Source organism: Alysiella sp. (assembly GCF_030525755.1).
Taxonomy (GTDB): Bacteria; Pseudomonadota; Gammaproteobacteria; order Burkholderiales; family Neisseriaceae; genus Simonsiella.
In genome coordinates this window covers 57,672-115,342 of record NZ_JAUNEC010000001.1, presented here as the reverse complement: position 1 = coordinate 115,342, position 57,671 = coordinate 57,672, and the positions used below count along the sequence as shown (strand labels likewise).

Here is a 57,671-nt window from a genome sequence, read left to right as displayed (position 1 = left end):
TTCTATGCCCATGTTTGTCAAAATGGTTTTTGCGACGGGGTGTTGTGATAATTGGCTTTGTTGCTGCATTTTGTGCTGTTTTGCCAATAAGGTATCACGCGGATTGAGACCAACCATGTTTTCAGGTTGTCCTGTTGAACTACCATAATATTTGCAAGTCAGTTCAACATGATGCAGACTACCTGAAAGTGCTACCACAAAATCCAATGCCCCCAAAGTTTGGCTGCCTGAAACAATGGGGAGGTTGTGTGCGATTAAAGTACTGTGTGGCGCATGAGTAAACCAAAATGCCAATAAATCTTCGGCATAATGTCCCAAATGGCTGTTTTGCGGCTGTAACAGTTTTTCAGGCAGCCTATTGGGTTCATCGTTGAGTTGCAACAGAAAACGGAAACCGTGTTTGCCAAGTAGTCGGCACACAGGCAATTCAATCTCACTGCGCCATAAAAGTGGGGCTGTGAGCAAGGTGGCAAGGGCGCGTATGGTGGGGTGTGTAAGTCGCCACCATAAAGCATCTAGGGCATAATTCATGGTACTTGTTGTTTTTCTGTGTTATTGTTTTCAGGCATCCTAATGAAATGATTGGCTGCCACAAATTCAGAACCTGTCTTCATAATCTTGGTAGATTGATTTTATTGGATTTTTTGAATATACAAGACAGATTTTATGCCAATAGCAAAACTATTGGCGTGAAAATCCAACGCAGTAGGCGCAGGAAAAGGCAATATAAAGTAATCTATCAAAGTTATGAATACAGGTTCTCAATATCCTGTTCATGGCTGCCTGAAACCGAAACTTCTATATCGCCAAATGTGCTGTGTTGCAACACGCGCACCAAACCTTCTTTGACCAATTCCAACAAGGCAATGAAATTGACTACCACATGCGCCACACCCAATTCAGGTTGGAATAAGGCAGAAAAACGGCATACTCCTGTTTGATTTAATTGACGCAATATCGCGCTCATGCGTTCGCGTACCGAAATGGCTTCTTGCACCACCGCATGACTTTTTTGATGTTTGGCACGCGACAAAATGTTCAGCCATGCTTGGCTTAAATCGGATAGTTGTACTTCGGGCAGTTTTTCCTGCACCGCCAACTCCAAAGGTAAATAAACCCATGCAAAATCACGTCCTGCGCGTGGTAAGTCGTCCAAATTTTGCGCTGCCAATTTCATTTGTTCATAAGCCAACAAACGGCGTACCAATTCAGCGCGTGGGTCGGCTTCTTCATCTTCTGATGCATTTTCAGGCTGCGGCAACAACAGACGTGATTTGATTTCAATCAAAACTGCCGCCATCAATAAATATTCAGCTGCCAAATCAAATTGATGCTTGTCCATTTCGGCAATATATGCCAAATATTGCTCGGTGATTTGCAGCATGGGAATGTCCAAAACATCGATATTCTGACGGCGGATTAAATACAACAACAAATCCAATGGACCTTCAAAGCTGTGTAACACCACTTTAAGTGCATCAGGTGGAATGAACAAATCTTGTGGCAAATCGGTAACGGCTTGACCAAAAATATAAGCAATCGTCATGGTAATGGTAAAAGACTTTCAGGCAGCCTATTGTGTCAAATCACAAGGCTGCCTGAAAACGTGTTTTAAAAAGTATAACCCGTTTCCAATTCGTCATCGCCGACCAGTTCCAACAACAGCGCGTAAAGTGGCGCAAGTTCAGAATAACGGCGTGTAGTACGGCGCAAATAATTGAGAAAACGCGGAATTTCGGAACGATATTTGTCTTTACCATCGCGGTACCACAAACGTGCAAAAATGCCTGCCACTTTCAAATGCCGTTGCACACCCATAAACTCAAACCATTTGTAAAACACATCAAATTGTGCGGGAACAGGCAAGCCTGCGACACGCGCTTTCTCCCAGTAACGAATGACCAAATCCAAAACAAATTCTTCTTCCCATTCAATAAAAGCATCACGCAATAAAGAAACCAAGTCGTAAGTGATTGCACCATAAAGTGCATCTTGAAAATCCAAAACGCCAGGTCTACCACGCGTAAGCATAAGATTACGCACAATAAAATCACGATGCACAAACACTTTTGGCTGGACTTCTATTTCAGGCAGCAAAGCATCTAAACCTTGTTGCCACAATTTGCGTTGGGCAAAATTCAGTGTTTTACCCAGTTCTTTCGCCACAAACCAATCAGGGAACAGGTTTACTTCGCGCAACAGGATTTCGCGATTGTATTCAGGTAGCACATTAGGCTGACTGGCTTGTTGCAAAATCACCAATTCATCAATAGCTTCCAACAACAGGGCTTTGTGTGCCGCTTCGCTGCTGTCGTGCTGCATGGCTTTAAGATACTGAATGTCGCCCAAATCACTTAAAACCATAAACCCTTGTTCGGCATCATGCGCCAAAATTTGCGGCACATTGAGCATGGCAAAAAGTCCTCGTACGCGCACATAAGGCTCGGTATTCATTTTATCGGGTGGCGCATCCATGCAAATTACCGTTTTACCATCGGCAAAAGTGGCGCGAAAATAACGGCGAAAGTCTGCATCGGCAGCAGCAAAATCAAGGGTAAAATTTTGATTGGGAAATTGGTTCGCCAACCATGTTTTTAATTGGTTTTCACGTTGCATAATCATAACGATGAAAAATAAATGAACATTCAGGCAGGCTGCCTGAAAATAAGGAAACTGCCTGAACCGCTCAAATGGCGCAGGCAGTTGAGAAAATGGGATTAACCACGTTTGGAATATGCGGCTTCCAGTTTTTCACGATTGGGTTCCAAATTGATGTTTGCCAAATCCGCTGCACGAATCAAGCTGTTGACTTCTACACCACGTTTGGTTTGGTTTAATGCCCACATCATTGCAGAACGTGTACCCGTACGGCAATATGCCAAAATGGGTGATGGCGAGTTGGCAATGGTTTCTTGGAACAAGCGCAATTCAGCATCGTCTATGCTGTCCATGGTAACAGGCATATAAATCACATTGCTGATACCACTATTATGCAACCATTGCTTTACGGTTTCAAAATCGGGCTGCCCTGCTTCTTCACCATCTGGGCGATTACAAATGACGGTTTGAATGCCATATTGTGCAGCGCGTTTTGCCAATCTTTCATCAAGTTGTTTGGAAACATACAGATAGTCGGCAATTTTTTCTAAAGGCATGATTGTTCCTTTTGAAATATGTTCAAAATACAAAGAAAGGATTTTAAAATTGGGTCGTTATTCTATCGGTAATTTTGCTCTGCATGTCTGATTTTACGCAATTTTTCTTTCAGGCAACCTTTGGGTGTGCAGCAAAAATACCTGCACACCCAAAGGTTGCCTGAAACCACTTACCGAGCTTATACCGTTTTTTTACTGGCAATGAACTGCAAAGCGACTTGATAACCAAATGTCCCTAAACCCACAATCACACCAACGGCTTTGTCTGACAAATAGGAATGATGACGGAATGCTTCGCGTGCGTGAACATTGGAAATATGCACTTCCACAAAAGGAATGGCAACCCCACCGAGCGCATCACGAATCGCCACACTAGTATGGGTATAAGCCCCTGCATTGATGATAATCCAGTCAATATTGCCCCGCGCTGCGTGAATACGGCTAACGATGTCGCCCTCATTATTGTGTTGAAAATGTTCAATTTCTATGCCCAACTGTACACCCAATGTATCCAATTTTGCACCCACATCAGCAAGGGTTTCCGCGCCGTAAATGTGCGGCTCACGCAAGCCGAGTAAATTGAGATTAGGTCCGTTAATTACGAGTACTTTCATGATGTCGTCTTTCTGTTTTGAGGTTGAAAATGGGTGTTTAGGCTGCCTGAAAATAGGTGGTACTTATTTTTGCCAAATGTGTTTTGGAATCATCACTTCGCCACGCATAATCAAACGTGCGGTACGCAACAAAGCTGCGCTGGCAACTTGTCCTTGTTCGTCCAGAGTCAAAGCCACGCTGAACTCGCCACTTGGGTGTTCCACAGAAAGTGTGGTTTTACTGTCTGAAATCTCGCCCAAAGCCGCCAAACCATCGGCAACTGTGCCTTTTAACACGCAAGCGGTAGCAATGGTAACTGCCGCCAATACACCTACGGCATCATGACAAACATGCGGAATAAAACAGCGCGTGTGTACGGCACCACCATGCAAAGGCTCTGCCAACAAACACATTTTAGGATAATTTTTTTCGCGTACATCGCCCAAACCCATTTTTTCAGCGGCCACCAAACGCAGGTTTTCCAATACGTTTTTCAATTCCATATCGGCATTTAAATCAGCAACACTTTCATAAGCCGTTCGGTTTACGTCTGCTGCACGCACCAAAACCATGGGCATGCCATTGTCAATACAAGTGGCTTCCAACCGACCGAAACCATTTAATTCAAACGTGTCCAACACATTGCCTGTGGGCAATAGGCTGCCTGCAACCGAGCCTGCAGTATCTAAAAATTGGATTTCAATCGGTGCGTTGGTATGCGGTACGCCATCAATGCGCGCATCGCCCTCATAGCTGATTTCGCCATTTGGCGTTTGTACGGTAATGTCCGCCAACATACCCGTGTTTAAAGTCAAAACACGCACGGTCGTGGTATCGCCTTGCGCCTGTATCAAGCCACGCTCCAAAGCAAATGGCACAACCGCCGCCAACATATTGCCACAATTTGGCTTGGTGTCCACTGTATCTTTTTCAGGTTGCAACTGGGCAAACAAAAATTCTAAATCCACGCCCACTTGTGTGCTTTTGCCCACCATGCCCACTTTACTGGTCAGCGAATGTGCGCCCCCCAAACCGTCAATTTGGCGTTTATCGGGCGAACCGATGGCAGCAAGCAAAACTTTATCGCGCAAAGCAGTGTCTTGTGGCAAATCTGCCATATCAAAAAACGGACCGCGTGATGTCCCACCACGCATAAACAGGCAAGGTAACGCCGTTTGTGAAGCCATTTCATTTGTCCTTTTGCTCAATTTGTGTCAATTTGCTGTGATTATTGCGTTAAAATGAAGCGCTGTGAATGCAGCTTGCTCAACTATCAGTTATAGCAAAAACGTATTGATGATTTCAGGCTGCCTGAATCTGATGTTTCTATCCCACCACCAACAAGGAAAACACATGAAAGCCCAAACCCTGCGTTACACCGTTCACAACACCGAATTTTACAGCCACCTTTGCTTACCTGAAAACATCAATGGCAAACTGCCTGCCATACTGGTTTTTCCAGAGTGGTGGGGATTGAGTGAACACGCTAAAAACAGTGCAGCACGTTTAGCAGAACACGGTTACATCGCTCTTGCGGTAGACTTATACGGCAATGCGGTTTTAACCGACCAAGCCAGCCAAGCTGCACAAATGATGAATGACACTTTGTCCAACCCAACAATTTTGCTGGAGCGCACCGAAGCCGCTTTAACACAATTACAAAAGCTGCCTGAAACCGATGCCACACGCATTGCAGCAATTGGCTTTTGTTTTGGTGGTCGTGTTGCGCTGGATATGGCACGACGTGGCGCAGCAATCCATGCTGTTACCAGTTTTCACGGCAATTTAATCCCACAAGTAGCACGCGCCCAAAAAGGCAAAATTCAGGCAACCATTTTGGTGGAACACGGTGGCAAAGACACTTTGGTCAGCGCGGAACATGTAGCAGATTTTCGCGCTGAAATGGACACAGCAGGCGCAAAATACCATGTGGATATATTCCCCGAAGCACATCACGGTTTCACCAACCCACAAGCTACCGCCAATGGCGAGAAAAATGGCGTGGATTTGGCTTATGACCAACAAGCGGCAACACAATCATGGGCAAATATGTTGGCATTTTTGCAAAATGAATTGTAAGTTATTGGGTACATGATATGGGCGGCTTGGGATAAGAAAATGAAAAAAAATACCATGAAAATAAATGGTTGAGATAATTTCTTATCCCAAACACATATTACGTTAAAGGCTGCCTGAAAACATTTGAAATTTTCAGGCAGCCTTTCTTTTGTTTATTTGAATATGTGTTCCAGAATGAATGATTAACCTTCCAACTGTTTTTCCAGTTCGCCCAAGACTTTGTAGCAGTTAATCACGCTTTCTACGCTGGAATTGGGTTGGCGACCTTCGCGGATGGCGGCGAAGAATTCGCGGTCTTGCAACTCGATGCCGTTCATGGAAACTGCCACTTTGCTGACATCAATCGGCTCTTCTTTGCCGTTTACCAAATCGTCATAACGGGCGATGTAGGTGCCGTTGTCGCAGATGTAGCGGAAGAAGGTACCGAGCGGACCGTCGTTGTTGAACGACAGCGACAAGGTACAAATCGCACCGTTTTCGGCTTGCAATTGAATAGACATGTCCATCGCAATGCCCAAAACAGGGTGTTTGGGGCCTTGAATGGCGTTGGCTTTGACCACTTTGCTGCCAGTTTGGTATTGGAACAAATCCACGGTGTGCGCGGCATGGTGCCACAGCAAATGGTCGGTCCAAGAACGGGCTTCGCCTTTGGCGTTGGTGTTGGTGCGGCGGAAGAAGTAGGTTTGTACATCCATTTGCTGAATGTTCAATTCGCCTGCCTGAATTTTGTTGTGCACCCATTGGTGACTGGGGTTGAAGCGGCGGGTGTGGCCGACCATGGCAACCAAGCCGGTTTCTTTTTGTACGCGCAAGACTTCTTCGGCATCTTTCCAAGAATCCGCCAATGGGATTTCCACTTGGACGTGTTTGCCTGCTTTCAAGCATTGCAAGGTTTGTGCGGCGTGCATTTGAGTTGGGGTACACAAAATCACGGCATCCAATTCAGGCAACGCGAGTGCGTCTGCCAAATCGGTGGTAACGAAGCCGATGCCGTATTTGTCGGCTACGGTTTGGGTTTTGGCCTGTTCGCGGCCAATCAGGGCGATGACTTCGACATCGGGAATGTTTTTGATGCCGTCTAAATGTTTTTCGCCGAACGCGCCTGCGCCTGCAAGGGCGACTTTGATGGTTTTGCTCATGTTTTTCCTGTTATTCAATTGGTTAATCAAATGGTTTGGCAGCCTGAAAGGTGGTGCGGGATTTTCAGGCTGCCTGAATGTTGCGTTTTACTTCTTCGGTGCTTCCAAAATCAGGTGTCCTACCGCCGTGTTGGATGCGGGAACATGGTAGAAGCGGTGTTTCACCACAGGAACTTCATCAGGTTCACACATAGCGGCGCGGGCAATCAGCCACATGACCAATTCAATGCCTTCTGAACCCGCTTCGCGAACGTATTCAACGTGCGGTTTTTTCGCCAATTCAACGGGGTCGGCAATCAAATCGTCCAAGAATTGGTTGTCCCATTCTTTGTTAATCAAGCCTGCACGTGGACCTTGCAACTGGTGACTCATACCGCCCGTACCCCAAATGTGTACGTTCAAATCTTCATCATAGCTTTCAACGGCTTTGCGGATGGCACGACCTAAATCGTAACAACGTTGACCGCTTGGTGCAGGGTATTGCACCACGTTCACATGCAGCGGAATCACTTTCACCGGCCATTTTTCCACATCGCCGAACATCACAGTCAAAGGAACAGTTAAACCATGGTCCACATCCAACTCATAAGCCAAAGTCAGGTCAAAGCCCGATTGGATAACCGATTGTGCCAAATGTGAAGCAAATTTTTGGTCGCCCGGCACATTCGGCACAGGACGCGGGCCCCAGCCTTCATCGCAAGGCTTAAATTCGTTGTTCATGCCCAATGCAAAAGTGGGAATCAGGTCAAAACCGAAGTTGTTGGTGTGGTCGTTGTAGACCAAAATAATCACATCGGGTTTATTCTCTTTTTGCCATTGTTTGCTGTATTCGTAGCCAGCAAATACAGGTTTCCAGTAGTCTTCGCCTGTTTTTTTCAAGTCCCATGCCACGCCAACTGCGGGAATGTGAGAGGTATATACACTTGCGGTGATTTTTGCCATTTTCTTTTTCCTTTCAGGCTGCCTGAATTATTTGGATTCTTGTTCGTGCAGATAGCGGTTGCCTTCAATGCTGCGACCGCCGTTGAGCATCATGGCACGGTATTCTTCTTCACTCATGCCTGTCATGCTGCCTGCCATTTGTTGGAAGGTCAAACCGTCGGTTGCGCCGATTTTTGCCAATACATAAATGTTGCCACCCAAATCCATCAAGCGGTTCAAATCACGGGCAATCACGGCTTCTTTTTGCTCTTCTGTCATCGGCCATTCGTCCAAATAGGCACGTTGGTCGGCTTTGAAACGCTCGCGGTTTTCGGCTTTCATCAGCGACATGCAGAATTGATTGAGATGATAACCTTGGCTGGCACGGTCTGAATCAAAAATGCGCGTACCAGGAATGTCGTTATAGGGCTTTTCTAATGCCATTTTGATGCTCCTTATTGGTTGAACAAACTGCTTTCAGGCAGCCTGTATGGGGGAAATAATGAGATTGATAACTGTGTTGGGTTTCAGGCTGCCTGAAACCCATTTCATTACGCCATTTCTTCTGGCCAATACAAACGCATCGGATTGTCCACCAGCAATTTTTGCTGCTCTTCTTGGGTAGGCGCGATGTGGGCAACCCAGTCCACCAACAAGCCATCATCGGGCATGTGGTCTTTCAGATTCGGGTGCGGCCAGTCGGTGCCGAACAGCACGCGGTCGGGGAATTCCTGCATCAGGCGACGGGCAAACGGTACCACGTCGGTGTAGGCATTCTGTTCACCGTCCAAAGCACGCGGCCCCGTATTGCTCAATCGTTCGGGGCAAGACAGTTTGCTCCAAAAATTCGGGTTTTCGCGCATCAGTTTGACAAATAATTCAAATTCGCCGCCGTGTACGGGCTGCGATACATCGGGGCGACCCATGTGGTCCACCACAACCGTAGTCGGCAATGAAGTGAAGAAATCGTAGTATTCCGCCAAGTCCGCCGCTTCAAAATAGATGACGATGTGCCAACCCAAAGGAGCGATTTTTTGTGCGATTTCCATCAAAGTATCGGTGGATGCGGTATCCACCAAGCGTTTGACGAAGTTGAAACGCACACCGCGCACACCTGCGGCATGCAAGGCTTTGAGTTCGTCCAAGCTGATGTCGCGTTTGACGGTCGCCACGCCGCGTGCTTTGTTGCCCGCGCTCAACAGGGCATCAACCAAAGCGCGGTTGTCTGCGCCATGGCATGTGGCTTGCACAATGACATTGCGCTCAAAACCGAGCAAATCACGCAAGGCAAACAGTTTTTCTTTGCCTGCATCACAAGGCGTGTATTTGCGTTCGGGCGCATAGGGAAATTTGTCGCCAGGCCCGAAAACGTGGCAATGCGCGTCCACTGCGCCTTGTGGCAGTTGCAGTTTCGGTTTGGAGGGATTGGGGTGAAAGTCCAACCAGCCTGCGGTTTTTTCAAATTGGCTCATGAAGGGTTTCCTTAGGGTTTAATCTTTAACGTTTTTAAGTATATATGGTCTTCAGGCTGCTATCGGTTCAAAATCTGTGATTTTGAACCGATGTGCGTACCCGTGGTACTGTCTGAAATGGTTTGTTATTGTCTGACAAAACGTCCGTTTTGATAGCGGTAAACAATGCGCCGCTTGGTCAGTTCGCCGAATTCGTATTCTTGGGTGTTGCGTACCACAGGGAAAGACAAGGTTTGTTTTTTGCTGTCGTACACAAAATGGCGGAAGTTTTCAGGCAGCTTGGTGTGGCTGTGCGGCTCGTACTCGTAGGAGATGATGTGTGTCGGCTGTTGCGTGGCAAACAGTTTGGTTTCGGCAAAACGGCTGCCTGAAATCCGCCACCATGATGCGCTTTTACCGTGCAGCCGACCGAAAGCGATACCGTGGTCGTAAAACAGATAGGCTGTACCGTGCGGCGGCAAGGTGTCTTGCGCGATGTGTTCAATCCTGTCCAGCGACAGCGAGACTTGGCCGATTTGCCCGTTTTTTCCGACAAACTGCACTGCGTTACCGAATTCGTGCATGCTGCCGCCTGTCTGCTCGTTCCACGAAAAGGCACGGATTTTGCGGTCGGGCGAGTGGACGACGGCTATGCCGGCCTGCTGCGCCAACGGAAAACCGCATGTGCCGATTTTGACGGCGGCCGTGTGTTTCAGGCTGCCTGAAAAGGCCCGGTATGCCTGTTCGAAGCGTGTTGCATCGTTTTCGCCATAGCCGCCGTATTGCATCATTTGGCGGTAATGCTGCGCCAGCTCGCTATCAGTGTGCCCGCAGTTTTGCGCCCAGGCAAGCGGTGCGAACAGGGCAAATGAAATCAGGGCCAAACGCATGGTTTATCTCTTTATGTCGGTGTCGGACGGCTTATTTTTCAGGCTGCCTGAATGTGGCTTGGATTTTTTCCCATTCTTGGTCAAATGCTTTACCGTCTGCCTCGGGATTGGGACTGCTGGAGCAATAGGCATCAACGACGGCACTGCTGCGCCGGGTTTCGTCATCGGAACCGTTTGCCATTAAGGAATAAACAGGCTGCTGCATGATGATGTTTTCGGCTTCGCGGCGTGTCAGAATCTCATGGCAGCGGTAGGCCTGAAACACGCGGAAAGGGGCAAAGATACTGTATTCGACGCCCTGTCCGTTTTTGCACAAATCAGGATATGCCCACAATTCTTGTGTCTGCACCAGCCATTGTTTGCATTGGGCAATCGGTGCATCTTGCGGCAATTTTTCGCGATATTGAATATCGGGGTCAAAAAATAAATGGATTAAAAGTTCCAGCCATGCCATTTTTTCCATTTACTGCTTCTCCATTTCCAATAAAGGTTTCAGGCTGCCTGAAATCAATCGATGTATTTCAAACCGGCTTTTTCCAATGGTTCGCGCATTTTGTAGTAGTCTAAGCCCAAAGTACCGTTGGCAAACAGTTCGCGTTTATCGCCTTCGTTGGCTTCGCGTTTTTCGGCGGCATTGGCGATTTCCATGGCACGTTCAGCCGGCACCACCACCACGCCGTCAATGTCGGCAATCACCACATCACCGGGATTGACCAATGCACCTGCACACACCACAGGCACGTTCACCGAACCCAATGTAGCTTTAATCGTGCCTTTGGCGTGAATGGCTTTGGAAAATACGGGGAATTGCATTTCGGTTAAGTCCGCCACATCACGTACGCCACCGTCAATAATCAGACCTTTGGCACCGCGTGCTTTGAACGATGTCGCCAGCAAATCGCCAAAAAAACCGTCTGCATTGTCAGATGTGCAGGCTGCCACAGCCACATCGCCTGGTTGCAATTGTTCGGCGGCAACGTGCATCATCCAGTTGTCGCCTGGTTGCAGCAAAATGGTTACGGCAGTGCCACAAATTTTCGCGCTTGGGTAAATCGGGCGCATATAGGGTTTCATCAGGCCGATGCGTCCCATGGCTTCGTGGATGGTGGCAACACCGAAGCGCGACAGTTTTTCTACGGCAGCGGGGTCAGCACGTTTGATGTTGCGTTTGACTACACCCAGTTGGTTCAAATATACGTCTGTCATGTTTACAGTCCTTTGGCTTTGAGGCGTGCGTCCAAGCGTGGGAATACGCGGCGGGCGTTGCCTTCGTAAATTTGGTGTTTGTCTTGGTCGGAGATTTGGGCGGCTTCAATATAGCGTTTGGTATCGTCAAAATAGAAACCTGTACGCGGGTCAATGTCGCGCACCGCACCAATCATTTCCGATGCGAACAAGATGTTTTTGTTCGGAATCACGTCCAGCAATAAGTCAATACCTGGCTGGTGGTATACGCAGGTGTCAAAGAAGATGTTGTTCAACAGATGTTCTTCCAATTCAGGCTTTTTCAGCACCATCGCCAAGCCGCGGAAACGTCCCCAGTGATAAGGCACCGCACCGCCGCCATGCGGAATCAGGAAGCGCAGGGTCGGGAAGTCTTTAAACAAATCACCTTGCAGCAATTGCATGAATGCGGTGGTGTCGGCATTCAGATAATGCGCGCCTGTGGTGTGGAAACAGTTGTTGCAGCTGGTGGAAACGTGAATCATGGCAGGAATGTCGTATTCCACCATTTTTTCGTAAATCGGATACCAGTATTTGTCGGTGAGTGGCGGTGAAGTCCAATGACCACCAGAGGGGTCTGGATTCAGATTGATGCCGACATTACCAAACTCATTTACACAGCGTTCCAGTTCGGCAATACAGGTTTCAATCGGCACACCAGGGCTTTGCGGCAACATGGCAACGGGGACAAAGTTGTCGGGAAACAGTTGCGACACGCGGTAGCACAATTCGTTGCAAATTGCCGCCCAAGCGGACGATACTTCAAAATCGCCGATGTGGTGTGCCATAAAGCTGGCGCGTGGCGAGAACAGAGTCATGTCCGCGCCGCGTTCTTTCATCAGGCGCAATTGGTTTTTTTCAATGGTTTCGCGCAATTCGTCATCGCTGATTTTCAGCTCGGACGCTTTGGGCATTTGCGATGGATTGCCGATGGCGGCAATTTGTCTGTTGCGCCATGCTTCTAATGAAGGCGGCGCAGTGGTGTAATGTCCATGACAATCAATGATTAAGCTCATTCCAATTTCCTTAATTGTGTTTGGTTATTTTGGGTTTCAGGCTGCCTGCATGATAAATGGTGCAGGCTGCCTGAAGATTTTGTGAAGTGTGTGTATTTGGGTTCGGTGTTTTCAGGTACAAGCAAGCTGCACCCTGACTTTCAGGTGCCCCGGAAATCAATCATTGTAGATTTTTTGTTTCAGCATCAAGCACACGCTCAAAACCATAGAAGGAATAGACAAGATGATGAAAATACTGACAAAATCCAATTTCCAAGCAATCAATTGTCCTGTTAAGAACGTGCCAGCAATCGCACCAAAGCGACCGATGCCCAACATCCAAGAAACACCTGTTGCACGGCATTCAGTTGGATAGAATTTGGCAGCCAGTGCAGGCAGCGAACTTTGTGCTGTGTTTTGCATCACACCGGCGAACAGCACCACCGCAATCAACATGCCCAAGCCTTGACCCAAAGCCCAGCCGATGCAAGCCACCGACAACGCAGTTAGGAAAGACAGCAAAACAATCAAACGGTTACCATTGAATTTGTCCATCAAGTAGCCGCTGGCAATCGCGCCCACACCACCCAGAGCAAACAAGGCTGAAATGCGCGGACCTAATTCAGGCGGCATATTGGCCTCTTTAAACAAAGTGGGCAACCAGTTAATCATCGCATAGAAAATAATCAAACCCATAAAATACGATACCCACAACAGTGCCGAGCCTGCACGGAAATGGCTGTTCAACACCATTGCCATTGGATTTTGATTGGTTTGTGCGGTTTTGTTTTCAGGCTGCACAAATTCGATATCAGACAAATCTGCGTTAGGATTAATGCGTTGCAAAATTTTGCGTACTTTTTCCGCAGGGGCTTTTTGAGCCACCAAAAACGAAGCCGAACGCGGCAGCAGAAAAATCATCAGTACACCCAAAATCAATGGTAGCAAACCACACCAGAACATTGCTGTGCGCCAGCCGTATTGCGGAATGATAAACGAAGCAAAAAAACCGCCCGCCGCCGCTCCGATAGGGAAACCTGTGTACATGGTATTCAAAATCAACGAACGCTTTTGTGTCGGGCAGTATTCAGACAACATCGCCACCGCATTGGGCATCGCTGCACCCAAGCCCAAACCCGTGATAAAACGCAATACGGTCATTTGGGTCAAATCTTGTGCATAAGCCGAAAACACGCAAAAAGCCGAAAACAATAAAACTGAAATGGTCAATACAACTTTGCGACCGAATTTGTCCGCCAAAGGTCCAGAAGTCAGCGCACCAATTGCCAAACCAAACAAAGCCGCACTCAAAACAGGTGCAAGCTGTTTCTTCTCGATGCCCCACTCATTCAATAAACTGGGCGCAACATAGCCAATCGCAGCGGTGTCCATGCCGTCAAAAAAAGCAATCAACAAACAGATGATGAAAATCATCCATTGATAACTTGAAAATTTGTTTTCGTCCAAAAATTGTTGGACATTAATGGTTTTGCTCATTTGATTATGCTCCATTCAATATACTCAAATGCGTGTATCGTTTTTCAGGCTGCCTGAAACCATTTAGACAGTATTGAAAATAATCAGCTGTTGCACTTTAAATGTAATGTAGGATTATTGCCGTTATTGTTTCTGTCAAAAAGTGTAAAAACGTACTAGGAGATATGATAAAAATAACAGGTCTGGTTTTACCGGTCGCAGGCATGCAGCCCCAAGCACAAACACCGACAGCCGACCCACTAATCCGATTTTGGTCTAACATCTTTTTCAGACTGGTTTTTGATGCATTTTCCCTCTCTTTCAATACAGATGATTTCCACCTTTGCCAACACCATTTTCAGGCAGCCTGCACGTCTCAATTCAGACTCAATACGTAATCGTTTCAAAGGCGGTAGCAACCGCCATATACAAACAGTACATCAAAGAGCGGCAACGTTGTATTATTTTAATTTGAAACAACCATATATACATAACTTAACAGCCATCAAACAAACAACTTGCATGATTTAACAAATATGAGATAATAATCATTATTATTTATTTATCAATTTGCTTTGATTTTTTGTACCCCATTCACAAGGTAAAACATCATGTCATCTATCAAACTACTTGGCATTTCCCTGTTAAGCACCACCCTACTCGCCGCCTGCGCTTCAGGCAAAGGCGGTTTTGATTTGGACAATGTACGGCACGACACCACAAGTGGCGCAACCAAACCGACTTATCAGGATGACACTTCTAATCCGCGCCGCGATACCGAGGCAGAAGTTGAAGCATTAAATCAACCTTCTTTGGGTTACGCAGTAGAAATTCCACGCCGAAATTTACGCGCCAACCCTGCACAATCCGAGAAACTCAACATCACTGCCGATAAGGTTCAAAGCATCAATTACAATTTAGATGATGTTCCCACAATTTTAGGCAACCGCATTCGTGCCGAAAAAATCAATGCCCATCAGTTATTTAATCCCCACCCCGGCACACTTGCAAATGAAATCGAGTATTCACACGATGGTAATGATTTGTTAAATAAAAGAAATTTTACTTACATTCGTTCTGGTTACGTTATTGGCGAAAATAAACTATTGATACGTTTCCCAGAAAATATTTTCTATAAAGCAGGTTATATGGGTTATGTTTTTTACCAAGGCAGCAATCCATCTGTTGTTATGCCCACACAAACCGTAAGCTACAAAGGTTACTGGGATTTTGTCAGCAACGCCGATAAATCGCGTTCCACTTTGCCCACTGGCTTTCATAAAGACAATTTCAACACCATACCTGGACAAGATGTGGGCGCAACTTCACTAGATGCCAATCTCAACCGTCGCGACATAAGCAAACCGCTTGGTCAAACTGCTGAGTTTACTGCTGATTTTGGCAATAAAAGACTTACAGGCACACTGACCAGCAACGGCAGTGTTACTGGTACACAAAAAATCAATGACCGCTACACCATTAACGCCGATATCAAAGGCAACCGTTTCCGCGGTTCGGCAACCGCAACCGACTCCAACCACGCCATTTTCGGCAAAGATGCCAAAAATCTCGAAGGCGGCTTCTTTGGACCCAATGCCGAAGAATTAGCGGGCAAATTCTTGGCAGACGACCATTCCCTATTTGCCGTATTCGGTGCCAAACGGGAAAACAATTTAACTGCCGACCAAATGCAAACCGCATTTGATGCCGTGAAAATCGATTCAGGCAGCCTGAAAAAAGAAAATGCAGACACTTTCGGCAATGCCGCCTATCTGGTCATCAACGGTAAACAGTTCGCACTGATTCCCGACGGTAAAAAGAAATTCTCCGAAATGGATTTCAGCGAAACTGTCAAACGCGATATGGACGGCAAAAAATATGCCGTAACCGTGTGCTGCAACAATTTAGACTATGTCAAATTCGGCAACTACGGTGAAGAAGACACCACCGCAGGTCATGGCGGTACATTGATTACGGTATTGAAAAATGGCAACTTTTTCCTGACAGGCGAACGCTCCCCCCTTTCCGCTATTCCCAACAGTGGCAATGTCCGCTATCAAGGTACTTGGGAAGCAAAAATTTTGAGCCAAAACGGGTCGGCATGGACAACCAATGCAGGCAATAAGCCTTCTTCCAGCCGCTCTTTGTTTGATTTTGATTTTGCAGCCAAATCATTCACTGGCAAACTGATTGCCGACAACGGCACAGAAGACATTCCCACGTTTACGCTTAAAGGCAATATCGACAAAAACGGTTTCAGTGGCACTGCCGAAACCAAAGCAGGAGGTTTCCAACTTGATGGCGGCAGCACAGGCGCAGGTACACTGGTCAATATCAAAGCCGATATCAATGGTGCATTTTACGGACCCAATGCATCGGAAATCGGCGGCACCATTCACAAAGACGGTACAGGCGACAAAATCGGCGGTGTTTTCGGCGGCAAACGCCAAGTGGTGAAATAAACAGCCCATGCTGCCTGAAAACCTGATTTTTCAGGCAGCATCCGCAGATTGGGTAAGCATCCCAACATTCACGATTCATTGATTTGCAAAAAAAATATTGACAGGGTGCAACAAAGTACCCTGCCATCTGTTCTCTTTTCAGGCAGCCTGAAAACCATACCGCACGCTATCTCAACCTTCTCTCAATTTAATGCGATAACGGATTCAAATAATATGTCTACAAACCAAACTTTTAAACGCACAATTCTTGCCATCGCCATTGGCAGTGCTTTACCTGTTGCCTATGCCGTACCTGCCGATACGACGAAAACGGCAGACACCGAACAGGCACAACAATTAGAAACCATCAATGTTCAAGCCAAACGCCGCATCAGCAAACGTCAAAATGAAGTAACCGGCTTGGGCAAAGTAGTCAAAAGCAGCGAAGACATCGATAAAGAACTGATTCTGAATATCCGCGATTTAACCCGTTACGACCCCGGTATTTCCGTAGTAGAACAAGGGCGCGGTGCCACTTCGGGCTATGCCATGCGCGGTGTGGACAAAAACCGTGTCAGTATGCTGGTGGACGGTTTAAGCCAAGCACAGTCCTATATGACTTTGGAATCCGATGCCAATGGCGGTGCCATCAACGAAATCGAATATGAAAATGTGAAATCCATTGAATTGAGCAAAGGTTCAAGTTCGGCAGAATACGGCAGCGGTGCATTGGGCGGTGCAGTCGGTTTTCGCACCAAAGAAGCCGATGACGTGATTAAACAGGGACAAAACTGGGGCTTGGACAGCAAAACCGCATACAGCAGTAAAAACAGACAATTCACCCAATCCCTTGCCGCTGCAGGCAGAATCGGCGGTTTTGACGGCTTGGCGATTCTGACCCACCGCAAAGGCAGCGAAACCCGTGTGCATTCGGCAGCCGAAGATGTGCAGCACAGTTTTAACCCTTTAGAAGGTTTTTTTGACGAATACGATATCCGTCCGTCCAAACCTGCCAACGCGCGTTCCAATTCTTACTACATCATCAAAGACGATTGCCCAACTTTGAGTTTGGATTGCCGCAAAGCCAAAGCCGATCCCAACTACCGCAACCATCCGTCATTGCGTCCCAATTTAAGTCCGGAAGAACAGGCGCAAGCCGATAAAATGCCCTACCCTATCCGCACCGCCAATGCCAAAGATTACACAGGACCCGACCGCATCAGCCCCAATCCGATGAAATATGCCAGCCGTTCGTTTTTCTGGAAAGGAGGCTACCGCTTTTCACCTAACCACTATGTAGGCAGTGTATTGGAACACACCAAACAGCGTTACGACATTCGCGATATGACCGAACGTGCCTATTACACCACTGAAGATGTTTGTCCCAAAGGCAACTGCCAAGATATAGGCAAAAACGGCCCCCACAATGTAACGGGTTTATCGGTCGGCAACGGCGGCATCACTTCAAGCAGCAATCCATTGGACGGCTTGGTATTCAGCAAAGGCAACGTACTGCACGGCGCACGCTATGCAAAAGGTAAATTTTTTGACGAACGCCACAGCAAAAATCGTTTTGGCGTGTTTTATCAATACCAAAACCCCGAAAAAAACACTTGGGCAGACAAATTCAGCGTCAGCTTTGACCACCAAAACCTGCGTTTAAGCAGCCAAATCCACCGTACCTATTGCTCAGACTATCCTGATGTCAGCAAATGCCGCGCCCAATTGGACAAACCGTTTTCAGGTTACAGCACCGAAACCAACAACTACCAAGAATTGCTCAATCTGGCGCAATTGAATTGGGAAAAAACCTTCCGCTTGGGTATCACCACACACAAACTGCATGCAGCAACAGGTTTTGGCACACACCGCTCCACCATGAAACATGGCGACATTTATTCCGAATACGTTTCGCCACCTGCCTACATCGCAACAGGCACAGGCAATGGCACATACAATTCACCCCGCATTTATGAACGTGAAAACAAACCGTCCGTATTGATACAGAATCACGGCTGCAACAACGCACGTGGCGACATCTTGGACTGTACGCCGCGTATCATCAAGGGCAAACAATATTATTTTGCCCTGCGCGACCACATCGCTTTGGGCAAATGGGCAGATTTGGGCTTGGGTGTGCGCTACGACCGACACACTTTCCGCTCCGATGATGAGTGGACACAAGACGGCACATACGGCAATTGGTCATGGAATGCAGGTTTAAGCATCAAACCCAGTCAATACTTTACCGCATCCTACCGCATTTCCAACGGTTTCCGTGTACCTGCATTTTACGAATTGTACGGCAACCGCATCGGAGCGGCAGACAAAGCCAACCCCTATATGCAGGCAGAAATGCTCGGTCGCGACAAATTAAAAGCCGAAAAAGCCTTCAATCAAGAAATTGGTCTGGCTCTCAAAGGCGACTTCGGCGTATTGGAAACCGCATTTTTCCAAAATGAATACAAAGACCTACTGACCACAGCCGACAAAATCATGCCGCCCGGTTCCCGTTTGCGGCATGTCCGTGGCTTTTACAATACCCAAAATATCAAACTCAACGGCATCAATATTTTGGGTAAGATAGACTGGGCCGGCATCAGCAGTTTTTTCCCCGAAGGCCTGTATTCCAATCTTGCCTACAATCGTGTCAAAATCAAAGAACGCAGCATACGCAACGGCTACACCTATATCGCCGAACCCACATTGGAAGCGGTACAGCCCGGGCGCATCGTTGCAGGCATCGGTTACGACCAACCCGAAGGCAGATGGGGCTTCAATTTAAGCGGTACATATTCCAAAGCAAAAGAAAACAGCGAATTGACAGGTAACAAATACTACGGCACCAATGCCGTACAAATCGCAGGCAAACGCACCCGTGCATGGTACATCTACGACCTGACGGCATATTACAACTGGAAACAGAAATTCACCCTACGCGGCGGTATCTACAACTTGACCAACCGCAAATACAGCACATGGGAAAGCGTACGCCAGTCTTCCACCAATGCCGTCAATCCCGACAGAGGCACCAGCTCTGCCCGTTATGCCGCACCTGGCAGAAACTTCACCGTAAGTTTGGAGATGAAGTTTTAAAACAGGCATCCACTAGATTATCAATGTATTTTTATCGGAAATCATACAGATAAAATACAGTACATAAAGGAGCGGTCGCCTTGTCTTCTTTGATAATTTGAAACAGCTATGATATTGGTCTGAATTGAGGCATATAGGCTGCCTGAAAACCCATGTCCAACACAAAATCACCAAGAACCAATCAAGACCGCTTCTAATAAATAAGAATGATTAACAAATGATTTTAACCATGAACCACAAAACCCTTTCAGCCCTACTATTACTGATGTCCTTCCCTGTTACGGCAAACAATGAAAAAAGCCCCGATGACCACCGCCTTGCCGATGAACAAGTGCACCAACAAATCCAAAGCACCCTGCCCAAACAGCCTGAAAAAAAGGTTATCCCCCCTGAAACAACATCAGAACAAAGCATTGCTTTAAGCGAAACCGAATTACAGCAACACCCCGATTTAATAGTGCGTGCCATCATGGCAGCACTATTACAAGGCAATGGCGAAAATACAGCAATTTTGTTGCCACACTACCAAAGGCTGCCTGAAAACCTGCGCGAGCCTGCATTGGACACTTGGGCACAAGCCCTTGTAGCACGTTGGCAAGGCAATCATGGACAAGCCGTGCGCTTGTATCGTCAGGTTTTGGCAGAAAAACCCGATTGGTCAGTATTGCGTTTACAAACCGCTGCCGCATTACTGTCCAACAAAGAATGGGAAGCCGCAGAAGACCAGTTTCGCAAAGTACAAAGCGAAAACCAATTACCACCCCAGTTGGCAAACGAAATTGAACAAGTTGTGGCACACATCAAACAACTCAGCCACTGGCAATTCAGCGGCAGCACCACCTTCATCAACGACAAAAACATCAACAACGCCCCCCAAAACCCCGATTTAGGTGGCGGTTGGCGTGGCGAAGAAGCCCAATCAGGTCAAGGATTTGCCATCAATTTTAGTGCAACAAAAAAATGGTTTTGGCAAAACGCGCTGTTTCATGAACTGCGTTTAGACAGCAGCAGCAAATACTATTGGAACAACAAACGCTTCAACGAAGCCAACATCCGCACATCACTTGGTATCGGTTATCAAAACGCCAAAAACAGCCTTACCCTATTGCCATTTTTTGAACAAATGTGGTACGCGGGTGGCAGCAAAAATGACTCAACCTTACAACGATTTTCACAAGGTCGCGGCATCGCCTTGGAAGCATCACACACCTTCAACCCCAAATGGCAAGGCAACCTATATGCCGAAACCATACAAAACCGCTATCGCACCCGCAAACACTTAAACGGCAACGCCCATTTTGTTTCACTTACCGCCTCCTATCAACACAACCCCAAACAAGCATGGTTTGCAGGCATAGATTTCAACCGCAGCAATGCGCATGATGCCGATGATTCCTTTATCCGCAAAGGCATACGCACAGGCTGGTTACAAGAATGGTCAAAAGGCTTGGCAACGCGCATAAGCGTTTCTTATGGCAGAAAAACCTATCGTGCTGCAGGATTCTTCAATCGCGTACAAGCCAACCACGAATGGGGCGCACAAGCCAGCATTTGGCATCGCGCCCTACATTGGCAAGGTTTAACACCACGTTTAACATGGTCATACAACAAAAACCGCAGCAACATCAAACTGTATAACTACGACAAACACCGCGTATTTTTAGAAATCAGCAAACAATTTTAAAAGATTATGTTTTCAGACAGCCTAAACCCCACCTCCCAGATTTACCAAATTCTGAAATCTCATACCACAAGGGTGCAACTTGCAGCCCCAAAAACCTGCCTGAAACACCCCTTTCAGGCAGCCTCACCCAAAACTGATGCAAAAAAACAACACCCATCAAAAACACCCTAACCCATTAAAAACAAATAAAATAAAACAACACTCCACAAAAAAAACACACCCAACCCCACAAAAAACCACCCCAAAACATTGCCACCCAGCCCCAAGCCCCTTAATATTCAAAAACACAAAACAAGCCCAAAGGTTTGTTCCACAAAGCGGGCAACCGCGCAACCCTTTCAATTTCATCAACGTAGATTAAGGAATACTGACATGAAAAAAACCCTGATTGCTCTGACATTGGCAGCATTGCCCGTAGCCGCATCTGCTGACGTAGTTCTGTATGGTCAAATCAAAGGCGGTGTAGAAGTAACCAAAGTTAAAGGTGAAAAAGGCACAACCACCAACATCGTGGACTACGGCTCACGCATCGGCTTTAAAGGTTCTGAACAAATCGGCGACAACTTGAAAGCCATTTGGCAGTTGGAACAACGCGTAGATATCGCTGGCACAGCTGGACGTGGCTTTGGCACACGTGATTCTTTCGTAGGTTTGCGAGGTGACTTCGGTACCGTTAAAGCAGGTCATTTCCAAACTCCAGTTGCCCGTTTGAACGGCGAATTGGACGAATGGGAACACGGTGACGATAGCAAAGCTGCGGGTCTTGATACATTCACACGTACTACTGCCGCAACTGGTCGCAAAGTGGCTTTATCTTACACTACGCCCGAGTTCTCTGGTTTAACTGCTGAATTGTACGTTTCTCCATCTGACAACAACAATAAAAACAAAGAGTCAGCCATCTACGGTACCTCTGTAAGCTACAAACACGATGCAGGCTTCTTTGCTGATGTTGCTGGTGTATACGTGAAAAACACCACCACAGTAAACGGCAAATCCAAAGACGGTTACCAAGCTTTGGTACAAGGTGGCTACAACAAAGACAAACTCTTTGCAGGCTTGGCTTACCAACACACCAAACGTGTTGATGAAGATGTTAAATCAGGTCATGAAGTTGCCGCAACCGTTGCATACAAATTTGACGACAGCTTGCGCGTAAAAGCATCTGCTGCTTATGGCTTTGGCTTTAAAGATGAAGATGGTAGCAAAATTTATGGCAATGGCAAATACTATCAAGGCATCGTAGGTGCAGATTACGCTTTGTCTAAACGCACCATCGTAAACGGTCAAGTAGGTTACTTGAACGTAGGTAGCGGTGCTGACAAAGAACGTCAAGGCACATTGAGCGTAGGTTTGGTACACAAATTCTAATCCATTCCTAACATGGATTAACAGGCTAACGCCCAAAGCCCTGCTTGCAAAAGCAGGGCTTTTATCTGTTAATTGGATTAAATCCCAACAACCTTTTGTTTAAAAATATATAGTTTATCACACAAAAACATTTTGCCCCTTTGCAATAAAATTGACCAAATGTGATTTTCAGGCAGCCAATCTCATAAAAATGGCTGCCTGAATGCCTTTTCAGGCAGCCTGCCCACCCATTTTCCGCTATAATCCACCCATTTTTCATCATTTTTACTGTCAAGGCAAAAACATGACTTTATCCAAATATTCCCCCACCGAAATTGAACAAAAACATTACCAAAATTGGGAACAAAACGGCTATTTTCAGCCCAATTTCGCGCAAAAAGACGCGTTTTCCATTCAACTGCCGCCCCCCAATGTTACAGGCACGCTGCACATGGGACACGCCTTCAACCAAACCATTATGGACGGCTTGACGCGCTATTACCGCATGAAAGGCTGTAACACCGCTTGGATTCCTGGCACCGACCACGCAGGCATTGCCACGCAAATCGTGGTGGAACGCCAACTTGCCGCGCAAAACATTTCACGTCATGACTTGGGGCGCGAGGCGTTTTTGGCAAAAGTGTGGCAATGGAAAGAACAATCTGGCGGTACCATCACCCAACAAATGCGCCGCGTGGGTTGCTCTGCCGACTGGTCGCGCGAATATTTCACCATGGACGAAACCCGCGCCAACATCGTTACCAAAGTGTTTGTGAAATTGCATCAACAAGGCTTGATTTATCGCGGTAAACGCTTGGTAAACTGGGACCCTGTTCTCGGCACAGCCGTTTCCGATTTGGAAGTGGAAAACGTGGAAACCGATGGCTTTATGTGGCACATTCGCTATCCGTTTGCCGATAATCCGTCCGAAGGCTTGACCGTTGCCACCACGCGCCCTGAAACGCTGTTGGGCGATGTGGCGGTTGCCGTTCACCCCGAAGACGCGCGTTACGCGCATTGGATTGGCAAAAAAGTGATTTTGCCGCTCACAGGGCGTGAAATTCCTGTGATTGCCGATGAATATGTGGAAAAAGATTTCGGTTCAGGCTGCGTGAAAATCACGCCTGCACACGATTTCAATGACTACCAAGTCGGCAAACGCCACGACACGCTTTTAATCAATATTTTTGATTTAGAGGCGAAAGTTTTATCAGAAACGCAAGTTTTTGATTATCGCAACGAGGCGCAACAGGGTTTCAGGCTGCCTGAACAATACGCAGGGCTTGACCGCTTTGAAGCGCGTAAAAAAATCGTTGCCGATTTGCAAGCACAAGGCTATCTCATTGAAACCAAACCGCATAAACTCATGACCCCCAAAGGCGACCGCACAGGCAGCGTGATTGAGCCGCTTTTGACCGACCAATGGTTTGTGGACATGCACGCCACACCCAACGGCGGCGAACCCGATTCCGAGTTCAAAGGCATGAGTTTGGCACAAAAAGCGCAACACGCCTTTGCAAGCGGACAAATCCACTTTATCCCCGAAAATTGGATTAACACCTACAACGAATGGATGCGGAAATTGGACGATTGGTGCATTTCGCGCCAGTTGTGGTGGGGACACCAAATTCCTGCGTGGTACGATGAAAATGGCAATATTTTTGTCGCGGATAGTGAAATTGAAGCATATTTTCAATTGATTAATCAAAAATCAAGCACACAAATGTTATCAGGCATTCATGGTCAGGAAGATGCCCAAATGCTTGCGATTTATGCTGATTTTGCCGTATTTTTTGAAGAATTTTCAGGCAGCCTGTTATCCGATGAAGCAAAAAAACAAGCCGCTCATTTAATTCAACAAGCTAATGATTTAAATATTAAATTAACCCGCGATGCAGACGTGTTGGACACATGGTTTTCGTCCGCACTGGTGCCGTTTTCCACTTTGGGTTGGGACGACAAGGGCATCAGCACAGATGAATTGAAAGCATTTTTGCCGTCCAGCGTGTTGGTAACGGGCTATGAGATTATTTTCTTCTGGGTGGCGCGTATGGTGTTCATGACCATGCACTTCACAGGCAAAGTGCCGTTCAAAGCCGTGTACATTCACGGCATGGTGCGCGACCACGAAGGCAAAAAAATGTCCAAATCCGAAGGCAATGTGATTGACCCCGTGGATTTGATTGACGGCATTGATTTACCACAACTTTTGGAAAAACGCACCACAGGTTTACGCAAACCCGAAACCGCCCCCCAAGTTCGTGCCGCCACCGAAAAACTCTTCCCCGAAGGCATTCCAGCCATGGGCGCGGACGCTTTGCGTTTCACCATGGCAAGCTACGCGAGTTTGGGTCGCAACATCAATTTTGATTTCAAACGCGCCGAAGGTTATCGCAATTTCTGCAACAAAATTTGGAACGCCACCAACTTCGTCTTAATGAACACGGAAGACAAAGACTGCGGCTATGGCGAATTTGCCACCGAGCCACGCGCCTACTCCTTCCCCGACCAATGGATTATTGGGCGATTGAACGAAGTGGAACGCGATGTAACCCAAGCCTATGAAACTTATCGTTTTGATTTAGCAGCAGAATTGTTATACAGCTTCATTTGGAACGATTATTGCGATTGGTATTTGGAATTGGCAAAAGTGCAATTACAAAACGGTTGCGCCAGCCGCCAACGCGCCACACGCCACACTTTGCTGCGCGTGTTGGAAGTGAGTTTGCGCCTGTTGCACCCGATTATGCCGTTTATCACCGAAGAATTGTGGCAAACCATCGCGCCCATGTGCGAGCGCAAAGTTTCAGACAGCATTGTGCTTGCGCCCTTCCCCATTTTTGACGAAAACGCGATTGCCGAAACCCAAGCCGCTTTTGGCAAAATGTCCGCTTTGCAAGATTTGGCAGGCGCGGTACGCAATCTGCGTGGCGAAATGGGCATCGCGCCCAACATCAAAGCCCCCTTGTTTGTGGAAACGGCAGACGATTTGGGCGAACTGTTGGCGTATTTGCCCGCCTTGGCAAAACTGACCGAAGTGCAAGCGGTCGCCACGCTGCCTGAACACGAAGATGCGCCCGTTGCCGTGTGCAACGGTGCGCGTTTGATGTTGAAAGTGGAAGTGGACAAAGCCGCCGAAACCGCGCGTCTGAACAAGGAAGCCGAAAAGCTGAACAAGGCTTTGGAAAAACTGAACGCGAAATTGTCCAAAGCAGGCTATGTGGACAAAGCCCCCGCGCATTTGGTGGAAAAAGACAAAGCGGAATTGGCTGATTTGCAAGAGAAATTGGCGAAAATTCAGGTGGCGTTGGATAAATTGAAGTAAAATCATTGTAGAGTGCGTACCACGCACTGAATCTCTAAAATAGTGGGATTGGTGGTACGTGATATGCACTCTACACCCACTCAATAATATGGCATTAATCAGAGAAATATCATGGCAAGAAAAAAGAAAAATGATGATGGTGTTGTAGGCGGTATTTTGCTCATCGTATTAATAGTAGCAATTATCGCCACACCAATTTTATTGGCATGGGGTTATTTTTCCGCAAAAGAAAAATTAGATAGTGCTGATGAAAATGATTTTTGGCTTAATGAAGCTGAACAAGATGAATTTGTTCAGTTACTCAAAAAGCAACAGCATTTTCAAAAAAATATCCATTCAGCACATCAGCTTGCACAGCAACATCAAGTTAAAACCAATAAAGACGGTAGTTACTCACAACGTAGCAACGTGGGCAAACAAGTGGTTGCAACATTAGGCCAATATGAGCCTTTGCTATTTCAAACAAATCATGAACTTGAAAAACTGGTTACTTTGCCACAACAACGCTGGGAAAAAGTGAATGCTGCTGCAAAAAATTTCTCTGCCTGTAAATGGGGTGGCATCGCTTGGATAGGTTCATTTATCATATTGAGTATATGGGCATATCTGCAACCCAGTACCTCAAGCCAAGAAGCAAGCATATCTGGTAGCCTGTTTTCGGGTGCTTTTGGTGCCGCCATTTTTTCAGGTGTTGTATATGGCATAACTTATTGGTTAAATAAAGGCATTACCGAGTTCATTTCTTATCCCCCTAAAGTTACCATACAAAATTACCAAAACAATAATATCTAAAAACATTGTCAGGTAGACTGGAAATTTAAAAAATGCAATATCAATCGTACAGAATGATATTGCGTTTTTATTTGACTAAATAATCAATATTGTTTCAACTATCCTATAATTAAAGCTATATTTTCAGGCTATACCAAACGAACTTAAAAAATACCACAAATCCACATAAAATAAAAAAATAACCTGTCAATACAATCTCCAATCTTGCCTTAATCCTTTAATCCAGCTCCAAACTTGTTCAATAGGATTAAGGTCAGGATTATTCAATTGGTCGGATTGAAAATACATTCAGAATTATTTGGTTGATGATGTATTATTCAGGCAGCTGAAAAATCAAAAACACAGAACAAAATCATCATTTGTTCTGTGCTTTTTTTAATTCAATTGATTACAAAACCGCCAAAGCTGCTTCATAATTCGGCTCTTGTTTGATTTCAGGAACCAGCTCACTGTGCAAAACGCGATTGTTTTCGTCCAAGACAATCACCGCGCGCGCCGTTAAACCCGCCAATGCGCCCGAAACCATCGCCACGCCCACTTGTTGCGCGAAATCACGGTTACGGAATGCGGAAACAGTTTTCACATTGTCCAAACCTTCCGCGCCACAAAAACGCGCTTGGGCAAACGGCAAATCGCCCGAAATGCACAACACCACCGTGTTGTCCAATTGGCTGGCTTTTTCATTGAACACACGCACCGAAGTCGCGCAAATGCCTGTGTCAATGCTGGGGAAAATGTTCAAAATCTTGCGTTTGCCCGCAAAATCCGCCAATTTTACATCAGCCAAATCATTGCCCACCAACACAAAATCCGCGACCGTGTCGCCTGTTTGTGGGAATTGTCCTGCTAATTCTACAGCGTTACCGCCAAGTGTAATGTGTGCCATAAAATTCCTCAATATCAAGGTTGTGAAAAATACCGTTTAATATAGCCAAATTTAGGGTATTTGAAAAGTTTTCAGGCAGCCTGTAAACTTGAATTTGGTACACATTACCCCATTTGTTTTTTTATTCTCTTTTCTTTTAAGGTCAACATCATGAATCCAAACACAACACAGTCAAACAACGAAACCGATTTAGATTGGGATAATTTGGAACAGGCTTTGGCTCAATTTGAGGGTATTATGGTAGAAAACGGTGTAGATACTGCCACAGAAGACGATGATTGCGTGGGCGGTGCATGCAAAATCTGATGCTTGATTTTGATTTTGGCTTATTCCAAGCTGCCTGAGACCCACCTCACTTTAATTTCCAGCATACAAAATCATTTTCAGGCAGCCTTTTGATTGATTAAACCAATTTTTCTCCACAAAATAGCCAGTTCTCCATGAAAAGGCTATAATCTCGCGCTAGAAAAATAACACTGCTTCTGCCATGAACACGCCCTTACTTGATAACATCAATAGTCCACAAGACCTGCGCCAAATTCCGAGAAACCAACTGCCCCAACTCGCCAGCGAATTGCGCGAATTTTTGTTGGACAGCGTTTCCAAATCAGGCGGACACTTTGCCAGCAATTTGGGCGTGATTGAATTGACCATCGCCTTGCACCACGTTTATAACACCCCCGAAGACCATTTGGTTTGGGACGTGGGACACCAATCCTATCCCCACAAAATTTTGACAGGGCGCAAAAACCGCATGGACACCATACGCCAATACGGTGGCTTGGCAGGCTTTCCCAAACGCAGCGAAAGCGAATACGATGATTTTGGCGTGGGGCATTCGTCCACGTCCATTGGCGCGGCTTTGGGCATGGCGGTGGCAGACAAACTTTCAGGCAGCCCTGCACGCAGCGTGGCAATCATTGGCGATGGCGCAATGACGGCAGGTCAAGCCTTTGAAGCCTTAAATTGCGCTGGTGATATGGACGTGAATTTATTGGTGATTTTGAACGACAATGAAATGTCCATTTCGCCCAATGTGGGGGCTTTGCCCAAATATTTGGCGCGAAACGTGATGCGCGATTGGCACGGCGTGTTGCACGAATTGAAACAGCAATCCAATAAAGTGTTGGACAAGCTGCCTGCGCCTGTCAAAGAACCCGTTAAAGAAATCGCCGAAAAAGCCGAACACAAATTCAAAGCCATCGCCAGCGAAAGTGAACACATCAAACAATCGTTGTCGCTGTTTGAAAATTTTGGTTTTGAATACACGGGCGCGATTGATGGACACAATCTGCCCCAACTGATTGATGTATTAAAAGATTTACGCCAACGCAAAGGTCCTCAACTGCTGCACATCATCACAAAAAAAGGTCAGGGCTACAAATTGGCGGAAAACGACCCCGTGAAATACCACGCCATTGGCAAAACCCCTGTTTCAGGCAGCCTGAAAGACGAAACCGCCAAACCCAAACCCACCTACACCCAAATTTTCGGACAATGGCTGTGCGACCAAGCCGCCGCCGATGAACGGCTCATCGCCATCACACCTGCCATGCGCGAAGGCAGTGGCTTGGTGGAATTTGAACAACAATTTCCCACACGCTATTTTGACGTGGGCATTGCCGAGCAACACGCGGTTACTTTTGCCGCAGGCTTGGCGTGTCGCGGTGCCAAACCTGTGGTGGCGATTTACTCCACCTTTTTGCAACGCGGCTACGACCAGCTTTTGCACGATGTGGCATTGCAAAATTTGCCCGTGATGTTTGCCATAGACCGCGCAGGCATTGTGGGCGCAGATGGTCCCACCCACGCAGGGGCATACGATTTAAGCTTTTTGCGTTGCGTACCCAATATGGTCATTGCCACGCCCAGCGATGAAAATGAATGTCGCCTTTTATTATCAACGTGTTACCAGCTCAATCAACCGAGTGCGGTGCGTTATCCGCGCGGTTCGGGTTGCGGAGCGGCGGTTTCAGGCAGCCTGAACACAGTGGAAGTGGGCAAAGGCATTGTCCGCAAACAAGGCGAAAAAATCGCCATCATCGCCTTTGGCAGCATGGTACAGCCGAGCTTGGCGGTGGCAGAACAATTAAACGCCAGCGTTGCCGATATGCGTTTTGTGAAACCTTTAGACGTTGATTTGATTGTGAAATTGGCAAAATCGCACGATTACATCGTTTGCGTGGAAGAAAACGCCCAAATGGGCGGTGCAGGCAGCGCGGTTTTGGAAGTTTTGGCGCAACACGGCTGCCTGAAACCGACTTTACTGTGCGGCATTCCCGACATCGTTACCGAGCATGGCGATGCCAATGTGATTTTGGACAATTTGGATTTGAGTGCAGACAAATTATTGCAACGTATTGAGAACCTGTATTCATCACAATCTTAATTGCAACTTTCTATCGCCCAATCACGCACCTACTACGTTGAATCTTCATGCTAATAGAACCACCAACAACATGAAATCTACCTTGTATTCGCATGATTTTGCAATAAAAATACATCTATCAATCTTATGAATACAGGTTCTGAAAATTTTGTGAAATGAGTTTTCACGCTGCCTGAAAATCATCGTTTATCACACCAACACAAGAGAAAAAATCATGCTGCTGTTTATTGATAATTACGACAGTTTTACCTACAACATTGTGCAATTTTTAGGACAGTTGGGCGAAGATGTGCGTGTTTTCCCTAATGATGGCATCACATTGGCAGAAATTGAGACCTTAAAACCACAATATATTGTAATTGGTCCAGGTCCTTGTTCGCCCAAAGAAGCGGGTATTTCGGTGGCTGCCATGCGTCATTTCGCAGGTAAAATCCCAATTTTGGGTATTTGTTTGGGGCATCAAACCATAGGTGAAGCGTTTGGTGGCAAAGTGGTACGTGCTCAAACATTGATGCACGGCAAAATCTCACCTGTGTTGCACAAACATATCGGCGTGTTCCGCAATCTACCTAATCCTGTGATTTGTACGCGCTATCACAGCTTGGCGATTGAACGCAACCATTTACCTGAACATCTTGTGATAACAGCATGGACAGAAGATGGCGAAATCATGGGTGTGCGACACCGAGATTATCCAATTGAGGGCGTTCAATTTCACCCTGAAGGTTTGCTGACCGAACACGGCTTGGATATGCTCCAAAATTTTTTGGACGAATACCGTCATTTTTCTGTTTAAATACTTAAACAAGGCTGCCTGAACGTTTCAGGCAGCCTCACTTAATTTCACATTATGTCCATCAAAACTTTTTTACAACGCCAAAACATTGAATTCTCATTCCAACGTTATGGCATAGATGCACTCAATTACATGGCATTGGGCTTGTTTGCTTCCTTAATCATCGGTTTGATTTTAAAAAATTTGGGCGCATGGCTGCAACTGACATGGTTAATGGAAACAGGTACACAAGCCCAAGCTGCTATGGGTGCCGCGATTGGCGTTGGCGTAGCTTATGCTTTGAAATCCCCTCCTTTGGTTATGCTCACTGCGACAGCAACAGGTTTAGCAGGTGCATCTTTGGGTGGTGCAGTAGGCGCATTTGCAGCAGCCCTCATCGGCAGTGAAATGGGCAAATTGGTCAGCAAAACCACGCCTGTGGATATCATGGTTACACCTGCTGTGAGTCTCATAACGGGTATAAGCGCAGCCCAATTTGTCAGTCCTTTTTTAGCGCAAATCATGCAAGAAATCGGTAACTTCATCACATGGTCGGTGGATTTACAACCGTTTATCATGAGCATTGTACTTGCCATATTAATGGGCATGATATTAACCTTGCCAATTTCCAGTGCTGCCATTGCCATTGCTTTGGACTTAAATGGCTTGGCAGCAGGCGCAACAACCATAGGTTGTTGTTGTCAAATGGTGGGTTTTGCAGTAATGAGTTTTAAAGAAAACCGTTGGGGTGGTTTAATCAGTCAAGGCTTGGGAACAAGTATGTTGCAAATGCCCAATATCATGAAAAATCCCCAAATTTGCTTACCACCTATTATCAGCAGCGCACTCATCGCACCAATTGCCACACTGATTTTCCAAATGAAAAATGTCCCTACAGGCGCAGGCATGGGGACAAGTGGACTGATTGGTCAAATCGGCACATTAGAAGCCATGGGTTACAACACACAAACCTATTTTGCCATTGCCCTATTGCATTTTTTTCTGCCTGCGCTGCTTACTTGGCTCATCGCAACCATTTTTCGCCACAAAGGTTGGATACGCGCTGGCGATTTAAAACTGGAAACCGAATAAAAAACAGAATCCTACATTAGGGACTATTGGCAATTCAAAAAAGCAAAGATTTAACATGTTGTTTCCACACAAAAACCTTTAAACCTTTGCTTTTTTTGAATTGTTATTAGCTCCTAGTACAACACAGCATTATTTAGCATTATTTAAATTTGAAATGACGATACCACATGTTCATTTTAATTGAAGAATAGTGCTTAATTGTAAAACAAATCCAGTTAAATATGAAAAATCAATCACTATAATGAAAATTTTAAAGAGCCACTTCCTCAGTTAAACTGGAAAATGGCTCTTCTATATTAATCAAGAAAAATTAATGCTTATGTGCAGCACGAAGATGCTCTAATGCTTTTAATTCAGCAATCGCAGCTGCCAATGCAGCCTGCGCTTTGGCTTGTGAATGATCATCAGAAGCATTTTTTAGTGCTTCATATGCAGCCTGCTTAGCCTTTTCAGCACGTTCTGCGTCCATCTCTGAACTGCGAATAACGATATCAGCTAAAACTGTTACCTTATCAGGTTGAACCTCTAACACACCACCTGATACAGCAACCAACTCTTCTTCCATTGTACTTGATTTGGTTAATCTCAATACACCAGGACGAACCAAGCTCATAATCGGCTCATGTCTCGGATAAATACCCAGTTCACCATTTACCGTTGGCACCACAATGAAACTTGCTTCGCCAGAATAAATACTGTTCTCGTTACTTACCACTTCAACTTGCATGATGCTCATGCCAGCCTCCTTATTAGCCTAATGTTTTCGCTTTCTCAACAGCTTCTTCAATACCGCCTACCATGTAGAATGCTTGTTCAGGCAGGTGGTCGTATTCGCCAGAGAGAATGGCTTTAAAGCCAGCAATCGTATCGCGCAATGCCACATATTTACCAGGCGAACCTGTAAACACTTCCGCTACATGGAAAGGCTGCGACAAGAAACGTTGGATTTTACGCGCACGCATAACGGTCAATTTGTCTTCATCAGACAACTCGTCCATACCCAAAATGGCGATGATGTCGCGCAACTCTTTGTATTTTTGCAAAGTAGATTGAACGCCACGCGCCACATCGTAATGCTCTTGACCCAAAACCATGGGGTCCAATTGACGTGAAGTGGAATCCAATGGGTCTACCGCAGGATAAATACCCAAAGAAGCAATATCTCGGCTCAATACAACCGTTGCATCCAAATGCGCGAATGTGGTTGCAGGAGAAGGGTCAGTCAAGTCGTCCGCAGGAACGTAAACTGCCTGAATGGACGTAATCGAACCTGTTTGCGTAGAAGTAATGCGCTCTTGCAAACGACCCATTTCTTCCGCCAACGTAGGTTGATAACCCACCGCAGAAGGCATACGACCCAACAAAGCAGACACTTCTGTACCTGCCAAAGTGTAGCGATAAATGTTATCCACAAAGAACAACACATCGCGACCTTTGCCATTTTCGTCTTTTTCATCACGGAAATGTTCAGCCATAGACAAACCTGTCAAAGCAACACGCAAACGGTTGCCTGGTGGTTCATTCATCTGACCGTAAACCATTGCCACTTTGTCCAACACGTTGGAATCTTTCATCTCGTGGTAGAAGTCATTACCTTCACGAGTACGCTCGCCCACACCCGCAAATACGGACAAACCACTGTGTGCTTTGGCGATGTTGTTAATCAATTCCATCATGTTTACGGTTTTGCCCACACCTGCACCACCGAACAGACCCACTTTACCACCTTTTGCAAATGGGCAAAGTAAATCAATCACTTTGATGCCTGTTTCCAGCAATTCGGTTGTGCTGGACAATTCATCAAATTTAGGTGCTGGCTGATGAATCGCACGGAATTGGTCGGCACCAATATCGCCTGCTTCATCAACGGGATTACCCAATACGTCCATAATGCGACCCAGCGTAGCCTTACCCACAGGCACAGTAATTGGCGCACCTGTATTATTGACCGCTAAGCCACGTTTCAAACCATCGGTACTGCCCATCGCAATGGTACGCACCACGCCATCGCCCAATTGTTGTTGCACTTCCAAAGTCAGTTCAACATCAACCAGTTTCAATGCATCGTAAACGCGTGGAATCGCATCGCGTGGAAATTCCACATCAACGACTGCACCAATGATTTGTACGATTTTGCCTTGGCTCATTATCGTATCCTAATCTTTATTCAGACAGTTTCAGGCTGCCTTAAACGGCTGCTGCCCCTGCCACAATTTCTGACAATTCTGTGGTAATTGCTGCTTGACGTGATTTGTTGTACACCAAACGCAATTCTTTAATGGCATTGCCCGCATTATCGGTTGCTGCTTTCATTGCAACCATACGCGCAGCCTGTTCTGATGCCATATTGTCGCACAATGCTTGATAAACCACAGATTCCAAATAACGGCGAACCAAATATTCCAATACCACTTGTGGGCTTGGCTCGTAACGATAGTCCCAATTAAACTTACTGTCTGATTCCACTTTTTCATTCAAAATGTGCTGACCAATCGGCAACAACACTTCTGAACGTGTTTCCTGTTTCATGGTATTGATGAAACCAGAGTAGATTAAATGAATGGTATCCAATTCGCCATTTTCATAACGCTTAAAAAACTCGTTCAAAGGGCCAAGCAAAACTTCCATTTTTGGGGTATCGCCCAAGTTGGTTGAACTTGCTACCACATTCAAACCCACGCGTTGGCAAGCTGCCAAGCCTTTGCTGCCCAAACACACCACTTCTGTTTCAATTCCTTGCTGTTGGTAATCTTGTACTTGGGCAAAGAATTTTTTCAACAGATTGGCATTCAAGCCACCACATAAACCTTTGTCGGTGGTAATCAGAACGAAACCCACACGCTTGATTTCGCTGCGGCTTTCCAACATTTTCAAACCATGGTATTCATTGGTTTGGGCAAGTTGGTTCATCACCAATCTGACTTTTTCGGCATAAGGTCTTGCCAAACGCATGCGTTCTTGAGTCTTGCGCATTTTAGAGGTTGATACCATTTGCATCGCTTTGGTGATTTTTTGCGTATTTTGTACGCTGCGAATCTTGGTAAGAATCTCTTTTCCAACTGCCATGTTTCAGACTCCTTCTGTAAAAATCACTCGGGGATTAAGCCGCGTATTTGTTAGAAGTCTTAAACACTTTCATGGCTTCTGTCAGTGTTTTCTCTTGTTCATCAGACAATGCACCTGCTGCATTTACTGCATCAAGCAAATCACTGTGTTGCGAACGCACATACGCCAAGAAATCAGCCTCAAAAGCCAAAGCTTTTGATACAGGCACATCAGAATATGAACCGTTATTGATTGCCCATAAAGTCAATGCCATTTCAGCCGTATTTAAGGTATTGAATTGTTTTTGTTTCATCAATTCAGTAACCACTTCGCCGTGCTGCAATTGTTTGCGTGTTGCATCGTCCAAATCGGAAGCAAATTGTGAGAACGCTGCCAATTCACGGTATTGTGCCAATGCCAAACGAATGCCGCCACCCAATTTTTTGATGACTTTGGTTTGAGCTGCACCACCCACGCGAGATACCGAAATACCTGCATTGATTGCGGGGCGAATACCTGAATTGAACAAATCGGTTTCCAAGAAAATTTGACCGTCAGTAATGGAAATCACGTTAGTGGGTACGAATGCAGATACGTCGCCAGCTTGTGTTTCAATAATGGGTAAGGCAGTCAAAGAACCTGTTTTGCCTTTTACTTCGCCATTGGTCAATTTTTCCACTTCATCGGCATTGATACGCGCAGCGCGTTCCAACAAGCGAGAGTGCAAGTAGAATACATCACCAGGGTAAGCTTCACGACCTGGTGGGCGGCGCAACAGCAAAGAAATTTGACGATAAGCTACTGCTTGTTTGGACAAGTCATCGTAAACAATCAGCGCATCTTCGCCAATATCGCGGAAGTATTCGCCCATGGTGCAGCCTGCATAAGGTGCAATAAATTGCAATGCTGCCGCTTCAGATGCAGTTGCTGCTACCACGATGGTGTGCGCCATTGCACCGTGTTCTTCCAATTTGCGAACCACGTTGGCAATGGAAGAAGCTTTTTGACCCACAGCCACATAAATACAAACAACGCCTGTGCCTTTTTGATTGACAATCGCGTCCAAAGCAACCGCCGTTTTACCAGTTTGACGGTCGCCAATAATCAATTCACGCTGACCGCGTCCAACTGGAACCATTGAATCAATTGCTTTAATGCCAGTTTGCATAGGCTGGTCAACGGATTGACGTGCAATCACGCCCGGCGCAATTTTTTCAATAGGTGCTGTTTTGCTGGTATTGATTGGACCTTTACCATCAATGGGCTGACCCAAAGCATTCACAACACGACCAACCAATTCACGACCAATCGGTACTTCCAAAATACGACCTGTACATTTCACTTCATCGCCTTCTTTGATGTGTTCATACTCACCGAGTACAACTGCACCAACTGAATCGCGTTCTAAGTTCATTGCCAAGCCAAAAGTGTTGTTTGGAAATTCCAACATCTCACCTTGCATTACATCTGACAAGCCATGCACCCGAACAATACCGTCTGTTACAGAAATCACCGTACCACGCGTACGGATTTCGTGTTTGGTATTCAAGTTCTCAATTTTGGCTTTCAGCAAATCACTGATTTCAGCAGGATTAAGCTGCATGAAAACTCTCCTAATTTGTCAAAGTCGTGTACAAAGACTGTAATTTAGCCTGTACCGACAAATCCAATACTTGGTCGCCTACTTCTACCTTAATACCACCAATCAAATTGGGGTCATGTTTAAATGTAGCTTGTAAACGCGTATTAAAATGTTGTTCTAAATCACTGATGATTTTTGCTCTTTGACCTTCACTAGCCACCTCAAAAGCAGTGTAAATCACGGCTTCTTTAGTATTGCTGCCAGCCAATGCCAAACTTTGGTACTGAGCATGGATTTCAGGCAAAACAGCCAATCGTTTTTCTTGCGCAACCACATACACAAAGTTTTTGAATGCTTTGTCTTTGGTGGGTTTACTATTTCCCAGCAAATTCAACAATTCATCTGCTTGTTCTGTAATTGTTTTATCAGCTTGACTGATTAACTCCACCACTTTGGGTTGTTGCATCAGCCAAGCCAGTTCTGCAAGACCACTCAACCAATTTTGCACTTGCTCTTTTTCAGTTGCAAGCTCAAATAAGGCTTTTGCATAGGGACGGGCAACAGTTGCGAACTCAATCATAAGCTTACAGCTCCTGTTTTAAGGCACTCAACATTTTGGCATGTTGCTTTTCATCTACTTCACGACGCAAAATAGATTCAGCACCTTTAACTGCCAACGTTGCAACTTGCTCACGCAAGGCTTCACGGGCACGGTTGATTTCTTGCTCCAAATCCGCTTTAGCTTGCGCTGCAATACGCGCTGCTTCTGTTACAGCTTGGTTTTTAGCCTCTTCTACAATTTGGCCGGCACGTTTTTCAGCATTACCCACCATTTCAGCAACCTGTGAGCGCCCTTCTACCAAGAGTTCTGCAACTTTCTTTTCAGCCTGCTCAAAATCGCTCTTACCTCGTTCAGCAGCAGCCAAACCTTCAGCAATTTTATCGGCGCGCTCATCGAGTGCTTTCGCAATTGGTGGCCATACATATTTCATTGTAAACCAAACCAATCCAAAAAAAACAATGATTTGCGCAATCAAGGTTGCATTAATATTCACTTTATTAACCTTTGTGTTTGTATTTAACTCAAACAGCTACGTTTCAGGCAGCCCGAAACGGTTCTGACGGACTATTAGCCAGCTGTAAATGGGTTAACAAAAGCAAACAGCAAGGCAATCGCAACACCAATCAAGAAAGCAGCATCAATCAAGCCAGCAATCAAGAACAATTTAGTTTGCAAAGGTCCAATCAATTCAGGCTGACGCGCAGAAGATTCCAAATATTTAGAACCAACCATAGCAATACCAATAGACGCACCCAATGCACCCAATGCAACAATCAAACCACAAGCGATTGCCACTAAACCATAATAATCCATAATTAAACTCCTAAAAAAATTAAAGGTAAAAGAAAAGTACTGCGTTTAAAAAACCACATCAATGTGCATCATGCGCTTGACCAATATAAACAAAAGCCAATGCCATAAAAATAAAAGCCTGTAAGACAATAACCAAAATATGAAAAATTGCCCATGCCAAACCAGCTATAATATGAATCAAAAATAAGAATGGATCCATCAAACTTACGCCACCAGAAGCTGCCCACGCACCACCCAATAAAGCAATAAGCATGAACACCAACTCACCTGCATACATATTACCAAACAATCGCATACCATGCGAAACTGTTTTAGACAAAAACTCGATAATATTCATCAAAAAATTGGCTGGCATTAATAAAGGATTACTGCCAAATGGCGCAGAGAACATTTCATGCATCCACCCACCAAAACCTTTAATTTTGATATTGTAAAAAATACAAGTAAATAACACGCCAATTGCCAACGCCAAAGTAGTATTTAAATCCGCAGTAGGAACAACACGCAATAAAGCATGATGCTCACCTGTCATTCCTTGCCAAGTAACAGGCAATAAGTCAACAGGTAAAAAATCCATCGCGTTCATCAAAATAATCCAAACAAACAAAGTCAAACCCAAAGGTGCAATGACTTTACGCGATTCAGCATTATGAATGATGCTTTTACACATATCATCAACAAATTCAAATAGAATTTCAACAGCTGCCTGAAAACGACCTGGCACACCAGCAGTTGCTGTTTTTGCACCACGATACAACAAAAAGCTACCCAAAATTCCCAATACAATTGCGAAAAATACCGAATCCAGATTGATAAATGAAAAGTCGGCAATATTGCGCAAACCTTGCCCTTCTGTTACATCCGACAAACTGGTTAAACTTTGTAAATGATGCTTGATGTAATCGGCTGCTGTGATGTTTTCACTTGCCATAACGATGAACTCTCAAAAATAATAAAAAGACAAAATGACTGACACTCAATAAACCAACAAAAAAAGGGATAAATCTCATGTCTTGATAAAAGAGAAAAAACATAATCATCAAAAACAACGCCAGTCCTATTTTTAAACTCTCTGCTAACAAAAAACCGACACCAGCCCAAGCAGGTCGCTTTTTCAAAAAGTTTAAAAAAAATACCGCCAAGAAAGTTGGCAAACTATAACATAATCCACCCAATAAAAGTGAAATGAACGTTTGTTTACCTGCAATAAACCAAGCCAACGCAGACAAAATTGTAATTGTAATAAATTGCAATTTGATTATCGCAAACAAAATTCTAACCGCCTTCTAACTGCCCTAGCACTTATTCTAAGCTGTACAAATATAATCAAAGAGATGATTGCCGTCAAGTGAAACAGTTAAATTTTGTGAGTTTTCAGGTCACATTTTTGCACTTGTATCAATTATGTTAAAATTCGCAACTTTGAATTTATCTTAAATAAAGCTGGAGAATCATTATGGCTGGTCATAGCAAATGGGCAAACATTCAACACAAGAAAGCCCGTGTTGATGCACAACGTGGTAGAATTTTTACCAAATTAATCAAAGAAATTACTGTTGCAGCCAAACTGGGAGGCGGCGACCCAGCCTCCAATCCCCGTTTACGTTTAGCAATGGACAAAGCTTGGGATGCCAATATGCCCAAAGACAATGTACAACGGGCGATTGATAAAGGAACTGGCAATCTTGAAGGTGTTGAATATATTGAGTTACGCTACGAAGGCTATGGTATTGGTGGTGCCGCTCTCATGGTGGATTGCATGACCGACAACAAAACTCGTACCGTTGCTGATGTTCGCCATGCTTTTACCAAAAATGGTGGCAATTTAGGTACAGACGGTTGTGTGGCATTTAATTTTATTCATCAAGGTTATTTGGTCTTCACCAATGCGGATGAAGATGCCTTAATTGAAGCAGCTCTAGAAGCAGGTGCAAGCGATGTCATCACTGATGAAGACGGTATTATTGAAGTGATTACCGAACCGACCGATTGGGCAAGCATTAAAGCTACTTTAGAGCAAACAGGATTCAAATCTGACGATGGCGATGTAACGATGCGTGCACAAAATACCATTGTTTTAACAGGTGATGATGCCATTAAAATGCAAAAATTGCTTGATGCTTTGGAAGATTTAGACGATGTACAAAATGTCTATACTTCTGCCATTTTGGCTACATAATAATTCTTTTCAGGCAGCCTGAAAAACAAAAATGGCAACTTTAAAGTTGCCATTTTTTCAATTTTTATGTTGCTTCAACAGCGTTCTGTATGGCAAAAAATGCCGCCACACCTGCTTCAATCTGCCCCATACTTGCCGACTGCGCTTCATGATACGCTTCTTCTAAAGCATAAGTAAAACCTATAGCATCTGCACCACCATGACTTTTAATGACCACGCCACGCAAGCCCAAGAAAATGGCACCATTAAACCGCCTCGGGTCAAAACGGTTTTTAAAACCGCGTAAGGCAGGTAAAGCCCCCAATCCACCCAACTTGGTAAAGATGTTGCGATTAAATTCTTGTTTGATTTCACCACCCATGAATTTGACTGCACCTTCAATGGTTTTTAAAACAATATTGCCCACAAAACCATCTGCAACTACCACATCCACCTTACCTACAAACACATCATTGCCTTCCACATTGCCCACAAAATTCAAACCACTGTTTTTCAGCAACTGAAAAGTAGCTTTGACTGCTTCTGTACCTTTAATTTCTTCACTGCCGATATTCAATAAACCCACGCGAGCAGGTTTATTTTCAGGGTTTAACGCATCAGACAACTGACTACCTAATACCGCAAATTGACACAATTGCTCTGCGGTACAATCAGCATTCGCCCCCAAATCCAACATCAACACACGACGACCATTTTCGGCAGGTAAAAATTTGGCAATAGCAGGGCGTTCAATACCTGGCAAAGTTTTCAACACAAAACGCGCCGTTGCCATCAACGCCCCTGTATTACCTGCAGATACTGCCGCCTGTGCACGACCATTTTTGACTTCTTCAATCGCCAAACGCATAGAAGAACGCTTTTTGTTTTTCAACGCCACCTGTGGGGCTTCATCCATACCTACTACTTCATCAGTATGAATGATTTCAATACGCTCCATTGGGGCTTGTGCTTGCAATAATGCTGCTTTTACTGCCACTTCATCGCCCACCATAATTAAACGCACGTTGGGTTGCTGTTGCAAAAAAGCAACAGCAGCAGGTGCAGTCACAGGCAATCCAATATCGCCTCCCATTCCATCTACGGAAATTGTTATCATGGTTGTTCCTCGCCAAATGATTTACAAGCTGCCTGAAACAGCCAAACCGTGTTTTTATTCTATTGCACTCAAATTGTTTAGGCTGCCTGAAACATTTTCAGACAGCCCAATTAAAACTTTTCATCACGAACCTGCTGCACGACGATTGTGCGCATCAATATCCATTGCATCCCAAGGATAGTTAATCCACCAATCTTCAATTTCCAAACCGCAGAAATAAGCAATGTTCTCAGGCAGCTTACCCACTTTTTCTTTAATTTTATTGTGAATCACAGCCACACCAATGTGCGCAAAACCATCATTTTTCAATTCACGCAACACAAATTCCATTGTGGTTCGGCTGTCGTCCACTTCATCAACCACCAAAATGTTCTTACCCACCAAATTATCTGGAATAGGGTCAAGCCATTGAATTTTTTGCACCGTATCAGCCGTTTTGCCTTCGGTTTCATTTAAATAATAAGCTGTTGTAACCGCATAAATGGGTACATCTAAAAAAGTACGCAACATGCGTGCAGGGATAAATCCACCACCACCAATTGCAATCATGGCATCGTATTGCACCCCTGCTGCCTGAATCTGGGTCGCAACTTTTTTAACAACACGATGAATATCATCATAACTGTACCAAACTTTATGCATTTTTCTACACTCCAACATACAAGCCAAGTAGCACCAAATGCTACCACCTGTGAAACCGATGTACGAAAAAAGCCAGACGAGATGCTTTTACTGGCATTCGCTGGCTTTTCTCATCTTAAAAATTATTCACCTTTGGCTTTAACCACTTTACGACCGCGATACATGCCATTTGGTGAAATGTGGTGTGGACGATGAACTTCACCTGTTGTGGTATTCACAGACAAAGCAGGGGCAGTTAAAGCATCGTGTGAACGGTGCATACCACGGCGAGAAGGGGATTTTTTGTTTTGTTGAACAGCCATTTCAAGCTCCTAAAAATAAAAATGAAATTTAACCTTTTTTTAAACCCGACAAAACTGCAAAAGGATTGGGCTTGCCTTGATTAACCTTATCTAAATGCGCATCATCGCAATCATTATGCTTGGGCGAAATTGGTAAAGCCATCAGTATTTGATCTTCCACCAAAGTTAGCATGTCCAATTCTTCATCAAGCAACATACCCTCCAAGCTTTCGTCTGAAACCATCGCATTATCCAATGTTTCCTCATCAGAAAATAGCACAATGCGTACATTTTCATTTAACTGAAAATCTGTGGGCAACAGACAGCGTTGACAATGCAGCTTCAGGTCGCCTGAAACAGACAAATCCAAAAATGGACGTTGTAAAACATCAATACCACCTGTAATTTGGTATGCGATTTTGCGATTTGTTTCTGCCATTTCAGGCACACAAACACGCTCGTCTAATTCCTGTAAAGCCACTTCGCCTTGTAAAATGGCTTTATCTGCCGCAAAAGTCAGCGGGTTAATCAATATTCGGTTTAACATAAACGGAGCATCATATAATTTTCTTGCTTTATCGTCAATATTTTCATGTAAAAATACAAAATATCGGCTGCTTGAAATCATCTGCTTTAATTTAAACATCAACACAATCAATTTACAGATTAAACTTATAATCACTGCATGAAATCCAAATTCAAGTATTGAATTAAATTTAGTTTATAAACAATAAATTACTTTAATCTTATACAACCCTCTTCATTCAAACACACCAATCCACATACAATACACATCTTTACAAATAACAAACCCAATTCCTCATGAGTTTACCCTTAATTCTCGCTTCTGGTTCTGTTTTCAGGCAGCAACAATTACACCGACTGGGCATACCTTTTACGGCTGCCATTCCCAATTTTGATGAAACACCTTTAAACAACGAAACCGCTGCCGATACTGCAGCACGTTTGGCTGAAGGCAAAGCTCGTTCATTGGCATCAACTTATCCGCAACATCTAATCATCGGTGCAGACCAAGTGGCTTTTTGTCGTGGAGAACAACTGGGTAAACCAATGAATGTTGCCCATGCACAACATATGTTGCACCAATTATCGGGACAAAAAATTGAGTTTTACAGTGCAATTTGTTTGCTTAATACTGTTTCAGGCAGCCTAAAAACACACACCGACCACACCACAGTCAAAATGCGTGTTTTAAACGACACACAAATTACCCATTATTTACAACGCGAACCCGATGCGATTTATTGTGCAGGCGCAGCAAAAAGTGAAGGCTTGGGTGCAGTTTTGTTGGAACGCATCGACAGCACCGACCCCAATGCCTTAATTGGATTACCCATTTTCAAATTGATTGATTTTTTATACGAAGAAAATTTTATCATTTTATAAAAAATAGTCATAGAAGTGAAAATGCAATACAAGGCGACCATGCCCATCGTGTACAAATCATACATTAAGAGCATGATCAACACAGTAGTGCTTTTACAATGCGGCAACCATACATCTCGGTCGCCTTACAGTATATGACAAAAATCTTTGAAACCACCTGAAACCAATCCCCTCTCCTACTGATAAGAGAGGAAGTAAAATTGGTGGTAATATCAAAAATTGTCGTTTACTGCAAGGCAGAAGGCAGCCTGAAAACACTTTCAAACCCACCAACCATTTTCCAAATACAAAATGAGCATACTGTACTTAATCCCCACCCCACTTGGCACAGCCGACACCCCTTGTCTGTTACCACACGAACAAAAACAAATCATCAGTTTAAATGATTTTGTGGTTGAAGCTGAAAAAACCGCGCGCGCCCATTTGAAACATTTGGGTGTTACTACACCCATACGCGAACTCCATTTACAAACCCTAAACGAACACACACCCACCAGTAAGCTGCCTGAATTATTGCAACCTTTACGCGAAGGACGCTCACTCGGTTTATTGAGTGAAGCAGGTTGTCCAGCGGTTGCCGACCCTGGTGCCAATTTGGTGGCATTGGCACATCAAGAAGGTTTTGAAGTACGCCCCTTAATTGGACCTTCCAGCATTTTATTGGCATTAATGGCTTCAGGTGCAAACGGACAATGTTTTGCATTCAAAGGCTATATTCCTGCCGACAAAACCGAACGTTTAAGCTGCCTGAAAGACTTGGAACAGCGTTCACGCCAAGCTGATGAAACTCAAATTTTCATTGAAACACCGTATCGCAATGATGCTTTACTTGCTGATGCGCTTACGGTATTACACCCCGAAACCCGTTTATGTGTAGCGTGTGATTTGACTTTACCTACACAAACCATCATCAGCCAAAAAGTCGCTCAATGGCGCAAAATACCACAACTACCCGACTTAAAAAAACGTCCGACTTTATTCGTTGTGTATGCTACCTGAACAACAAAACATTGACTATTGACTGATGATATCCACGCACTTAAAATTGCAACTTCTTCATTATCTGATGCCATTTCAGGCAATTTTTTCCATTTAAACCAAGCTCATTACTTATTTTTAGGCAGCCTGATATACGTTGCTGCCTGATTTTCAGTTGTTGTCATTCCACTTTAAAACATTTCAAAAGAACCATGCACGTTTCAGAACTTCAAACCCAACATATTACTGCCCTACTTGCCCAAGCCGAACAAATTGGCATTGAAAATGCCAATCGCTTGCGAAAACAAGACCTTGTTTTTACCATTGTCCGCGAAATGATGAAAAGTGGACAAGAATTCATCTGTTCTGGCACATTAGAAATTTTGCCCGATGGCTACGGCTTTTTACGCAGTGCTGCCACATCTTACTTGGCTTGCCCCGATGACATTTATGTATCGCCACACCAAATCCGCCGTTTCAATTTACACACAGGCGACACCATTGAAGGCACGGTACGCGTTCCCAAAAACGATGAAAAATACTTCGCACTGGTGCGTTTGGACAGCGTCAATGGCGACCACCCCGAAGTCTGTCGCCATAAAGTGTTGTTTGAAAACTTAACCCCCCTATTTCCAACCAAACAACTCAAATTAGAACAAGACATTGTTGCCGAAGAAAACATCACAGGGCGCATTATCGACCTAATTTCGCCCATTGGTTTGGGGCAACGCGCTTTGTTGGTTGCGCCCCCTAAATCGGGTAAAACCGTGATGTTGCAAAACATCGCCCACGCGATTACAGCCAATAATCCCGATGTGGAATTGATTGTTTTATTGATTGACGAACGCCCCGAAGAAGTTACCGAAATGACCCGCAGTGTGCGCGGCGAAGTAGTAGCGTCCACTTTTGACGAACCCGCACAACGCCATGTTCAAGTGGCTGAAATGGTAATAGAAAAAGCCAAACGCATGGTGGAACACAAAAAAGATGTCGTGATTTTGCTGGACAGCATCACACGCCTTGCGCGTGCCTACAACACGGTTGTGCCAACTTCGGGCAAAGTGCTGACGGGCGGTGTGGATGCAAACGCATTACACAGACCCAAACGTTTCTTTGGTGCAGCGCGTAACACCGAAGAAGGCGGCTCACTCACGATTATCGCCACTGCGCTGGTGGACACAGGCAGCCGCATGGACGATGTGATTTTTGAAGAATTTAAAGGCACGGGCAATATGGAGCTGAATTTGGAACGCCGCTTGGCTGAAAAGCGCGTATTCCCCGCCATCAACATCAATAAATCAGGCACACGCCGCGAAGAATTGCTCGTACCACAAGAACAGTTGCAAAGAATGTGGGCGTTACGCCGCGTCATTCACCCAATGGACGACATGGAAGCCGCCGAATTTTTGTTAAGCAAAGTCAAACAAACCAAAAACAATCATGATTTCTTTGATTTAATGCGTGGTGGTTCACCCAGTAAATCCAGCAATACCAGCACAACCCAAACACCCAAAACACGTAAACCACGCACCAGTAGCAAAACACCATCTGGTCAATCCTAAAACACGCCCCAACTTTCAGGCAGCCTGCCTGAAAGTTCAGACCTGCTAAATTCCGAAAGCAAACCCCATGTCTGAATTGCACAATATTTTGTCTTTCAACAACACTTTTGTAGAAGAAGGACGTTATGAAGCATTTCTAACCAACAAATATCCTGAACGTAAATTGGCAGTTTTATCCTGTATGGACACCCGTATGGTAGAATTATTACCCGCCGCTTTGGGTTTAAAAAATGGCGATGCCAAATTAATTAAAAACGCAGGCGCAGTGGTAACACACCCTTGGGGTTCAGTCATGCGTTCTTTATTGGTAGCCGTATTTGAATTGCGTGTACAAGAAATCATGGTGGTGGCGCACCACGATTGTGGTATGCGCGGCTTAAACAGCACGTCTTTTTTGCACAAAGCCCAAGACAATGGCATTCCCGAAGACCGCATCACCACACTGCGTCATGCAGGCATTGATTTAGACAGTTGGCTCAAAGGTTTTGACAATGTGGAAGACAGCGTACGCCATACCGTTGGCGTGATTCGTCGACACCCATTGATGCCAGCCAATATTGCGGTACACGGTCTAGTCATTCACCCAACCACAGGCAAATTAAACGTTGTAGTTGATGGCAATGAAACGTGTGCGATTTGACATGTGACTTAATTTCAGCGTTGCCTCCCACAACCACACAAAAAACAAACACACCACTTTAATCATGGTGCGTTTGTTTTTCAGGCAGCCAAATTATCACTCTGCCACATCATCTTGATTACTGCGAATTACCAATAAAGGCAAATGGCTTTGACGCATCACTGTTTCCGCAAAACTGCCCATCAGCAAATGCATCAAACCCGTGCGACCATGTGTGCCAATCACAATCAAATCCGCACCATTGGCATCAGCATAAGCCACCAATTCTTGCGCCATTTCTTTTGCACCCTTTGCCGCTACCAAAAGATGACTTTGCACACTGTTTACACCCAAATTCTTCGCGGCAACTTCCGCTTCTGCCAACACCTCATTGCCACCTGCAATCGCTGCCGCTTCATAGCTTTCGTGTTGCAAGAATTCAGGTGCCAAAGTCATGTATTCACTCGGATTGGCAACCGTTACCAAAGTCATGCGTGCTTGCACAGCAACCGCAATTGCCGCCGCGTGTTTCAAGGCATTTAAAGAAGTATTGCTGCCATCTACGGCTACGACCAAATGTTTGTACATCACATTCTCCTTAAAAAATGGTGAAACAGGTTTTGACCTGTGGTTTGCAGTATAATCCAAGCCCGATATTTTGTCGGCAAAATTTTCACAATCATTTGTTTCAGGACAAACCATGCACCCATCTGATGACACACGCCGCTTCGGTGGCATTGCCCGACTTTACGGCACGCAAGGCTTAACCGCGCTGCAAAATGCCCACGTTTGCGTGGTCGGTGTAGGCGGGGTAGGTTCTTGGGCGGTTGAAGCTTTGGCGCGTTCAGGCGTGGGCAAGCTCACGCTGATTGATTTGGATAACATTGCCATTTCCAATGTAAACCGCCAATTACACGCACTCACACCCGATTTTGGCAAAGCCAAAGTCAGCGCATTGCACGAACGTTTGCTGCTCATCAATCCACATATTCAAGTAATTGAAATAGAAGAATTTGTTGATGAACACAATCTACCCAAACTTTTCAGGCAGTCTTTTGATTTTGTGATTGATGCCATAGACCAAATTCGTGTTAAAGCCGTCATGATTGATTATTTTATCAAACACAAACAGGCTTTTATTATCAGCGGTGGTGCTGGTGGGCAACGCAATCCCGCGCTTATTCAAACCGCCGATTTAAGCCGAACCACACAAGACCCTTTGTTGTCTAATTTGCGCTACACCCTACGCAAAAAATACGGTTTTCCTCGTGGTGGCGAAAAAATGCGTGTGCCATGTGTGTTCTCCACCGAAGCCATTACGCCACCACAAATAACCGAAACTTGTGATGTTTCAGGCAGCCCATCATCTGCACCACAAGGTTTATCGTGTGCGGGCTATGGCGCGAGCATGTTGGTAACAGCCAGTTTCGGTTTACATTGCGCTACTGCCGCGATTGAACACATTATTAAAAATAAATGATGAACGCGAACTCACGCAAATTTAAGGCTGCCTGAAACCCTTTCAGGCAGCCTTAATGCATGATGAATAACAGGTTCTAAATTCTGACCACGCTGTTTACCCCTTTAATTTCGGTTAAAGCAGTAAACAAACGTGGTAACTCGTTCACTTGTTTCACTTCCAAAGTAAAACGCATACTGGCTTCCAAATCACGCGATTGGGTTTGCACGGCAGTTACATTGATTTTATGACGCGTAAAACAATCGGATACATCACGCAAAAGTCCATGCCTGTCTTGTGCACGCACTTCCAAAGCAATCGCAAAAATTTGTTTACCATCTAAATTTGCCCATTGTGCTGACACGGTTTTTTCAGGCAGCTGTTGTACCAAATGTTGGAAATCAGCGCAATTTTGCCGATGAATGGAAATGCCTTTTTCACGCGTTACAAAACCCACAATTTCATCAGGTGGAGCAGGTTTGCAACACTTGGCAAGGTGTGTGAGCAAGCCATCTTCACCGTCTATCAAAATACCATTTTGATTGCTTGTTTTGATTTTGGATTTCTTGACAATAGTTTGTTCATTGACCGACACAGGCGATGGTTCAATCAATGCACCTGCGGCTTTTTGTATGGCGCGCGCGGTAATATCGCCTTGCCCAATGGCGGTATGAAGCTCCTCTAAATTTTTGAAATTTAAGGATTCACACAATTTTTGCTGATTGGGGCGTGGCTGAATTTTGGCAAGGATTTTGTCCAACTGGTTCGCACCCTGTTCGCGCACTGCTTCGGCGTTTTGCGCCCGAATGTAGGCGCGGATTTTGCTGATGGCTTTGTTGGATTTGACCCAACCTTCGTGCAACCAGTTTACCGATGGCTCGCCTTCTTTGGCGGTAATGATTTCCACGCGCTGCCCATTTTCCAATGGTGTGGACAATGGCACGATTTGTCCATCTACTTTTGCACCGCGACAACGGTTGCCCAAATCGGTGTGCAGGGCGTAGGCAAAGTCAATCGGTGTTGCACCTGCGGGCAGAGAAAACACTTTGCCATGCGGACTTAACACATAAATTGTGTCGTTGAACAATTCGGTTTGGAATGCGCTGGCAAGGTCTTCTTTACCGCTCTCGGCCATGTTTTCACGCCAATCCAAGAGCTGACGCAACCATGCGATTTTTTGTTCGTAGGCACTGTCGCCCTGTCCACCTTCTTTGTATCGCCAATGTGCTGCCACGCCGAACTCGTTGAATTGGTGCATTTGTTTGGTGCGGATTTGCACTTCAATGCCTTTGTCTGCTGGCCCAACAATGACAGTGTGCAAGGATTGGTAGCCATTGCCTTTGGGGTTGGCGATGTAGTCATCAAATTCACCTGGTATGGGTTGCCACAGAGAATGCACGATGCCCAAGGTGGCATAGCATTCGGGAATGGTGTCCACCAACACGCGTACGGCACGAAGGTCATAAAGCCCGTCAAAATTGAGCTTTTTCTTGACCATTTTTTTGTGTATGGAATAGATGTGCTTGGGACGACCTGCCACATCGCACGCGATGCCTGCTTTTTGCACGGCGTTTTTGAGGGTAGCAACGAAATCATCGATGTATTGCAGGCGTTCTTCGCGTTTTTCGTCCAATAAGGTGGCGATGCGACGATAGGCTTCGGGATTGTGGTGGCGAAAACCCAAGTCTTCCAGTTGCCATTTGAGTTGCCATACGCCCAAGCGGTTGGCAAGCGGTGCGAAAATATCCAGCGTTTCTTTGGCGATGCGGCGTTTGTCGGGATTATCGGGCGTTTGGTTAAGGTATTGTAGGGTGCGGGTTCGCAATGCGAGTTTAATCAGCACCACGCGAATGTCGGACACCATGGCAAGCAACATTTTTCGCATGGTTTCGGCTTGGGCAGCGCGTTCTTCTGGTGTTGCCAGCACGTCCACTTTGGCAAAATGGGTCAGCTTTTGCACTTCATCTATGCCTGCCACCAAATTAGCAATCGCATCTCCGCAATGTGTTGCCACCGTTTCACGCCAATTTTCGGCATAAGATGAAATATCGGTCAAGAGTACCGCTGCCACCGCATCAGGCAGTAAATCCATCTCCGCCACCATCAAAGCCACCGCCAAAAGGTGCGGCAACAAAGGCTCTTTGGCGGTTTCTGTTACCGCATGTTCAGGATAATATTGTTCCGCCAAAGCCAAAGCCGCATACAATAATTTGCGGCTTTTTTCGGGCAGCCCATCAGCATAATCGGTATAACGTTGGCATAAAGCAAACAATTCTTGTGTGGCAATCATAAGGTATCCCCACAAACATTTGAAAGCAGCCATTTTAAGCATACTGTTTCCAAATTGTCAGCAAATTTATGTGCTTTAACAGGCTGCCTGAAATCCCACTCACAATCTGTTTACCCATACACTTTCAGGCAGCCTCAAAGACAAACAGACCATTTTCAGATAAAATCAACACCCTTTTAAATCAACACATCAGGCTGCCTGAAACCCTTTCAGGCAGCCTTATCATCCACATCATGAACACATTGCTCAACCTCATCTTCACATGGTTTGAATCCCGCATTGAAACCTACCCCACCCAAGAACCCACCACACCACAAAAAGGCTTATTCCGTTTCCTCTGGTCGTGCAGCGAAGGCATACGTTCATGGATAATCCTGCTCGCCCTGTGTTCTGCTGTAACAGGCATATTAGAAGCCCTGCTGTTTCAATTCATGGGCAAAATTACCGACTGGCTCACCCAATACACCCCACAAACCCTATTTAACGAAAAAGGTTGGGCATTAGCAGGCATGGTATTTTTACTGCTGTTTTTTGTGGTATGGCGATTTTTTGCTGCCAACGTGCGTTTACAAACCCTACAAGGCGCGTTTCCCATGCGTTTACGCTGGCATTTCCACCGCCTGATGCTCAACCAGAGTCTCGGCTTTTATCAAGACGAATTTGCAGGACGCGTGTCCGCCAAAGTCATGCAAACCGCGCTGGCGGTACGTGAAACCATAATGACTTTTGCCGACATGATTGTTTACGTTGGCGTGTACTTCATGACAACGGGCATAATACTTGCAACCCTAGACGGTTGGCTCTTATTGCCTTTCATTATCTGGGCAATCCTGTTTGCCCTTACCCTATACATTTTAATCCCCAAGCTCGCCCAAACCGCGCAAAATCAAGCCGATGCACGCAGCCTGATGACAGGTCGCATTACCGATGCCTATGCCAACATTACCACCGTTAAACTCTTCTCACACGGCGCACGCGAAGCGCGTTATGCCAAAGAATCCATGCAAGAATTTATGGTAACAGTACACGCACAGATGCGGCTCGCCACCCTATTAGACAGTACCAACTTCGCCATCAATGTTTTACTTACACTATCCTCAACCGCATTAGGCATCATACTTTGGTTAAATGGACAAGTCAGCGTAGGCGCAGTTGCCGTAGCCACCGCCATGGCATTGCGCGTAAACAGCATGTCGCAATACATCATGTGGAGTTTCGCAGGGCTATTTGAAAACATCGGCACGGTAACAGACGGCATGACGACTTTATCCAAACCGCACACCATTTTGGACAAACCCGCCGCCCTGCCTTTGAAAGTGGAACGTGGCGAAATCCGTTTTGAACACGTTGATTTTTCATACGAAAGCGGTAAGCCTTTGCTCAATGGTTTCAATTTAAACATTAAGGCGGGCGAAAAAGTCGGCTTGATTGGGCGAAGTGGCGCGGGCAAATCCACGATTGTGAATTTGCTGTTGCGTTTTTACGAGCCGCAAAGTGGCGCAATCCACATTGACGGTCAAAACATCAACGACATCACGCAGGAAAGTTTACGCGCCCAAATCGGTTTGGTTACGCAAGACACGAGTTTGTTGCACCGTTCGGTGCGCGACAATATTGTTTACGGTCGCCCCAATGCAACGGACGAAGAAATGTTTCAGGCAGCCCAAAAAGCGGAAGCGGCAGATTTCATTCCGCAACTGTCGGACGCAAAAGGCAGAACAGGCTATGACGCACACGTTGGCGAACGCGGCGTGAAATTGTCGGGCGGACAACGCCAACGCATTGCCATTGCGCGTGTGATGTTGAAAGACGCGCCCATTTTGCTGTTGGACGAAGCCACCAGCGCATTGGACAGCGAAGTGGAAGCCGCCATTCAGCAAAGTTTGGACAAGATGATGGACGGCAAAACGGTGATTGCGATTGCCCACCGATTGTCCACCATCGCGGCAATGGACAGATTGATTGTGCTGGACAAAGGCAAAATCGTGGAAGAAGGCAGCCACGCGGAATTGTTGGCAAAAGGCGGTTTGTACGCGAAATTGTGGGCGCATCAGAGTGGCGGATTTTTGCCTGAAAATGTGGAGAGTTGACTTTCAGGCAGCCTGAAAAATGTAGGGTGCGCACTATGCCCCCTACAATTGTCCTGTTTTTAAATGAACTGACTGTACATAAACGCCGTAGTGCTTTTTCAGTTCTGCTACCATAATCGGCGGGTACAAGCCTCACCCTATAACAAAGTTTTTATCAAAACAGATGGTGATGATTTCTTATCCCGAACGCACATCACAAATAAAGCTGCCTGAAAACATGGGGTGTTTTCAGGCAGCTTTATTTAATAATGGGCTTATGAATTACCACACGCCGTATTTGCTGTTTCAGGCAGCCCGAAACATCAGAATTTCCATTCTAATGAAAGGGCGTAGTTGCGCGGCGGGGCGTAATAACGTTCCAAGCCTTGTAACTGGTTGTCTACCATGTTTGTGGTTGATGCAACAGTATTGATACCGCGTAAGGTATCCCATGTATGGTATTTAACATTGAATACATTATAAATACCTGCACGCAAAGTTAAATTCTTGTTTGGACGATAGTAACCAAATACATCATAAACCCAAGATTTTTTGTTTAAATATGGGTAGTCTTTTGCTACTGCTTCTTGTTCTTTCAGGTTACATCCTTTTGTATAAGTGGACACCCACCAATATATAGGATGTGGTGTTGATGTCCAACCTTCAACCAGACACTTACCATTTGGCTTATCTTTTGTGCCACCTGCATATTGTGCATCTTTAGCTTTTTTGGCTGCCATAAAACTGATGCGATTAAAAATACCCCATGTGCCATTCGGTGCTTCATAATCTAAACCAAATACTGCTTTTAAAGGCTGAATGGATAACATGCTTAATTTAGGTGCATCTTTACCTTGTATTGTGCCTTTGCTGTAACCCATATTAAACGATAATTTCCACCCATCTAACTTTTGATGTAACGCGGACAAATTCAAACGACTGGCAAATTCCAAACCCCATACTTTTGCCTTATCCGAATTAATCATTTGCTGGGCAGGTCTCCAATCTTTTGCTGAAATATGATGAAGATCACAATATGCTGGGTCTCTTAAACAATATTCATGATGAAATATATTATGACTTTCTTGCTCATGCAAAAAATTGCGATAGCGAGTATGGTATAAATTCAAATCCAAATCGCCTAATTGTCCTTTACCCTGCAAATTGAAGCCGTAATTGATACTGCGTTCAGATTTTAAATTGGGATTGGCATTCCAAGCCCCAAAACCACTATCAAAAGAGAAATACAATTCAGAAGCATTGGGTACACGATAACCACTGCTCACATACGAACCCAATTTCCAAGTATCATTGAGCTTGGCATTCAAACCCAAAATACCATTCCAATTTTTGAAAGTTGTCCCTTCTGGCTTACCTAGACACAGCTTACCAAGACTACTCCAAGCTCCACATTTCATGTCCGTTTCTAATGCTTGAACTTTTGTCAAATCATAGCCTAGACCAAATACACTAGAAAAAGTGTCATTCCAAGTAGTTTTATTCAGAAAATTGATGCCATACGTTTTGGTTTGCATCGGATACTGAATAGTATAAATATCTGGATTAGGCTGTCCAGCACCTATCCAACGAGACAAGGTGCCATCTAAATTTAAGATACTATCTTTATTTTTGTTCTCAAAAAGATTTTTGCTGGTATAAACTTTTAATGATGTCGAATGTTCTCCACCTAAAAAGGAAAACGGATTACTTTCCACGCCAATAGACCATTTCTTCAAAGTATTGATATTGAGCCTATCATAAAAGGTAATGGTCGCATAACGTGAAGTGCTTTTCTTACCTAAAACATATGCACTTATCGTGCTATCATACTCCCATTCTCCCGAATAAGTTAGAGCGGTATTTTTGGTTTTTTGGTGATCAAATTCAACTTTCACTTTATTTAAAAAACCGTTTTCAGGCATAAATTCATAAGCCAAATTGGTATTCACACGGTTTTGTTTGTCATTTCCCTCACGCCAATATTTACCTTCTGTTCGGGGAGAGGCATAAGAATATTCATAGACATAATTACTGCCAGCTTGCCCATTGACATTTAAACTAACGCGATGTTCAGGCGTAATATTCCAGCCCAATTTAGCCAAATAACTCTTGGATTTTGTATCCATTGGATCAGGATAGATACGGCGTTTACTCAACAAAGCATTGGCATTGCGTTGTGCTTGCGTATCGTATCGATTACCCCAATAAGGCGTAATATCCCCTCCCCGACTTTTCATTTCATGTCCATGACGATACGAATACAACAACGCCGCATCAAATGTATCGTTTTGGAAACCCACGCCAAAAGTATTGACCCATTCTCGGTTTTTGGTGGCGTAGCCACTTTTAATCATGCCACCTAAATTGCGGTCTGGCAGTAAAATGTCATTGGCATCAAGAGTACGGTAATTCACATTGCCACCCAAGGCACCGCTGCCTGAATTAAAGGAATCTGAACCTTTGGTAATTTCTATGCTTTTAACCAGTTCGGTATCTATGCTTAAACGGGAGTTATTGAAATTGCCATATCGTGCAAACAGACTGTTTTCTTCAGATGTGGGCAAAGACACACCGTCAATACTGATGCCCACGCGGTTGTCTTCTACACCACGCATGGCAAAACCTTTCATACGCCGTCCATTTTCGGCTACGCCTACATCTGCCGAATAACGCACCAAGTCCCGTGTGTCGCGTATCATTTCACGGTTAATGGCTTCGCGGTTTTTGCGTTCTACTGTCGGCGATGTGCGGTTGCGATTGCCTTTTACATTGATGGTTTTCAATTCTTGAACTGCTGTTTGTGGCTCACCGTTGGCTTCCACAGCATCAGCAGCATGGGCATTACCCCCACCAGCAGAGAGTGTGAGCATAATACTGAATGCTATGGTACTTAATCTAAATGGTTTTTTGATGTGTGTTTGCATGGCATATCCTTATGTTTATTTTTGCCAATTTGAAAATCGTGTGCCATTTTCAGGCAGCCTTTGTTCAAGCCATATTGCCGTTAAAATAACCAAATAAATGTAAATCAATTTCAAATTAACGTCAATAATAATACATATTATTTACTTATTTTACACATCAAACACGACAAAGCTGCCTACATCATGGTCATCATTTATATAGTCGTAAACAATATAATGCGACAACGAGAACCGTGTACAGTACAAGTCATCAGGGCGTTGACAACGACGTAGTGCTTTTTCAATTCTGCGACTATAATGGTTTTTATTTTTCAAATGGGAACACATGATGCAATGTGATGCGGTTGTGGCGCATATTGTGCGTTGGTTGCGTGATTACGCTGAACAAGCAAAAGCGCAAGGTTATGTGGTGGGCATTTCTGGGGGCATTGATTCGGCTGTGGTGTCGGCATTGTGCGCACGAACAGGGTTAAATGTATTATGTTTAACCATGCCCATTCGGCAACAAGCCGACCAGTTAATGCGTGGGCAGGCACATATGGCGGATTTGGCAGCGCAATTTGCCAATGTGCAAACTTTAAATGTGGATTTGACACCAACCTTTGAGCAATTTGAACGTGGTATTGCAAGCGTTTCAGGCTGCCTGAAAGCGGACAATCATGATTTGGCAATGGCAAACACACGTTCGCGTTTGCGTATGGCAACTTTGTATTATTACGGTCAAATCAATGGCTTATTGGTAGCAGGTACAGGCAATAAGATTGAAGATTTTGGTGTGGGTTTTTTTACCAAATACGGCGATGGTGGCGTGGACGTTAGCCCAATTGCCGACTTACTTAAAAGCCAAGTGTATGAATTGGCAAAGTATTTGAATGTGCGCACCGACATTCAGACAGCCGTACCAACCGATGGTTTATGGGACAGCGAGCGCACCGATGAACAGCAAATGGGAGCAAGTTATCCTGAATTGGAATGGGCAATGGCACAATATGTAGCAGGTGCAACACGCGATGCGTTTTCAGGCAGGCAACAAGAGGTATTTGACATTTTTGTGCGCTTAAATCGCGCCACGCAACACAAAATTCAACCCATTCCTGTGTGCAACATTCCAACGGCACTTCTGTGATGGCTGTTGCTGTTTTCAGGCAGCCTTAATATTAAGGAAAACCGATGTTCCAACCCAAAATCATTTTTTTTGACATTGACCATACGCTGTATATTCCGTCTGAAAAACGCATTCCTGAATCGGCGATTGCAGCTTTAAATCGGTTAAACCAGAAAGGCATCATCACAGCGATTGCCACAGGTCGCACCCTTGCTGCCCTACCTACTCCCATTCGTGTTTTAATTGACCAAGGTTTAATCAAAACGGTGGTGTCCATTAACGGTCAATACACGCAACACAATGGCACGCCCTTAATTGGTTTCCCAATGACGCACCACGCTGTTCAACACATCGCCCAACAACTGCATCACAAAGCAATCGCCCATGCTTTTGTATCAGAACAAGGTATTTTTACGCCATTATCCAATCCGTATTTAGAAGCAGCTGTCGCATCAGTCGGTATTACTTCGGCACAAACTTGTGGTTCCAAGCTGCCTGAAAATGTGTTTCAAATCTTGGCGTTTTATCCTGAAAGCAAAGATGCCGAAATCGCCACCATGCTGCCTGAAGACATGAAAACCGTACGTTGGCATGAATTTGGCGTAGATATCTTGCCTGATGAAGCCTCCAAAGCACGCGGCATTCAAGCAGTTTTGGATACTTTGAATTTGACCATGCACGATACCATGGCATTTGGCGATGGTTTAAACGACATGGAGATGATTGCCAGCGTAGGCTGTGGTGTGGCAATGTCAAACGGCGAAGCAGCATTGAAAGCCATTGCACAACACATTTGCCCAGCCGCCGAAGAAGATGGTATTTACCGTTTTTTAAGCGAAAATAGCATCATTTAAGCCAATTTACTGCTTTTCAGGCAGCCCATCACACTCAATTTAAGGAACAAATATGAACCGCACACGCACCCTTTCTCATACCCAAGTCTATCCCGTTGGGCTGGGCTGCATGAATTTAAGTCATGCTTACGGTACGCCGCCCAGCGAAAACCATGCACTCAATCTGCTCGCTCGTGCCATTGAGTTGGGCTACACTCATTTTGACACCGCCACACTTTATGGCTTTGGCAACAATGAGACTTTACTCGGCAAAGCCTTAAAACATCATCGCCAACACATTTTTCTTGCCAGCAAATGCGGCATGGCTGGCGTAAACGGTAAACGCGTGATTGACGGTCGCCCAGAAACCCTGCTACGTCAAGCCGATGAATCGCTGCAACGCTTGCAAACTGATGTGATTGACCTGTATTACTTGCACCGTTGGGACAAAAATGTACCGATTGAAGACAG

The 57,671-nt window shown here is 45.2% G+C and carries 53 protein-coding genes (2 of these 53 cut by a window edge); 21 read left to right on the top strand and 32 right to left on the bottom strand.

Annotation, left to right across the window (positions count from 1 at the left end; translation table 11 throughout):
• The 6 genes from Q4B82_RS00545 to Q4B82_RS00520 all read right to left on the bottom strand — a co-directional run.
• A protein-coding gene (locus Q4B82_RS00545; protein ID WP_303064471.1) for a DUF1853 family protein crosses the window boundary here: on the bottom strand, window positions 1–531 show its 5' portion. Its footprint begins 351 nt before the window's first position; 531 of the gene's 882 nt are visible here — the first part of the coding sequence; it begins with the start codon at window positions 529–531; its stop codon lies off the left edge, out of view.
• Window positions 532–745: 214 nt separating this feature from the next.
• A complete protein-coding gene (locus tag Q4B82_RS00540; protein WP_303064470.1) occupies window positions 746–1,546 on the bottom strand; it encodes a ScpA family protein in 801 nt (266 codons plus the stop codon).
• 65 nt (window positions 1,547–1,611) lie between these two features.
• Window positions 1,612–2,616, bottom strand: coding sequence for an N-acetylmuramate/N-acetylglucosamine kinase AmgK (amgK, locus tag Q4B82_RS00535; protein ID WP_303064469.1), 1,005 nt, complete (start codon window positions 2,614–2,616; stop codon window positions 1,612–1,614).
• A 101-nt stretch (window positions 2,617–2,717) separates the two neighbouring features.
• On the bottom strand, window positions 2,718–3,155 hold the full coding sequence (locus Q4B82_RS00530) for a TIGR01244 family sulfur transferase (protein ID WP_303064468.1): 438 nt from the start codon (window positions 3,153–3,155) through the stop codon (window positions 2,718–2,720).
• 179 nt (window positions 3,156–3,334) lie between these two features.
• A complete protein-coding gene (gene aroQ, locus Q4B82_RS00525; protein WP_303064467.1) occupies window positions 3,335–3,769 on the bottom strand; it encodes a type II 3-dehydroquinate dehydratase in 435 nt (144 codons plus the stop codon).
• A gap of 63 nt (window positions 3,770–3,832) precedes the next feature.
• Entirely contained in the window at window positions 3,833–4,936 is a 1,104-nt protein-coding gene (locus tag Q4B82_RS00520; RefSeq protein ID WP_303064466.1) for a 4-oxalomesaconate tautomerase, read from the bottom strand.
• A gap of 166 nt (window positions 4,937–5,102) precedes the next feature.
• On the opposite strand from Q4B82_RS00520, the gene Q4B82_RS00515 reads away from it, so the two are divergent.
• On the top strand, window positions 5,103–5,828 hold the full coding sequence (locus Q4B82_RS00515) for a dienelactone hydrolase family protein (RefSeq protein WP_303064465.1): 726 nt from the start codon (window positions 5,103–5,105) through the stop codon (window positions 5,826–5,828).
• Between the two features lie 182 nt (window positions 5,829–6,010).
• Here Q4B82_RS00515 and Q4B82_RS00510 read toward each other — a convergent pair whose 3' ends face one another.
• The 9 genes from Q4B82_RS00510 to Q4B82_RS00470 all read right to left on the bottom strand — a co-directional run bounded on the left by Q4B82_RS00510 (window position 6,011) and on the right by Q4B82_RS00470 (window position 13,945).
• The gene (locus Q4B82_RS00510) at window positions 6,011–6,967 is read right to left on the bottom strand and encodes a Gfo/Idh/MocA family oxidoreductase (RefSeq protein ID WP_303064464.1); all 957 of its coding nucleotides are present in this window, start codon (window positions 6,965–6,967) and stop codon (window positions 6,011–6,013) included.
• Between the two features lie 87 nt (window positions 6,968–7,054).
• On the bottom strand, window positions 7,055–7,909 hold the full coding sequence (locus tag Q4B82_RS00505; RefSeq protein WP_303064463.1) for a class III extradiol dioxygenase subunit beta: 855 nt from the start codon (window positions 7,907–7,909) through the stop codon (window positions 7,055–7,057).
• Between the two features lie 27 nt (window positions 7,910–7,936).
• Window positions 7,937–8,332 carry a protocatechuate 4,5-dioxygenase subunit alpha gene (gene ligA / locus Q4B82_RS00500; protein ID WP_303064462.1) on the bottom strand — a complete coding sequence of 132 codons (396 nt, stop codon included), beginning with the start codon at window positions 8,330–8,332 and terminating at the stop codon, window positions 7,937–7,939.
• Window positions 8,333–8,439: 107 nt separating this feature from the next.
• Window positions 8,440–9,360 (bottom strand): amidohydrolase family protein, encoded by a 921-nt coding sequence (locus Q4B82_RS00495; RefSeq protein WP_303064461.1) that lies wholly within the window; start codon window positions 9,358–9,360, stop codon window positions 8,440–8,442.
• A gap of 125 nt (window positions 9,361–9,485) precedes the next feature.
• Window positions 9,486–10,229 carry a hypothetical protein gene (locus tag Q4B82_RS00490; protein ID WP_303064460.1) on the bottom strand — a complete coding sequence of 248 codons (744 nt, stop codon included), beginning with the start codon at window positions 10,227–10,229 and terminating at the stop codon, window positions 9,486–9,488.
• A gap of 31 nt (window positions 10,230–10,260) precedes the next feature.
• A complete protein-coding gene (locus Q4B82_RS00485) occupies window positions 10,261–10,692 on the bottom strand; it encodes a hypothetical protein (protein WP_303064459.1) in 432 nt (143 codons plus the stop codon).
• Window positions 10,693–10,736: 44 nt separating this feature from the next.
• Complete coding sequence (ligK, locus tag Q4B82_RS00480) at window positions 10,737–11,435, bottom strand: 4-carboxy-4-hydroxy-2-oxoadipate aldolase/oxaloacetate decarboxylase (protein ID WP_303064458.1); 699 nt, start codon at window positions 11,433–11,435, stop codon at window positions 10,737–10,739.
• 2 nt (window positions 11,436–11,437) lie between these two features.
• The gene (locus Q4B82_RS00475) at window positions 11,438–12,469 is read right to left on the bottom strand and encodes an amidohydrolase family protein (RefSeq protein WP_303064457.1); all 1,032 of its coding nucleotides are present in this window, start codon (window positions 12,467–12,469) and stop codon (window positions 11,438–11,440) included.
• Between the two features lie 156 nt (window positions 12,470–12,625).
• A complete protein-coding gene (locus Q4B82_RS00470) occupies window positions 12,626–13,945 on the bottom strand; it encodes an MFS transporter (protein WP_303064456.1) in 1,320 nt (439 codons plus the stop codon).
• A gap of 590 nt (window positions 13,946–14,535) precedes the next feature.
• Between Q4B82_RS00470 and Q4B82_RS00465 the strand changes: the two genes are divergently transcribed.
• From Q4B82_RS00465 to Q4B82_RS00440, 6 genes are all read left to right on the top strand, one after another.
• Window positions 14,536–16,386, top strand: a complete 1,851-nt coding sequence (locus Q4B82_RS00465; RefSeq protein ID WP_303064455.1) for a transferrin-binding protein-like solute binding protein — start codon at window positions 14,536–14,538, stop codon at window positions 16,384–16,386.
• A 105-nt stretch (window positions 16,387–16,491) separates the two neighbouring features.
• The gene (locus Q4B82_RS00460; protein ID WP_303064453.1) at window positions 16,492–19,461 is read left to right on the top strand and encodes a lactoferrin/transferrin family TonB-dependent receptor; all 2,970 of its coding nucleotides are present in this window, start codon (window positions 16,492–16,494) and stop codon (window positions 19,459–19,461) included.
• Between the two features lie 229 nt (window positions 19,462–19,690).
• Window positions 19,691–21,145 (top strand): porin family protein, encoded by a 1,455-nt coding sequence (locus tag Q4B82_RS00455; protein ID WP_303064452.1) that lies wholly within the window; start codon window positions 19,691–19,693, stop codon window positions 21,143–21,145.
• Between the two features lie 372 nt (window positions 21,146–21,517).
• Window positions 21,518–22,516 carry a porin gene (locus tag Q4B82_RS00450; RefSeq protein ID WP_303064451.1) on the top strand — a complete coding sequence of 333 codons (999 nt, stop codon included), beginning with the start codon at window positions 21,518–21,520 and terminating at the stop codon, window positions 22,514–22,516.
• 283 nt (window positions 22,517–22,799) lie between these two features.
• The gene (locus Q4B82_RS00445) at window positions 22,800–25,820 is read left to right on the top strand and encodes a valine--tRNA ligase (RefSeq protein WP_303064450.1); all 3,021 of its coding nucleotides are present in this window, start codon (window positions 22,800–22,802) and stop codon (window positions 25,818–25,820) included.
• 111 nt (window positions 25,821–25,931) lie between these two features.
• Entirely contained in the window at window positions 25,932–26,612 is a 681-nt protein-coding gene (locus Q4B82_RS00440) for a hypothetical protein (protein WP_303064449.1), read from the top strand.
• A 388-nt stretch (window positions 26,613–27,000) separates the two neighbouring features.
• On the opposite strand, the gene tpx is transcribed toward Q4B82_RS00440, so the two are convergent.
• Window positions 27,001–27,498 (bottom strand): thiol peroxidase, encoded by a 498-nt coding sequence (tpx, locus tag Q4B82_RS00435; RefSeq protein WP_303064448.1) that lies wholly within the window; start codon window positions 27,496–27,498, stop codon window positions 27,001–27,003.
• A 150-nt stretch (window positions 27,499–27,648) separates the two neighbouring features.
• Here tpx and Q4B82_RS00430 point away from each other — a divergent pair, with 150 nt between their 5' ends.
• The 4 genes from Q4B82_RS00430 (at window position 27,649) to Q4B82_RS00415 (ending at window position 31,754) form a co-directional block, all read left to right on the top strand.
• On the top strand, window positions 27,649–27,804 hold the full coding sequence (locus Q4B82_RS00430) for a hypothetical protein (RefSeq protein WP_303064447.1): 156 nt from the start codon (window positions 27,649–27,651) through the stop codon (window positions 27,802–27,804).
• 181 nt (window positions 27,805–27,985) lie between these two features.
• Window positions 27,986–29,887, top strand: coding sequence for a 1-deoxy-D-xylulose-5-phosphate synthase (gene dxs, locus Q4B82_RS00425; RefSeq protein ID WP_303064446.1), 1,902 nt, complete (start codon window positions 27,986–27,988; stop codon window positions 29,885–29,887).
• Window positions 29,888–30,101: 214 nt separating this feature from the next.
• Complete coding sequence (locus Q4B82_RS00420) at window positions 30,102–30,683, top strand: aminodeoxychorismate/anthranilate synthase component II (RefSeq protein WP_303064445.1); 582 nt, start codon at window positions 30,102–30,104, stop codon at window positions 30,681–30,683.
• 54 nt (window positions 30,684–30,737) lie between these two features.
• Window positions 30,738–31,754, top strand: a complete 1,017-nt coding sequence (locus Q4B82_RS00415; protein WP_303064444.1) for a PTS transporter subunit IIC — start codon at window positions 30,738–30,740, stop codon at window positions 31,752–31,754.
• A gap of 310 nt (window positions 31,755–32,064) precedes the next feature.
• Here Q4B82_RS00415 and Q4B82_RS00410 read toward each other — a convergent pair whose 3' ends face one another.
• The 9 genes from Q4B82_RS00410 to Q4B82_RS00370 all read right to left on the bottom strand — a co-directional run bounded on the left by Q4B82_RS00410 (window position 32,065) and on the right by Q4B82_RS00370 (window position 38,985).
• On the bottom strand, window positions 32,065–32,490 hold the full coding sequence (locus tag Q4B82_RS00410) for a F0F1 ATP synthase subunit epsilon (RefSeq protein WP_303064443.1): 426 nt from the start codon (window positions 32,488–32,490) through the stop codon (window positions 32,065–32,067).
• 13 nt (window positions 32,491–32,503) lie between these two features.
• Complete coding sequence (atpD, locus tag Q4B82_RS00405; RefSeq protein WP_303064442.1) at window positions 32,504–33,901, bottom strand: F0F1 ATP synthase subunit beta; 1,398 nt, start codon at window positions 33,899–33,901, stop codon at window positions 32,504–32,506.
• Between the two features lie 40 nt (window positions 33,902–33,941).
• Window positions 33,942–34,820 (bottom strand): F0F1 ATP synthase subunit gamma, encoded by an 879-nt coding sequence (gene atpG / locus Q4B82_RS00400; RefSeq protein WP_097113522.1) that lies wholly within the window; start codon window positions 34,818–34,820, stop codon window positions 33,942–33,944.
• 34 nt (window positions 34,821–34,854) lie between these two features.
• Window positions 34,855–36,402 carry a F0F1 ATP synthase subunit alpha gene (gene atpA, locus Q4B82_RS00395; RefSeq protein ID WP_303064441.1) on the bottom strand — a complete coding sequence of 516 codons (1,548 nt, stop codon included), beginning with the start codon at window positions 36,400–36,402 and terminating at the stop codon, window positions 34,855–34,857.
• A 10-nt stretch (window positions 36,403–36,412) separates the two neighbouring features.
• Complete coding sequence (locus tag Q4B82_RS00390; protein ID WP_303064440.1) at window positions 36,413–36,961, bottom strand: F0F1 ATP synthase subunit delta; 549 nt, start codon at window positions 36,959–36,961, stop codon at window positions 36,413–36,415.
• 4 nt (window positions 36,962–36,965) lie between these two features.
• Entirely contained in the window at window positions 36,966–37,436 is a 471-nt protein-coding gene (locus Q4B82_RS00385) for a F0F1 ATP synthase subunit B (protein ID WP_303064439.1), read from the bottom strand.
• 74 nt (window positions 37,437–37,510) lie between these two features.
• Window positions 37,511–37,756, bottom strand: coding sequence for a F0F1 ATP synthase subunit C (atpE, locus tag Q4B82_RS00380; protein ID WP_303064438.1), 246 nt, complete (start codon window positions 37,754–37,756; stop codon window positions 37,511–37,513).
• 58 nt (window positions 37,757–37,814) lie between these two features.
• Entirely contained in the window at window positions 37,815–38,687 is an 873-nt protein-coding gene (atpB, locus tag Q4B82_RS00375) for a F0F1 ATP synthase subunit A (RefSeq protein WP_303064437.1), read from the bottom strand.
• A complete protein-coding gene (locus Q4B82_RS00370; protein ID WP_303064436.1) occupies window positions 38,677–38,985 on the bottom strand; it encodes an ATP synthase subunit I in 309 nt (102 codons plus the stop codon). Before Q4B82_RS00370 ends, atpB begins: the two co-directional genes overlap by 11 nt.
• Window positions 38,986–39,212: 227 nt before the next feature.
• On the opposite strand from Q4B82_RS00370, the gene Q4B82_RS00365 reads away from it, so the two are divergent.
• Window positions 39,213–39,935, top strand: coding sequence for a YebC/PmpR family DNA-binding transcriptional regulator (locus Q4B82_RS00365; RefSeq protein WP_303064435.1), 723 nt, complete (start codon window positions 39,213–39,215; stop codon window positions 39,933–39,935).
• 64 nt (window positions 39,936–39,999) lie between these two features.
• On the opposite strand, the gene plsX is transcribed toward Q4B82_RS00365, so the two are convergent.
• The 4 genes from plsX to Q4B82_RS00345 form a co-directional block, all read right to left on the bottom strand.
• Entirely contained in the window at window positions 40,000–41,031 is a 1,032-nt protein-coding gene (gene plsX, locus Q4B82_RS00360) for a phosphate acyltransferase PlsX (protein WP_303064434.1), read from the bottom strand.
• 123 nt (window positions 41,032–41,154) lie between these two features.
• Window positions 41,155–41,673, bottom strand: a complete 519-nt coding sequence (locus Q4B82_RS00355) for a phosphoribosyltransferase (RefSeq protein ID WP_303064433.1) — start codon at window positions 41,671–41,673, stop codon at window positions 41,155–41,157.
• A gap of 122 nt (window positions 41,674–41,795) precedes the next feature.
• The gene (rpmF, locus tag Q4B82_RS00350; RefSeq protein WP_303064432.1) at window positions 41,796–41,975 is read right to left on the bottom strand and encodes a 50S ribosomal protein L32; all 180 of its coding nucleotides are present in this window, start codon (window positions 41,973–41,975) and stop codon (window positions 41,796–41,798) included.
• 28 nt (window positions 41,976–42,003) lie between these two features.
• Window positions 42,004–42,501 (bottom strand): DUF177 domain-containing protein, encoded by a 498-nt coding sequence (locus Q4B82_RS00345; protein WP_303064431.1) that lies wholly within the window; start codon window positions 42,499–42,501, stop codon window positions 42,004–42,006.
• A 275-nt stretch (window positions 42,502–42,776) separates the two neighbouring features.
• Here Q4B82_RS00345 and Q4B82_RS00340 point away from each other — a divergent pair, with 275 nt between their 5' ends.
• The 4 genes from Q4B82_RS00340 (at window position 42,777) to Q4B82_RS00325 (ending at window position 46,541) form a co-directional block, all read left to right on the top strand.
• Window positions 42,777–43,361, top strand: a complete 585-nt coding sequence (locus tag Q4B82_RS00340; protein ID WP_303064430.1) for a nucleoside triphosphate pyrophosphatase — start codon at window positions 42,777–42,779, stop codon at window positions 43,359–43,361.
• Between the two features lie 291 nt (window positions 43,362–43,652).
• Window positions 43,653–44,360: an SAM-dependent methyltransferase gene (locus tag Q4B82_RS00335; RefSeq protein WP_303064429.1), complete on the top strand. Its 708-nt coding sequence runs from the start codon at window positions 43,653–43,655 to the stop codon at window positions 44,358–44,360.
• A gap of 191 nt (window positions 44,361–44,551) precedes the next feature.
• On the top strand, window positions 44,552–45,901 hold the full coding sequence (gene rho / locus Q4B82_RS00330) for a transcription termination factor Rho (RefSeq protein ID WP_303064428.1): 1,350 nt from the start codon (window positions 44,552–44,554) through the stop codon (window positions 45,899–45,901).
• A 67-nt stretch (window positions 45,902–45,968) separates the two neighbouring features.
• Entirely contained in the window at window positions 45,969–46,541 is a 573-nt protein-coding gene (locus Q4B82_RS00325; protein ID WP_303064427.1) for a carbonic anhydrase, read from the top strand.
• 96 nt (window positions 46,542–46,637) lie between these two features.
• On the opposite strand, the gene Q4B82_RS00320 is transcribed toward Q4B82_RS00325, so the two are convergent.
• Complete coding sequence (locus tag Q4B82_RS00320; protein WP_303064426.1) at window positions 46,638–47,108, bottom strand: universal stress protein; 471 nt, start codon at window positions 47,106–47,108, stop codon at window positions 46,638–46,640.
• A 112-nt stretch (window positions 47,109–47,220) separates the two neighbouring features.
• Here Q4B82_RS00320 and Q4B82_RS00315 point away from each other — a divergent pair, with 112 nt between their 5' ends.
• On the top strand, window positions 47,221–48,000 hold the full coding sequence (locus Q4B82_RS00315; protein ID WP_303064425.1) for a tRNA threonylcarbamoyladenosine dehydratase: 780 nt from the start codon (window positions 47,221–47,223) through the stop codon (window positions 47,998–48,000).
• Window positions 48,001–48,076: 76 nt separating this feature from the next.
• On the opposite strand, the gene Q4B82_RS00310 is transcribed toward Q4B82_RS00315, so the two are convergent.
• Window positions 48,077–50,269 carry a bifunctional (p)ppGpp synthetase/guanosine-3',5'-bis(diphosphate) 3'-pyrophosphohydrolase gene (locus Q4B82_RS00310; RefSeq protein WP_303064424.1) on the bottom strand — a complete coding sequence of 731 codons (2,193 nt, stop codon included), beginning with the start codon at window positions 50,267–50,269 and terminating at the stop codon, window positions 48,077–48,079.
• A gap of 242 nt (window positions 50,270–50,511) precedes the next feature.
• On the opposite strand from Q4B82_RS00310, the gene Q4B82_RS00305 reads away from it, so the two are divergent.
• The gene (locus Q4B82_RS00305; protein WP_303064501.1) at window positions 50,512–52,359 is read left to right on the top strand and encodes an ABC transporter ATP-binding protein; all 1,848 of its coding nucleotides are present in this window, start codon (window positions 50,512–50,514) and stop codon (window positions 52,357–52,359) included.
• A 302-nt stretch (window positions 52,360–52,661) separates the two neighbouring features.
• Here Q4B82_RS00305 and Q4B82_RS00300 read toward each other — a convergent pair whose 3' ends face one another.
• Entirely contained in the window at window positions 52,662–55,262 is a 2,601-nt protein-coding gene (locus tag Q4B82_RS00300) for a TonB-dependent hemoglobin/transferrin/lactoferrin family receptor (RefSeq protein ID WP_303064423.1), read from the bottom strand.
• Window positions 55,263–55,590: 328 nt separating this feature from the next.
• Between Q4B82_RS00300 and nadE the strand changes: the two genes are divergently transcribed.
• The 3 genes in view from nadE to Q4B82_RS00285 are tightly spaced (at most 52 nt apart) and all read left to right on the top strand, a layout consistent with a single transcriptional unit that may run on beyond the window.
• On the top strand, window positions 55,591–56,388 hold the full coding sequence (gene nadE / locus Q4B82_RS00295) for an NAD(+) synthase (protein ID WP_303064500.1): 798 nt from the start codon (window positions 55,591–55,593) through the stop codon (window positions 56,386–56,388).
• Window positions 56,389–56,432: 44 nt separating this feature from the next.
• Window positions 56,433–57,221 (top strand): Cof-type HAD-IIB family hydrolase, encoded by a 789-nt coding sequence (locus Q4B82_RS00290; RefSeq protein WP_303064422.1) that lies wholly within the window; start codon window positions 56,433–56,435, stop codon window positions 57,219–57,221.
• Between the two features lie 52 nt (window positions 57,222–57,273).
• Window positions 57,274–57,671: the 5' end (the start) of an aldo/keto reductase gene (locus Q4B82_RS00285; protein WP_303064421.1), read on the top strand. It continues 598 nt past the right edge of the window; only the first 398 of its 996 coding nucleotides appear in the window; it begins with the start codon at window positions 57,274–57,276; its stop codon lies beyond the right edge, outside the window.

Bases quoted from the DNA above. Each gene is read 5' to 3' on its own strand.
- Q4B82_RS00320 (WP_303064426.1), bottom strand. From the start codon at position 47,108: ATGTACAAACATTTGGTCGTAGCCGTAGATGGCAGCAATACTTCTTTA.
- Q4B82_RS00415 (WP_303064444.1), top strand. From the start codon at position 30,738: ATGTCCATCAAAACTTTTTTACAACGCCAAAACATTGAATTCTCATTC.
- Q4B82_RS00310 (WP_303064424.1), bottom strand. From the start codon at position 50,269: ATGATTGCCACACAAGAATTGTTTGCTTTATGCCAACGTTATACCGAT.
- ligA (WP_303064462.1), bottom strand. From the start codon at position 8,332: ATGGCATTAGAAAAGCCCTATAACGACATTCCTGGTACGCGCATTTTT.
- Q4B82_RS00335 (WP_303064429.1), top strand. From the start codon at position 43,653: ATGAGCATACTGTACTTAATCCCCACCCCACTTGGCACAGCCGACACC.
- nadE (WP_303064500.1), top strand. From the start codon at position 55,591: ATGCAATGTGATGCGGTTGTGGCGCATATTGTGCGTTGGTTGCGTGAT.
- tpx (WP_303064448.1), bottom strand. From the start codon at position 27,498: ATGGCACACATTACACTTGGCGGTAACGCTGTAGAATTAGCAGGACAA.
- atpD (WP_303064442.1), bottom strand. From the start codon at position 33,901: ATGAGCCAAGGCAAAATCGTACAAATCATTGGTGCAGTCGTTGATGTG.
- Q4B82_RS00340 (WP_303064430.1), top strand. From the start codon at position 42,777: ATGAGTTTACCCTTAATTCTCGCTTCTGGTTCTGTTTTCAGGCAGCAA.
- Q4B82_RS00470 (WP_303064456.1), bottom strand. From the start codon at position 13,945: ATGAGCAAAACCATTAATGTCCAACAATTTTTGGACGAAAACAAATTT.
- Q4B82_RS00540 (WP_303064470.1), bottom strand. From the start codon at position 1,546: ATGACGATTGCTTATATTTTTGGTCAAGCCGTTACCGATTTGCCACAA.
- rpmF (WP_303064432.1), bottom strand. From the start codon at position 41,975: ATGGCTGTTCAACAAAACAAAAAATCCCCTTCTCGCCGTGGTATGCAC.
- Q4B82_RS00520 (WP_303064466.1), bottom strand. From the start codon at position 4,936: ATGGCTTCACAAACGGCGTTACCTTGCCTGTTTATGCGTGGTGGGACA.
- Q4B82_RS00450 (WP_303064451.1), top strand. From the start codon at position 21,518: ATGAAAAAAACCCTGATTGCTCTGACATTGGCAGCATTGCCCGTAGCC.
- atpA (WP_303064441.1), bottom strand. From the start codon at position 36,402: ATGCAGCTTAATCCTGCTGAAATCAGTGATTTGCTGAAAGCCAAAATT.
- Q4B82_RS00365 (WP_303064435.1), top strand. From the start codon at position 39,213: ATGGCTGGTCATAGCAAATGGGCAAACATTCAACACAAGAAAGCCCGT.
- amgK (WP_303064469.1), bottom strand. From the start codon at position 2,616: ATGCAACGTGAAAACCAATTAAAAACATGGTTGGCGAACCAATTTCCC.
- atpG (WP_097113522.1), bottom strand. From the start codon at position 34,820: ATGGCAGTTGGAAAAGAGATTCTTACCAAGATTCGCAGCGTACAAAAT.
- rho (WP_303064428.1), top strand. From the start codon at position 44,552: ATGCACGTTTCAGAACTTCAAACCCAACATATTACTGCCCTACTTGCC.
- Q4B82_RS00325 (WP_303064427.1), top strand. From the start codon at position 45,969: ATGTCTGAATTGCACAATATTTTGTCTTTCAACAACACTTTTGTAGAA.
- Q4B82_RS00475 (WP_303064457.1), bottom strand. From the start codon at position 12,469: ATGAGCTTAATCATTGATTGTCATGGACATTACACCACTGCGCCGCCT.
- Q4B82_RS00455 (WP_303064452.1), top strand. From the start codon at position 19,691: ATGAACCACAAAACCCTTTCAGCCCTACTATTACTGATGTCCTTCCCT.
- Q4B82_RS00390 (WP_303064440.1), bottom strand. From the start codon at position 36,961: ATGATTGAGTTCGCAACTGTTGCCCGTCCCTATGCAAAAGCCTTATTT.
- Q4B82_RS00530 (WP_303064468.1), bottom strand. From the start codon at position 3,155: ATGCCTTTAGAAAAAATTGCCGACTATCTGTATGTTTCCAAACAACTT.
- Q4B82_RS00485 (WP_303064459.1), bottom strand. From the start codon at position 10,692: ATGGAAAAAATGGCATGGCTGGAACTTTTAATCCATTTATTTTTTGAC.
- Q4B82_RS00510 (WP_303064464.1), bottom strand. From the start codon at position 6,967: ATGAGCAAAACCATCAAAGTCGCCCTTGCAGGCGCAGGCGCGTTCGGC.
- Q4B82_RS00465 (WP_303064455.1), top strand. From the start codon at position 14,536: ATGTCATCTATCAAACTACTTGGCATTTCCCTGTTAAGCACCACCCTA.
- Q4B82_RS00495 (WP_303064461.1), bottom strand. From the start codon at position 9,360: ATGAGCCAATTTGAAAAAACCGCAGGCTGGTTGGACTTTCACCCCAAT.
- Q4B82_RS00505 (WP_303064463.1), bottom strand. From the start codon at position 7,909: ATGGCAAAAATCACCGCAAGTGTATATACCTCTCACATTCCCGCAGTT.
- Q4B82_RS00300 (WP_303064423.1), bottom strand. From the start codon at position 55,262: ATGCAAACACACATCAAAAAACCATTTAGATTAAGTACCATAGCATTC.
- Q4B82_RS00345 (WP_303064431.1), bottom strand. From the start codon at position 42,501: ATGTTAAACCGAATATTGATTAACCCGCTGACTTTTGCGGCAGATAAA.
- Q4B82_RS00420 (WP_303064445.1), top strand. From the start codon at position 30,102: ATGCTGCTGTTTATTGATAATTACGACAGTTTTACCTACAACATTGTG.
- Q4B82_RS00315 (WP_303064425.1), top strand. From the start codon at position 47,221: ATGCACCCATCTGATGACACACGCCGCTTCGGTGGCATTGCCCGACTT.
- Q4B82_RS00355 (WP_303064433.1), bottom strand. From the start codon at position 41,673: ATGCATAAAGTTTGGTACAGTTATGATGATATTCATCGTGTTGTTAAA.
- plsX (WP_303064434.1), bottom strand. From the start codon at position 41,031: ATGATAACAATTTCCGTAGATGGAATGGGAGGCGATATTGGATTGCCT.
- Q4B82_RS00515 (WP_303064465.1), top strand. From the start codon at position 5,103: ATGAAAGCCCAAACCCTGCGTTACACCGTTCACAACACCGAATTTTAC.
- atpB (WP_303064437.1), bottom strand. From the start codon at position 38,687: ATGGCAAGTGAAAACATCACAGCAGCCGATTACATCAAGCATCATTTA.
- Q4B82_RS00490 (WP_303064460.1), bottom strand. From the start codon at position 10,229: ATGCGTTTGGCCCTGATTTCATTTGCCCTGTTCGCACCGCTTGCCTGG.
- Q4B82_RS00410 (WP_303064443.1), bottom strand. From the start codon at position 32,490: ATGAGCATCATGCAAGTTGAAGTGGTAAGTAACGAGAACAGTATTTAT.
- Q4B82_RS00445 (WP_303064450.1), top strand. From the start codon at position 22,800: ATGACTTTATCCAAATATTCCCCCACCGAAATTGAACAAAAACATTAC.
- Q4B82_RS00440 (WP_303064449.1), top strand. From the start codon at position 25,932: ATGGCAAGAAAAAAGAAAAATGATGATGGTGTTGTAGGCGGTATTTTG.
- dxs (WP_303064446.1), top strand. From the start codon at position 27,986: ATGAACACGCCCTTACTTGATAACATCAATAGTCCACAAGACCTGCGC.
- Q4B82_RS00430 (WP_303064447.1), top strand. From the start codon at position 27,649: ATGAATCCAAACACAACACAGTCAAACAACGAAACCGATTTAGATTGG.
- ligK (WP_303064458.1), bottom strand. From the start codon at position 11,435: ATGACAGACGTATATTTGAACCAACTGGGTGTAGTCAAACGCAACATC.
- atpE (WP_303064438.1), bottom strand. From the start codon at position 37,756: ATGGATTATTATGGTTTAGTGGCAATCGCTTGTGGTTTGATTGTTGCA.
- Q4B82_RS00290 (WP_303064422.1), top strand. From the start codon at position 56,433: ATGTTCCAACCCAAAATCATTTTTTTTGACATTGACCATACGCTGTAT.
- aroQ (WP_303064467.1), bottom strand. From the start codon at position 3,769: ATGAAAGTACTCGTAATTAACGGACCTAATCTCAATTTACTCGGCTTG.